Annotated in this window: 47 protein-coding genes (2 of these 47 cut by a window edge); 19 read left to right on the forward strand and 28 right to left on the reverse strand. The window is 72.2% G+C overall.

Features of this window, described 5'->3' with window-relative positions; genetic code table 11:
* Nucleotides 1–599 carry the 5' portion of an SOS response-associated peptidase gene (locus tag AB0K14_RS32480; protein WP_360452506.1) on the reverse strand. The gene continues 163 nt to the left of window position 1, outside the view, so the window shows 599 of its 762 coding nt (coding positions 1–599); its start codon is at nucleotides 597–599; the stop codon falls past the left edge of the window.
* A gap of 99 nt (nucleotides 600–698) precedes the next feature.
* Here AB0K14_RS32480 and aroA point away from each other — a divergent pair, with 99 nt between their 5' ends.
* Together aroA and rsgA are read left to right on the forward strand one after the other, a co-directional pair.
* Nucleotides 699–1,973 carry a 3-phosphoshikimate 1-carboxyvinyltransferase gene (gene aroA, locus AB0K14_RS32485; RefSeq protein ID WP_360452316.1) on the forward strand — a complete coding sequence of 425 codons (1,275 nt, stop codon included), beginning with the start codon at nucleotides 699–701 and terminating at the stop codon, nucleotides 1,971–1,973.
* A gap of 1 nt (nucleotide 1,974) precedes the next feature.
* Nucleotides 1,975–2,985 carry a ribosome small subunit-dependent GTPase A gene (gene rsgA, locus AB0K14_RS32490; protein ID WP_360452314.1) on the forward strand — a complete coding sequence of 337 codons (1,011 nt, stop codon included), beginning with the start codon at nucleotides 1,975–1,977 and terminating at the stop codon, nucleotides 2,983–2,985.
* Nucleotides 2,986–3,099: 114 nt separating this feature from the next.
* Here rsgA and AB0K14_RS32495 read toward each other — a convergent pair whose 3' ends face one another.
* Nucleotides 3,100–3,573 carry a carboxymuconolactone decarboxylase family protein gene (locus AB0K14_RS32495; protein WP_360452312.1) on the reverse strand — a complete coding sequence of 158 codons (474 nt, stop codon included), beginning with the start codon at nucleotides 3,571–3,573 and terminating at the stop codon, nucleotides 3,100–3,102.
* Between the two features lie 203 nt (nucleotides 3,574–3,776).
* Here AB0K14_RS32495 and AB0K14_RS32500 point away from each other — a divergent pair, with 203 nt between their 5' ends.
* Complete coding sequence (locus AB0K14_RS32500) at nucleotides 3,777–4,145, forward strand: VOC family protein (protein WP_360452310.1); 369 nt, start codon at nucleotides 3,777–3,779, stop codon at nucleotides 4,143–4,145.
* A gap of 36 nt (nucleotides 4,146–4,181) precedes the next feature.
* On the opposite strand, the gene AB0K14_RS32505 is transcribed toward AB0K14_RS32500, so the two are convergent.
* The 3 genes from AB0K14_RS32505 to AB0K14_RS32515 are packed head-to-tail and all read right to left on the reverse strand — an operon-like array spanning nucleotide 4,182 to nucleotide 6,753.
* The gene (locus AB0K14_RS32505; protein WP_360452308.1) at nucleotides 4,182–4,673 is read right to left on the reverse strand and encodes a hypothetical protein; all 492 of its coding nucleotides are present in this window, start codon (nucleotides 4,671–4,673) and stop codon (nucleotides 4,182–4,184) included.
* Nucleotides 4,670–6,046: a wax ester/triacylglycerol synthase family O-acyltransferase gene (locus tag AB0K14_RS32510; protein WP_360452306.1), complete on the reverse strand. Its 1,377-nt coding sequence runs from the start codon at nucleotides 6,044–6,046 to the stop codon at nucleotides 4,670–4,672. Before AB0K14_RS32510 ends, AB0K14_RS32505 begins: the two co-directional genes overlap by 4 nt.
* A 38-nt stretch (nucleotides 6,047–6,084) precedes the next feature.
* On the reverse strand, nucleotides 6,085–6,753 hold the full coding sequence (locus AB0K14_RS32515; protein WP_360452304.1) for a phosphotransferase: 669 nt from the start codon (nucleotides 6,751–6,753) through the stop codon (nucleotides 6,085–6,087).
* A 63-nt stretch (nucleotides 6,754–6,816) separates the two neighbouring features.
* On the opposite strand from AB0K14_RS32515, the gene AB0K14_RS32520 reads away from it, so the two are divergent.
* A complete protein-coding gene (locus tag AB0K14_RS32520; RefSeq protein WP_360452302.1) occupies nucleotides 6,817–7,566 on the forward strand; it encodes an RNA methyltransferase in 750 nt (249 codons plus the stop codon).
* 321 nt (nucleotides 7,567–7,887) lie between these two features.
* Here the strand turns inward: AB0K14_RS32520 and AB0K14_RS32525 are convergent, their stop codons facing one another.
* A complete protein-coding gene (locus AB0K14_RS32525) occupies nucleotides 7,888–8,298 on the reverse strand; it encodes an HAD-IA family hydrolase (protein WP_360452300.1) in 411 nt (136 codons plus the stop codon).
* 57 nt (nucleotides 8,299–8,355) lie between these two features.
* On the opposite strand from AB0K14_RS32525, the gene AB0K14_RS32530 reads away from it, so the two are divergent.
* Nucleotides 8,356–8,745: an Rv3235 family protein gene (locus AB0K14_RS32530; protein WP_360452298.1), complete on the forward strand. Its 390-nt coding sequence runs from the start codon at nucleotides 8,356–8,358 to the stop codon at nucleotides 8,743–8,745.
* A gap of 985 nt (nucleotides 8,746–9,730) precedes the next feature.
* Here AB0K14_RS32530 and secA read toward each other — a convergent pair.
* The 7 genes from secA to AB0K14_RS32565 form a co-directional block, all read right to left on the reverse strand.
* Nucleotides 9,731–12,604, reverse strand: coding sequence for a preprotein translocase subunit SecA (gene secA / locus AB0K14_RS32535; protein ID WP_360452504.1), 2,874 nt, complete (start codon nucleotides 12,602–12,604; stop codon nucleotides 9,731–9,733).
* Nucleotides 12,605–13,155: 551 nt separating this feature from the next.
* Nucleotides 13,156–13,848: a ribosome-associated translation inhibitor RaiA gene (gene raiA / locus AB0K14_RS32540; RefSeq protein WP_360452296.1), complete on the reverse strand. Its 693-nt coding sequence runs from the start codon at nucleotides 13,846–13,848 to the stop codon at nucleotides 13,156–13,158.
* Nucleotides 13,849–14,279: 431 nt separating this feature from the next.
* On the reverse strand, nucleotides 14,280–14,900 hold the full coding sequence (locus AB0K14_RS32545; RefSeq protein WP_360452295.1) for a phosphoribosyltransferase: 621 nt from the start codon (nucleotides 14,898–14,900) through the stop codon (nucleotides 14,280–14,282).
* Between the two features lie 137 nt (nucleotides 14,901–15,037).
* On the reverse strand, nucleotides 15,038–16,765 hold the full coding sequence (locus AB0K14_RS32550) for an LpqB family beta-propeller domain-containing protein (protein WP_360452293.1): 1,728 nt from the start codon (nucleotides 16,763–16,765) through the stop codon (nucleotides 15,038–15,040).
* Entirely contained in the window at nucleotides 16,762–18,495 is a 1,734-nt protein-coding gene (gene mtrB / locus AB0K14_RS32555; protein ID WP_360452291.1) for an MtrAB system histidine kinase MtrB, read from the reverse strand. Before mtrB ends, AB0K14_RS32550 begins: the two co-directional genes overlap by 4 nt.
* Nucleotides 18,496–18,511: 16 nt before the next feature.
* The gene (gene mtrA / locus AB0K14_RS32560; RefSeq protein WP_015104936.1) at nucleotides 18,512–19,189 is read right to left on the reverse strand and encodes an MtrAB system response regulator MtrA; all 678 of its coding nucleotides are present in this window, start codon (nucleotides 19,187–19,189) and stop codon (nucleotides 18,512–18,514) included.
* Between the two features lie 186 nt (nucleotides 19,190–19,375).
* Nucleotides 19,376–20,017: a dTMP kinase gene (locus AB0K14_RS32565; protein ID WP_360452289.1), complete on the reverse strand. Its 642-nt coding sequence runs from the start codon at nucleotides 20,015–20,017 to the stop codon at nucleotides 19,376–19,378.
* Between the two features lie 141 nt (nucleotides 20,018–20,158).
* Here AB0K14_RS32565 and AB0K14_RS32570 point away from each other — a divergent pair, with 141 nt between their 5' ends.
* Complete coding sequence (locus AB0K14_RS32570) at nucleotides 20,159–21,118, forward strand: hypothetical protein (RefSeq protein WP_360452287.1); 960 nt, start codon at nucleotides 20,159–20,161, stop codon at nucleotides 21,116–21,118.
* 161 nt (nucleotides 21,119–21,279) lie between these two features.
* On the opposite strand, the gene ahcY is transcribed toward AB0K14_RS32570, so the two are convergent.
* On the reverse strand, nucleotides 21,280–22,743 hold the full coding sequence (gene ahcY, locus AB0K14_RS32575; RefSeq protein WP_360452285.1) for an adenosylhomocysteinase: 1,464 nt from the start codon (nucleotides 22,741–22,743) through the stop codon (nucleotides 21,280–21,282).
* Nucleotides 22,744–22,882: 139 nt separating this feature from the next.
* Here ahcY and AB0K14_RS32580 point away from each other — a divergent pair, with 139 nt between their 5' ends.
* Nucleotides 22,883–25,288, forward strand: a complete 2,406-nt coding sequence (locus tag AB0K14_RS32580; protein WP_360452283.1) for a hypothetical protein — start codon at nucleotides 22,883–22,885, stop codon at nucleotides 25,286–25,288.
* On the opposite strand, the gene AB0K14_RS32585 is transcribed toward AB0K14_RS32580, so the two are convergent.
* Nucleotides 25,266–26,534, reverse strand: a complete 1,269-nt coding sequence (locus AB0K14_RS32585; RefSeq protein ID WP_360452281.1) for a glutamate mutase L — start codon at nucleotides 26,532–26,534, stop codon at nucleotides 25,266–25,268. The two genes, AB0K14_RS32580 and AB0K14_RS32585, sit on opposite strands and share 23 nt — an antisense overlap.
* Nucleotides 26,535–26,667: 133 nt before the next feature.
* Between AB0K14_RS32585 and AB0K14_RS32590 the strand changes: the two genes are divergently transcribed.
* Both AB0K14_RS32590 and AB0K14_RS32595 read left to right on the forward strand, forming a co-directional pair.
* The gene (locus AB0K14_RS32590; protein WP_360452279.1) at nucleotides 26,668–28,188 is read left to right on the forward strand and encodes an amino acid permease; all 1,521 of its coding nucleotides are present in this window, start codon (nucleotides 26,668–26,670) and stop codon (nucleotides 28,186–28,188) included.
* Nucleotides 28,189–28,199: 11 nt separating this feature from the next.
* Nucleotides 28,200–30,305 carry a hypothetical protein gene (locus AB0K14_RS32595; RefSeq protein ID WP_360452277.1) on the forward strand — a complete coding sequence of 702 codons (2,106 nt, stop codon included), beginning with the start codon at nucleotides 28,200–28,202 and terminating at the stop codon, nucleotides 30,303–30,305.
* On the opposite strand, the gene AB0K14_RS32600 is transcribed toward AB0K14_RS32595, so the two are convergent.
* From AB0K14_RS32600 to AB0K14_RS32625, 6 genes are all read right to left on the reverse strand, one after another.
* Nucleotides 30,300–31,220, reverse strand: coding sequence for a cation diffusion facilitator family transporter (locus AB0K14_RS32600; protein ID WP_360452275.1), 921 nt, complete (start codon nucleotides 31,218–31,220; stop codon nucleotides 30,300–30,302). The two genes, AB0K14_RS32595 and AB0K14_RS32600, sit on opposite strands and share 6 nt — an antisense overlap.
* A 41-nt stretch (nucleotides 31,221–31,261) precedes the next feature.
* Nucleotides 31,262–32,479, reverse strand: coding sequence for a mannose-6-phosphate isomerase, class I (gene manA / locus AB0K14_RS32605; protein ID WP_360452273.1), 1,218 nt, complete (start codon nucleotides 32,477–32,479; stop codon nucleotides 31,262–31,264).
* Between the two features lie 4 nt (nucleotides 32,480–32,483).
* Nucleotides 32,484–33,560 (reverse strand): SIS domain-containing protein, encoded by a 1,077-nt coding sequence (locus AB0K14_RS32610; RefSeq protein WP_360452271.1) that lies wholly within the window; start codon nucleotides 33,558–33,560, stop codon nucleotides 32,484–32,486.
* Nucleotides 33,561–33,566: 6 nt separating this feature from the next.
* Nucleotides 33,567–33,764, reverse strand: a complete 198-nt coding sequence (locus tag AB0K14_RS32615; RefSeq protein WP_073886315.1) for a Trm112 family protein — start codon at nucleotides 33,762–33,764, stop codon at nucleotides 33,567–33,569.
* Between the two features lie 5 nt (nucleotides 33,765–33,769).
* Nucleotides 33,770–35,122: a phosphomannomutase/phosphoglucomutase gene (locus tag AB0K14_RS32620; protein ID WP_360452269.1), complete on the reverse strand. Its 1,353-nt coding sequence runs from the start codon at nucleotides 35,120–35,122 to the stop codon at nucleotides 33,770–33,772.
* Nucleotides 35,123–35,210: 88 nt separating this feature from the next.
* Nucleotides 35,211–35,570: a DUF3499 domain-containing protein gene (locus AB0K14_RS32625; protein WP_360452267.1), complete on the reverse strand. Its 360-nt coding sequence runs from the start codon at nucleotides 35,568–35,570 to the stop codon at nucleotides 35,211–35,213.
* 172 nt (nucleotides 35,571–35,742) lie between these two features.
* Between AB0K14_RS32625 and AB0K14_RS32630 the strand changes: the two genes are divergently transcribed.
* Nucleotides 35,743–36,186 (forward strand): metallopeptidase family protein, encoded by a 444-nt coding sequence (locus AB0K14_RS32630; protein WP_360452265.1) that lies wholly within the window; start codon nucleotides 35,743–35,745, stop codon nucleotides 36,184–36,186.
* A gap of 272 nt (nucleotides 36,187–36,458) precedes the next feature.
* Here AB0K14_RS32630 and AB0K14_RS32635 read toward each other — a convergent pair whose 3' ends face one another.
* Nucleotides 36,459–39,725 carry a glycosyltransferase gene (locus AB0K14_RS32635; protein WP_360452263.1) on the reverse strand — a complete coding sequence of 1,089 codons (3,267 nt, stop codon included), beginning with the start codon at nucleotides 39,723–39,725 and terminating at the stop codon, nucleotides 36,459–36,461.
* A 97-nt stretch (nucleotides 39,726–39,822) separates the two neighbouring features.
* Nucleotides 39,823–40,128 carry a WhiB family transcriptional regulator gene (locus AB0K14_RS32640; RefSeq protein WP_360452261.1) on the reverse strand — a complete coding sequence of 102 codons (306 nt, stop codon included), beginning with the start codon at nucleotides 40,126–40,128 and terminating at the stop codon, nucleotides 39,823–39,825.
* Nucleotides 40,129–40,397: 269 nt separating this feature from the next.
* Between AB0K14_RS32640 and AB0K14_RS32645 the strand changes: the two genes are divergently transcribed.
* Genes AB0K14_RS32645 through AB0K14_RS32660 form a run of 4 tightly spaced genes read left to right on the forward strand, consistent with a single transcriptional unit; the run spans nucleotide 40,398 to nucleotide 44,024 of the window.
* Nucleotides 40,398–41,150 carry a site-2 protease family protein gene (locus AB0K14_RS32645; RefSeq protein ID WP_360452259.1) on the forward strand — a complete coding sequence of 251 codons (753 nt, stop codon included), beginning with the start codon at nucleotides 40,398–40,400 and terminating at the stop codon, nucleotides 41,148–41,150.
* A 39-nt stretch (nucleotides 41,151–41,189) separates the two neighbouring features.
* Nucleotides 41,190–42,155, forward strand: coding sequence for a 2-phospho-L-lactate transferase (cofD, locus tag AB0K14_RS32650; RefSeq protein WP_360452257.1), 966 nt, complete (start codon nucleotides 41,190–41,192; stop codon nucleotides 42,153–42,155).
* Nucleotides 42,145–43,482, forward strand: coding sequence for a coenzyme F420-0:L-glutamate ligase (locus AB0K14_RS32655; protein WP_360452255.1), 1,338 nt, complete (start codon nucleotides 42,145–42,147; stop codon nucleotides 43,480–43,482). The genes cofD and AB0K14_RS32655 overlap by 11 nt, the downstream gene beginning before the upstream one ends.
* On the forward strand, nucleotides 43,479–44,024 hold the full coding sequence (locus AB0K14_RS32660; RefSeq protein ID WP_360452253.1) for an NUDIX domain-containing protein: 546 nt from the start codon (nucleotides 43,479–43,481) through the stop codon (nucleotides 44,022–44,024). Before AB0K14_RS32655 ends, AB0K14_RS32660 begins: the two co-directional genes overlap by 4 nt.
* 216 nt (nucleotides 44,025–44,240) lie before the next feature.
* Here the strand turns inward: AB0K14_RS32660 and AB0K14_RS32665 are convergent, their stop codons facing one another.
* On the reverse strand, nucleotides 44,241–44,630 hold the full coding sequence (locus AB0K14_RS32665; RefSeq protein ID WP_360452251.1) for a hypothetical protein: 390 nt from the start codon (nucleotides 44,628–44,630) through the stop codon (nucleotides 44,241–44,243).
* A 157-nt stretch (nucleotides 44,631–44,787) separates the two neighbouring features.
* Between AB0K14_RS32665 and AB0K14_RS32670 the strand changes: the two genes are divergently transcribed.
* Nucleotides 44,788–45,864: an NDP-sugar synthase gene (locus AB0K14_RS32670; protein WP_360452249.1), complete on the forward strand. Its 1,077-nt coding sequence runs from the start codon at nucleotides 44,788–44,790 to the stop codon at nucleotides 45,862–45,864.
* 20 nt (nucleotides 45,865–45,884) lie between these two features.
* Complete coding sequence (locus tag AB0K14_RS32675) at nucleotides 45,885–46,775, forward strand: DNA-3-methyladenine glycosylase 2 family protein (protein ID WP_360452247.1); 891 nt, start codon at nucleotides 45,885–45,887, stop codon at nucleotides 46,773–46,775.
* Here the strand turns inward: AB0K14_RS32675 and AB0K14_RS32680 are convergent.
* From AB0K14_RS32680 to AB0K14_RS32695, 4 genes are all read right to left on the reverse strand, one after another.
* Entirely contained in the window at nucleotides 46,760–49,930 is a 3,171-nt protein-coding gene (locus AB0K14_RS32680) for an ATP-binding protein (protein WP_360452245.1), read from the reverse strand. The two genes, AB0K14_RS32675 and AB0K14_RS32680, sit on opposite strands and share 16 nt — an antisense overlap.
* A gap of 39 nt (nucleotides 49,931–49,969) precedes the next feature.
* Nucleotides 49,970–50,821 (reverse strand): glycosyltransferase family 2 protein, encoded by an 852-nt coding sequence (locus tag AB0K14_RS32685; RefSeq protein WP_360452243.1) that lies wholly within the window; start codon nucleotides 50,819–50,821, stop codon nucleotides 49,970–49,972.
* Nucleotides 50,822–50,941: 120 nt separating this feature from the next.
* The gene (locus tag AB0K14_RS32690; protein ID WP_360452501.1) at nucleotides 50,942–52,069 is read right to left on the reverse strand and encodes a glycosyltransferase family 1 protein; all 1,128 of its coding nucleotides are present in this window, start codon (nucleotides 52,067–52,069) and stop codon (nucleotides 50,942–50,944) included.
* A gap of 79 nt (nucleotides 52,070–52,148) precedes the next feature.
* Entirely contained in the window at nucleotides 52,149–53,183 is a 1,035-nt protein-coding gene (locus AB0K14_RS32695; RefSeq protein ID WP_360452241.1) for a glycosyltransferase family 1 protein, read from the reverse strand.
* A gap of 26 nt (nucleotides 53,184–53,209) precedes the next feature.
* Between AB0K14_RS32695 and AB0K14_RS32700 the strand changes: the two genes are divergently transcribed.
* The 3 genes from AB0K14_RS32700 to AB0K14_RS32710 form a co-directional block, all read left to right on the forward strand.
* Nucleotides 53,210–54,124 carry a glycosyltransferase family 2 protein gene (locus AB0K14_RS32700; protein WP_360452499.1) on the forward strand — a complete coding sequence of 305 codons (915 nt, stop codon included), beginning with the start codon at nucleotides 53,210–53,212 and terminating at the stop codon, nucleotides 54,122–54,124.
* Nucleotides 54,125–54,201: 77 nt separating this feature from the next.
* Nucleotides 54,202–56,694: a glycosyltransferase gene (locus AB0K14_RS32705; protein ID WP_360452239.1), complete on the forward strand. Its 2,493-nt coding sequence runs from the start codon at nucleotides 54,202–54,204 to the stop codon at nucleotides 56,692–56,694.
* On the forward strand, nucleotides 56,687–57,671 hold the 5' portion of the coding sequence (locus AB0K14_RS32710) for a glycosyltransferase family 1 protein (protein ID WP_360452237.1). The gene runs 101 nt beyond the window's last position; 985 of the gene's 1,086 nt are visible here — the first part of the coding sequence; it begins with the start codon at nucleotides 56,687–56,689; its stop codon lies off the right edge, out of view. Before AB0K14_RS32705 ends, AB0K14_RS32710 begins: the two co-directional genes overlap by 8 nt.

The following is a 57,671-nucleotide window of genomic DNA, read 5'->3' on the forward strand; positions in this document are numbered from 1 at the left end:
GGGTCGGCGTTGTCCGGGTCGAGCCACGCCGCCCACCGGTCCTTCGGCAGCACGAGCGGCATCCGGTGGTGCACCGAGGTCATCTCGCCGATCGCGTCCGTGGTGAGCACGGCGCAGGTGATGATCGGCTTGCGCTCGTCGCCCTCCTGCTGCCACCACACCGACCAGATGCCGGCCATGGCGATGCTGGAGTCGTCGCCGGGGTTGATGAAGTACGGCTGCTTGCGGCCCTCGCCGGGCTGCCACTCGTACCAGCCCGCGGCGGGCACGATGCACCGGCGCTTGGCCGCCGAGTCGCGGTAGGCGGGCTTGTCCAGCACGCTCTCCGCCCGCGCGTTGATCATCTTCGCGGCGCCGGACAGGTCCTTGGCCCAGTGCGGCACCAAGCCCCAGCGCATCACGCGGACGCTGCGCTCGGTGGTGTCCGGGTCGGGGTTGCCCTCGTCGTCACGCGGGTGCCGCTCGACCACGGCGAGCACCTGCTTGGTCGGCGCGACGTTGTAGTCCGGGCCGGGCGCGACGCCCTCGGTGCCGTCGACCGCGTCGAACTCCGCCGCGAGCAGCGCCGGGTTCTTGGTGGACGCGTACCTGCCGCACACACCGATCACCTCTCCACAGATCAGCCTCGGGCAAGCCATCGTCGCACGTCGCAAAGCCCGGTGCGAGCTGTCGACCACCCGATGCGGAATCATCAAGCCATGACTCAGCAGTGGTCCGCTCCCACCGCCGACGGCCCGGTCCAGGCGACGGTACCCGTGCCCGGCTCCAAGTCGATCACCAACCGGGCGCTCGTGCTGGCCGCGCTGGCCGACCGCGCGTCCACCGTGCACGCCCCGCTGCGCAGCCGCGACACCACCCTGATGGTCGCCGCGCTGCGGTCGCTCGGCGTCGACGTCACCGACGGACCGGACGGGTCCTGGCTGGTCACACCCCACGAGATGCACGGTCCGGCGCAGGTCGACTGCGGCCTGGCGGGCACCGTCATGCGGTTCCTGCCGCCCGCCGCCGCGCTCGCGGTCGGCGACATCACCTTCGACGGCGACCCGCACGCGCGGACCCGGCCGATGAGCACGATCCTGGGCGCGCTGCGGGCCCTCGGCGCGGACGTGGCGGGCGACGCGCTGCCGTTCACGCTGCACGGCAAGGGCGGTGTGCCCGGTGGCGAGGTCTCCATCGACGCGTCCGCGTCGTCTCAATTCGTGTCCGGGCTGCTGCTGTCGGGCGCGCGCTACGAGAGCGGCGTGACGGTCCGGCACGACGGCAAGCCCGTGCCCTCCGTGCCGCACATCGAGATGACCGTGGCGATGATGCGCCAGGCCGGTGTCGTGGTGGACGACGCGTCGCCGAACGAGTGGCGGGTCGAGCCGGGCCCCGTCGAGGGCCGCGACTGGCACGTCGAGCCGGACCTGTCCAACGCGACCGTGTTCCTGGCGGCGGCGGCGGTCACCGGCGGTCGGGTGACGATCCCGGGTTGGCCGACGCGGACCACGCAGCCCGGCGGCGCGGCACAGGACCTCTTCCAGCAGATGGGTTGCGAGGTCACGTCGTCCGACGCCGGCCTCGTCCTGCGCGGGCCCGACCGGCTGACCGGGATCGACGTGGACCTGCGCGACGAGAGCGAGCTGACGCCGACCGTCGCGGCCCTGGCGGCGCTGGCCGACGGCCCGACCCGCATCCGCGGCGTCGCGCACATCCGCGGCCACGAGACCGACCGGCTGGCCGCGCTCGTCACCGAGATCAACCGCCTGGGCGGCGACGCGGAGGAGACCGAGGACGGCCTGGTCATCAGGCCGCGACCGTTGCGCGGGGACGTGTGGCGCGCCTACGCCGACCACCGGATGGCCACCGCGGGCGCGATCATCGGCCTGGTCGTCGAGGGCGTGTCCGTGGACGACATCGGCTGCACGACGAAGACGCTGCCCGACTTCCCGGGGATGTGGGCGTCGATGCTGTCGTTGCCGGTGGCGCGCTGACGTGGCACGCGGCGACTGGCGGCGGTTGGACGAGTCCGACGTGCGGGTGCGGCCGGGCAAGGGGACCCGGCCGCGCAGCAAGCGCAGGCCCGAGCACGCGGACGCGGTGCCCGCCATGGTCGTCGGGGTGGACCGCGGGCGGTGGACGTGCGCGATGGACGACGACCCGGCGCGGATGGTGATCGCCATGCGGGCGCGGGAACTCGGCCGCACCCCGGTCGTCGTCGGCGACCACGTGGGGCTGGTCGGCGACACCTCCGGCCAGCCGGACACGTTGGCGCGGATCGTGCGGGTGGAGGAGCGGCGCAGCGTCTTGCGGCGCACGGCGGACGACACGGACCCGTTCGAGCGGGTGGTGGTGGCCAACGCCGAGCAGCTGGTGATCGTGTCGGCGTTGGCCGACCCGCAGCCGCGGCGCGGTTTCATCGACCGCTGCCTGGTCGCCGCGTACGCGGGCGGGCTGGAACCGCTGCTGTGCCTGACGAAGTCGGACCTGGCGTCGCCGGACGAGCTGCTCGCCGCCTACGCCGAGCTGGACCTGCCGGTGGTGGTGACGCGGTCCGACCAGGACCCGGACGAGCTGCGGGGGCGGTTGGTGAACCGGCTGTCGGCGTTGATCGGGCACTCGGGCGTCGGCAAGTCGACGTTGGTGAACAGGCTCGTGCCCGACGCGCACCGGGCGGTGGGCGTGGTCAGCGGCGTGGGCAAGGGGCGGCACACGTCCACCCAGACCGTGGCGCTGCCGCTGCCCGAGGGCGGTTGGGCGGTGGACACGCCGGGCATCCGCTCGTTCGGCCTGGCGCACATCACGCCGGACGACATCGTCGGCGCGTTCCCGGACATGAAGGCGATGGCCGAGGAGTGCCCGTCCGGCTGCGGTCACCTGGGTGAACCGGACGACCCCGACTGCATGCTGGACGAGCTGGTGCGCACCGGCGAGGCGTCCCCCGGCCGCCTCGCCTCCCTGCGCCGCCTCCTGTCCTCCCGCAGCAAACTGGAGGAATACGACTAACCAGCGCGTCCTCCCCCAACCCGCGCGTGTCCTACCTCCAGAACGCGCGTGTCCTACGTTCGCGTCGCGCGTGTCCTACGTTCAGGACCCCCGAGTTCAACGCTCAGGACGCCGTCAGTCGAACTGGCCGGGCCGGTAGTCACCCGCGGGCTGCCGGACGATCACGTTCGCGCGGTTGAAGGCGTTGATCAGGGCGATGAGGGACACCAACGCGGCGAGCTGGTCGTCGTCGTAGTGCTTGGCGGCGTCCGCCCAGGCGTCGTCGGTGACGCCGCCGGCCGCGTCGGCGATGCGGGTGCCCTGCTCCGCCAGCTCCAGGGCGGCCCGCTCGGCCTCGGTGAACACGGTGGCCTCCCGCCAGGCCGCGACGAGGTTGAGCCGGACCGACGTCTCCCCGGCGTGCGCGGCGTCCTTGGTGTGCATGTCGGTGCAGTAGCCGCAGCCGTTGATCTGGCTGGCGCGGATCTTCACCAGCTCCTGCGTCGCGGACGGCAGCGTCGAGTCCTTGAGCGCCTTGTCCGCGGCGATGAAGTGCTTGACCACCTTCGCCGTAGCGGGGCTGTCGATGAGGTTCAAACGGGCTTCCACGTGCGCTCCTGCCGTCGTCGGTTGGCTACACCTCCTGGACGGCACAGCCCGCCGGGATGTGACACCCCCTCACCCGTCACAGCGGAGAGTCACGGTCGGCCCGGCCTGGTACGTACGCTCGCGCCGTTTCGTTGACCGGTTCGGGTGGCGGGGTGACCGCGACCATGGGCTCGCCGCCGCACGCGGTAGTACGGTGCGCAGCCGTGGCCAAGGTGACTGGAATCGGCGGCGTTTTCCTGCGCGCGCGCAACCCCGAACGCATGGCCGAGTGGTACCGGCGGCACCTCGGCGTGCCGATGAGCGCGAGCGGCGCCATCACGTTCCACTGGGGTGAAGCGGAGACGACGACCCTCGCGCTGTTCGCCAACGACACCGACTACTTCGGCGAACCGGGGCAGCGAGCCATGATCAACCTGCGGGTGGACGACCTGACCGCGCTGCTGGCGCAGCTGCGCGGGCGGGGTGTCGAGGTGCTGCCGCAGACCGAGGACTCGGAGTACGGCCGGTTCGGGTGGTGCGTCGACCCCGAGGGCAACCGCATCGAGCTCTGGCAGCCCGCGGCCGGCATGTGACCCGCGTGCACCCGGCCGCGCCCGGCCGCCCGCCGGCTACATCAACTCCAGCAGGAACGGCAGCTCCTGCGGCGCGTACCAGGCCAGCTCGTGGTCCTCGGCACCGCCGAGCGCGAACTCCGCGTCCGGGTCGCCCAGGTCCGCCGCGTCGATGACGTCGGCCGCCGCGCGCACGTCGTCCTCGGCCTCCAGCGTGTCCAGGTGGATCGCCGCGATCAGCTCCATCGGCACCGGCCCGGACAGCTTCACCACCGAGAAGTCCAGGTCCGGCCGCAGCTTCACGTCCGGCACGTCCGCCGACACGACCGCGCGCCTCGGCACGGCCTTCTCGTCACCCGCGATCAGCCGCAGCGAACCGCGCGCGGCGTCGAGCATGGCCGAGTACTCCAGCTCCTCCGTGTCACCGGTCGCGTACGACTCGCGCAACGCGGGCGTCAGGGCGAACCCCGTCCCGCCCACCGCGACGAACTCACCGCGCTCCACCAGGTCGCGCAACATCGCGACGGTCGCCGGGAGGTACACCCTCATGTGGACACCGTTCCCATCAGTTCCTCCACCGACTCCTCGACCATCGCCGCCAGCACGTCCACATCGGACATGGCGTCGCGATCGGCGTTCAGGCCGAAGTACACGCCACCGTCATAAGACGTCACGCCGATCGACAACGCCTGGTTCTTCGCCAACGGCACGACCGGGAACATCTCGATCATCTTCGCCCCCGCCGCGTACAGCGGCACCTGCGGCCCGGGCACGTTCGTCACCACGACGTTGAACAACCGCCGGGAGAACGACGACGCCGCCCGTGCGCCCAACGCGTGCAGGGTCGGCGGCGCGAACCCCGAGAACCGCGCCAACGTCTGCGCCGCCACCGACTGCCCCGACTCCTGGTGCGCGCGCATGGCGTGCGACACGTGGTGCAGCCGCACGACCGGGTTCGACTCGCCCACCGGCAGGTCGACCAGGTACGCCGACACCTGCGTCTCGTCATCGCGCACCGACATCGGCGCCATCGCCCGGATCGTCGTACCCGCCGTGACGATCTCGCCGCGCGACAGCAGCCAGTTCCGCAGCGCACCGGACAGCACCGCCAGCACGCCGTCGTTCACCGTGCCGCCGTGCACCCGCCGGATCTCGCGGAACACGTCCAGCCTGGTGCGCGCCACCGCGAACCGCCGCTGCGGCGAGATCCGCACGTTCAACGGGCTGCCGGGCGCGGGCGTCGCGGCGGTCCGCACCGCGAAGGCCAACCCACCGAACACCCCGGCGACCTTGCGCACGGTCGCCACCGTGTCCATGGCCGCCGAACGGACGTTCTCCACCACCTCGCCGGGCCGCTGCACGGCCTCCGCCACGGCGTCGGCCACCAGCTGCAACCCGCTCGGCTCCGGTGACGGCATCCACAACGACTCGACCGGCGGCCGCGGCGTCGCGGACACGTCCAGCATCACCTGCCCGATCTCCGGCGCGCCGAACCCGTCCACCATCGCCTGGTGGGTCTTGGTGATCACCGCGGTCCGGTTCCGGGCCAGGCCCTCGACCAGGTAGACCTCCCAGAGCGGCCGGGTCTGGTCCAGCGGCCGGGACATCAGCCGCGCCACCAGGTCGTGCAGCTGCTGGTCGCTGCCCGGTTTCGGCAACGCCGACCGCCGCACGTGGTAGGTCACGTCGAAGTCCGCGTCGTCCACCCACACCGGTCGCGCGAGCCGTCCGGGCACGTGCACGACCTTGTGCCGGTAGCGGGGCACCAGAGACAGCCGCTGTTCGATCAGGGCGACGAGGCGGTCGTAGTCGAAGCCCGTGCGCGGTCGGCGGAACACCGCGACCCCACCGACGTGCATCGGCGTCGTGGAGTCCTCCAAGTACAGGAACGAGGCGTCCAGCGCGGACAGGCGGTCGGGCATGCGGTCCAGGCTAGTCGGTGCGGGCAGGTCGGTGCGGGCTACTCGGTGCAGTCGCGCACCAGCCGGTGCACGGCGCTGACCTCGGCTTCGTCGCGCTCGTGCCGGGCCAGCCTGATCGCCGCGGCGGCCGGCATCGCGCGGCGTGCCTCGACCCGCACCGAACCGTCGACGCCGGACAGGAACCCGCGCACCATGCGCGACCGGGCGAGCCGCTTGAACGGCCGCAGCGGCGCCACCGCGATCGCCAGCCAGCTCAACGCGACGTCGACCTTGCGGTCGCCCTTGCTCGCGCTGCCCCAGTCGACCACCACCGCGCCCTCCGGGCCCATCACCACGTTGCCGGGGTGCAGGTCGAGGTGCAGCAGGTCTCCGTCACCGCGCAGGAACGCGGGCGCGGGCACCTCGTCCAGCTTGCGGTGCAGTTCGGCCAGCTCGCGGCCGAGGGCGCCCGCGCGCCACGGCTTGGCGTCCAGCTCCTGCGACATGCGCGGGCCGGGGACGTACTCCATGACCAGGTCCGTCTCCGAGGCGTCCGCCACCCTGGGCACCGGTATGCCGTGCCAGCGCAGGTAGCGCATCAACTCGGCCTCCGGCCCCAGGTCGCGGCCCGTGCGGCTGCGCTTGACCAGCAAGCCGTCGGGACGCAGGTAGACGTCCGCCTCCCGGCCACTGGCCAGCAGACGGTGCGCCTCGTCGCGCGATGCCATGTGACGATCATCATGATTGACGGCTCGAAAACAAGCCCCAATCGGGTAGAGGACACTTGCCCCGTGGATGTGTCACCCAAGGACAAGTTCGTCACCGTGTACGGCCGCAAGCCCGTGCTCGAAGCCCTTGACGACCCGCGGCTCGAAGTCGACAAGGTCATGCTCGCCGACACGGCCCGCGGTCCGGCCGCCCGGGAGATCCTGGACGCGGCCAGCCGCCGGGGCGTCACGGTCCAGCGGGCGACGGCGCAGCGGGTCAAGGTGCTCGCCGGGAACGGCAAGCAGGACCAGGGCGTGCTGGCCGACGTCGTGGCGCCGCGGATGCGCCCGCTGGAGGCCGGGTTGCGCGACCGGCCCCGGACCGTGCTGGTGCTCGACGGGATCACCACCCCGGCGAACGTCGGGATGATCCTGCGCACGGCCACGGCGGCGGGGGTGGACGGGATCGTGGTGCCGCGGCGCGGTGTCGCGTCGATCGACCCGATGGTGGTGAAGGCTTCGGCGGGGGTGGCGTTCCGGGCGCCGGTGCTGCGGTGCGCGACGGCGGCGGAGGCGGTCGCCGGGTTGCGGGCGGCCGGGTACCCGATCTTCGCGCTCGACGCGAACGCCCGGGAGTCGGTGTACTCGGCGGACCTGCCGGCGCGGGCGGCGTTCGTGCTGGGCAGTGAGACGGCGGGGATCTCCGACGACGTGCGGCCGCACGTGACCGGGTGGCTGTCGATCCCGATGGCGGCGGGCGTGGAGTCGCTGAACGTGGCCAGCGCGGCGGCGGTGCTGTGCTTCGAGGTGGTTCGGCGGCGGACGACCCGCTGAGCTCGCGCGGGACGTCACCGGGGGTCGTGGCGGTTGGCGGCGCAGTGCGGGCGCCGGAGGGCCGCTCCGACGCCCGCACTGCCTAACCCGGCTGATCGGTGGCTCACCACAGCCACCCGACGCGGTACCCGTCGGACCGTCCCGATCAGCCCCCGAGGGCCCGCACCCGCGCCCCTGGTCCGGCGCCGGGTGCGGAACCGCAAGCAGACACCCGCCATTCGCACGGGTGGTGTTCCCCGGTAGCGGTCAGAACGTACGAGCGCAGTCGAGTGAGCGGCAACTCACCGCCCAGGTGGACTTCCCGTGGCCGTTCGTCACCGATTAACCCTGCAGGGGGATGTCCAGCAGGGTTTCCAGTTCCTCAAGCGTGGACTGCACGGACTGGTGGTGCACGCCGACCATTCCGGCGGCCGCGGCGCCCCGGACGTTGACCGCGAGGTCGTCCACGAAGACGCACTCCTGCGCGGGGAGGCCGAGCCGTTCAGCGGCGAGCAGGTAGATGCGGCGGTCGGGTTTGGCCATGCCGACCTCGCCGGAGGTGATCACGACGTCGAACAGGTCCTCCCAGCCCGCCGGTGGGCGCCAGAGGAAGTCGGCGTTCGAGAGCATCGCGGTGAGGATGCCCTGGTGACGCGCTTGGCGGGTGGCGGCGAGCAGGGGTGGTTCGGTCGCCGTGTGGTCGTCGCCGAGGTCCGTGAGGACACCGCCGAAGTCGAGAACCAGTCCCCGCACCGTGCCTCCATCGGGTGATCTTGGTACGAAACCCCGGCCGTCCGCCCTCGGTTCAGCATGCCACCTCAACTCCGCACCCTGTCGTCCACGAAGCCCGCCACCACCCGGAACCCGGAGGTCGAGGCGGCGACGCCCTCGGCCCAGCCGCCCACCTGCCCGCCACTGGACGCACGACACTTCCTGTTCCCGCTGGTGGAGGCACTGAGCGGCCGTCGTCCCCCACGGCAGTTGTCGGCCAACTTCACCCCAAGGGCCCTGACCACCGTGACGCGCGCCGCAACACCGACCCAAACCCGCCTCGGCCGCTACCGCCTGTGCCACGTGTCGGCGGACGCGGCGGAACTGGCGGGCACCCTGCACATGCCGACAAAAGTCCGAGCCTTCGCCGCCCGAGTAGAACGCCGGGGTTCACGCTGGCACTGCACGGAATTCCACCTACTCCCCTGACCCCAGCCAGTCCGGCAGGTGGGCGGGGCTGAGCAACGACCCCCTCCTCGACCCCGCCCATCGGCAACACGATCGGGTGAGATTGCCACCAAAATGTACGGAAACACTGTTCTCGTACCTCGGTTAATGAGGACCGAGCCGGCAACCACCCCCGACCGCCAACCCGCCACCCCGACCACCACCACCCACCCCCGCCGACCACCACCCGCCCGCCGCCACCCCTCCGGAGACTCAAGGACTGCCACTGCCACAGCCAGCCCAGCAAGACCCGGGAGGGCCAGCCAGGGACAGGAAGAGAACGAACGTGCGGCGCGGCGGGCGAGGGCAGGCGGCGCAGGGCGAGCGGGGCGGGGGCCAGGCCGGGGCAGGGCAGGGCAGGCAGCCAACGCAGGGCTGGCTGAACTCGCGGGCAGCACAGGCGAGCCGCGGCAGGCCTGGCAGGCAGCGCGGGCAAGCCGGCCGGCAAGGGCGGGCAGTGCAGCCGGACAGCGCCGGGCCCTTCCCGGCCGGGGCAGGGCCGACGGCCCAAGGGAGCCTGGGCAGGCCAGCCGGGCAGAGCGGGTACGGCATGGCGACGGCCCCAGGCAGGCAGCGCCAGGCGGCACAGGCAGGCAGGGCAGGACGGCGGCCCAGGTCAGGCAGGCAGCGCGGAACGGCGGCGCGGGTCAGGCAGCGCGGGGCGGCGGCGTAGGGGCAGGGCAGGCGGGGCGGGTCAGAGCAGACGGCGCAGGGCGGCGGCGCGGGTCAGGCCAGGCAGCGCGGGACGGCGGCGTAGGGCAGGCGGGCGGGGCGCGGCGGGCGAGGGCAGGCGGCGCAGGGCGGCGGCCCAGGTCAGGGCAGGGGCGGTGGAGGTGGCTGGATGTGGCGAAGCGGGGCCCGGCTGGTGTCGGGCCCCGCTTCGTTTGTCGCTTCGTTCGTGGTGCGTTGTGGCTTCGTCAGTGGTGCGTTGTGGGTCGCTCAGGTCGATTCCTGAGCCCGGTCGGGCCTACTGGCGCGGGCCCTTGCGCTGGCCCTTGGCCTGGGCGCGGGCGGCGGCGCGGCGTTCCTTGCGGGTGCCGCCGGGCTGACCTGCGGCGCCTTGCTGGGCGGTGTTGCCGCTGGTCTCGGCGTCGCCGCTCTCCGACGGGCCCGAGTAGGTCAGGCCCTGCTGGGCGTGACCGTCGAGACCCTTGCCGCGGAGTGCGGGTGGGATGGCGTTGCCGCTCTGGAGTTGCGCGAGGGCGGGGCCGGCGGGTGCCTGGTTTGCGTCCGCCTGCTGCTGGGCGGCAGCGGCCGCGGCGGCGCGGGCTCGGGCGCGGCTGCCGGTCAGCGGGCCGCCGTTGGCGATCGAGACCTGGACCGGCGGTTCGGCGGCGGGCTCGGGTTCGGCGGCTTCCACCTGCAGGTTGAACAGGAAGCCGACGGTCTCCTCCTTCAGCGCTTCGAGCATGCCGTTGAACATGTCGAAGCCCTCCCGCTGGTACTCGATCAGCGGGTCGCGCTGGGCCATCGCCCGCAGGCCGATGCCCTCCTTGAGGTAGTCCATCTCGTACAGGTGCTCGCGCCACTTGCGGTCCAGCACGGAGAGCAGGACGCGGCGCTCCAGCTCACGCATGGCGCCCGGCCCGACCCGGCCGTCGATGTCCGCCTCACGCGCCTCGTACGCGGCCAGGGCGTCGGCCTGCAGCTTCGCCTTCAGCGACTCGCGGGTGACGTCTTCGTCCTCCTCGACCACCGTCTTGTGGTCGAGCGTGATCGGGTAGAGCGTCTTGAGCGCCGTCCACAGCTGGTCGAGGTCCCAGTCCTCGGCGTAACCGTCGGCCGTCGCGCCGTCGACGTAGTCGCCGACCACGCTGGTGATCATGTGCTCGACCTGTTCACGCAGGTCCTCACCGTCGAGCACGCGGCGGCGCTCGGCGTAGATGACCTTGCGCTGCTCGTTCATGACCTCGTCGTACTTGAGGACGTTCTTGCGGATCTCGAAGTTCTGCTGCTCGACCTGCGTCTGCGCGCTGCGGATGGCCCGGGTGACCATCTTGTGCTCGATCGGCACGTCGTCCGGCACCTTCAGCCGGGTCATGACCGTCTCGACCATCGCCGCGTTGAAGCGGCGCATCAGCTCGTCCTTCAACGACAGGTAGAACCGCGACTCGCCGGGGTCGCCCTGACGGCCGGAACGACCGCGCAGCTGGTTGTCGATGCGCCGCGACTCGTGCCGCTCGGTGCCCAGCACGTACAGGCCGCCTGCCTCGCGGACCTCCTCGGCCTCGGCCTTGACCTCGGCGGTGATCTCCTCGATCAGCTTGGCCCAGGCGGCCTCGTACTCCTCGGCGTGCTCGACCGGGTCGAGGCCGCGTTCGCGCAGCTCGTGGTCGGTGATGATGTCCGGGTTGCCGCCCAGCACGATGTCCGTGCCTCGACCGGCCATGTTGGTGGCGACCGTGACGGCGCCCTTGCGGCCGGCCTTGGCGATGATCAGCGCCTCGCGCTCGTGGTGCTTGGCGTTGAGCACCTCGTGCGGGATGCCCTTCTGCACGAGCAGCTTCGACAGGTACTCGGAGCGCTCGACGCTGGTCGTGCCGACCAGGACCGGCTGGCCCTTCGCGTGCCGCTCGGCGATGTCCTCGGCGACGGCCTCGAACTTCGCCTCCTCGGTCTTGTAGACGAGGTCGGACTCGTCCTTGCGCTGCATCGGGCGGTTGGTCGGGATCGGCACCACGCCGAGCTTGTAGGTCTGGTGGAACTCGGCCGCCTCGGTCTCGGCGGTACCGGTCATGCCGCCCAGCTTCCGGTACAGGCGGAAGTAGTTCTGCAGGGTGATCGTGGCGAGGGTCTGGTTCTCCGCCTTGATCTCGACGCCTTCCTTGGCCTCGATCGCCTGGTGCATGCCCTCGTTGTAGCGGCGGCCCGCCAGCACGCGGCCGGTGAACTCGTCGACGATCATGACCTCGCCGTTGCGGACGATGTAGTCCTTGTCCTTGGCGAAGAGCTCCTTGGCCTTGATCGAGTTCTGGAAGTACCCGACCAGCGGGGTGTTGGTGGAGTCGTACAGGTTGTCGATGCCGAGCTGGTCCTCGACGAACTGCACGCCCGCCTCGGTGACGCCGACCGTGCGCTTGCGCTCGTCCACCTCGTAGTGGGTGTCGCGGCGCATCTTGGTGGCCAACCGGGCGAACTCGACGTACCAGCGCGACGACTGGTCGGCCGGGCCGGAGATGATCAGCGGCGTGCGGGCCTCGTCGATGAGGATCGAGTCGACCTCGTCGACCATCGCGAAGTAGTGGCCGCGCTGGACCATCTCCTCGCGGCTCCAGGCCATGTTGTCGCGGAGGTAGTCGAAGCCGAACTCGTTGTTCGTGCCGTAGGTGATGTCGGCGTTGTAAGCGACGCGGCGCTGTTCGGGCGTCATCTCCGACAGGATCGCGCCGACGGTGAGGCCGAGGAACCGGTGGATGCGGCCCATCCAGTCGGCGTCGCGCTTGGCCAGGTAGTCGTTGGTCGTGACCACGTGCACGCCCTCGCCGGCGATGGCGTTGAGGTACACGGGCAGCACGGACGTCAGCGTCTTGCCCTCACCGGTGCGCATCTCGGCGATCTGCCCGAGGTGCAGCGCCGCGCCGCCCATGAGCTGGACGTCGAAGGGGCGCTGGCCGAGGGTGCGCTTGGCTCCCTCTCGGACGACCGCGAAGGCCTCCGGCAGCAGCTCGTCGAGTGACTCGCCGTCGGCGTAGCGCTTGCGGAACTCCTCGGTCTTCGCGCGCAGCTCCGCATCGGAGAGGTCGACGACGTCGTCTTCGAGGTTGTTGATGTGCGCTGCGATGTTGCGCAGGCGCTTGAGCATCTTGCCCTCGCCGGCGCGGAGCAGTCGGGACAGCACCATCTGGGTCGACCTCATTACCTCATCGCGACGCGCCCGGGGGACGGGCGCCTTCCACAGGGGTTCGCCACGGCCATGGCGAACCTTCACCACCTGCCATCGTAGGCAAGTCGTGAACGTGTGTGCACAGACACAGGTAGGAACCGGTGTGGAACGTCCAGCGGAACGCCTCCGGAGCACCCGCGCCGACGTCGACAAGATCGCTATCCGTGATCGCGCACCGGCGAGCACCACCCGGTTGGACGCATGGGGCGCGGGCTCGACGGCCGCGCGCGCCAAGATCGCGCCATTCACCTGATTCAGAGACGAATGCCACACCATCGGACGCCGGAGATCCCGCGCCTCGGGCGCTGGACAAGTTCGACGGACGCCGAATAAGGCAGAAGTTGACCACTTCACCAGATCGCGTCGGTCGTCCGCGCCTCATTCTTTGCCGATCACGCTCTTCGACCGGTGGAGAACGAGGCGCGGACGACCTGGCCGCCGCGTCAACGGCCAATCAACTCAACTGGACGACCGAGCCGCCGCGTGCGGAGCAGCGGCCATGACCCGGCTCAGGCCAGTCTGATCACGCCGTAGTCGAATCCCTTCCGGCGGTAGACGACGCTCGGACGGCCGCTGTCGGCGTCGGAGAACAGGTAGAAGTCGTGGCCGACCAGTTCCATCTCGTAGAGGGCCTGGTCGACGGTCATCGGCTTGGCCGTGTGCTCTTTCTCGCGCACGATCTGGCCGGGGAGGTTGTCCTCGATGCCGTCTTCCCAGCGCTGCGAGGGCACTTCCGCCATGCCCTCGTGCGCGGGTTCCGGCTCGGTTGTTTCCAGTACCGCGGTGCGGCCGGGCCACATGCCCTGTGCCTGGCCGCCGTCGCCGTCCGGGAGGAGGGGGAGCGACTCCGCGAGTCCGCTCGTCGCCTCGGCGACCGAAGTCGGGCCGCGTCGCCCGTGGTGCACGCGCCTGCGGTCATGAGAGCGCCGCAGTCGGTTCTCGAGCTTGCTCACCGCGGAGTCCAGGGCGGCGTAGAAGTCGCCCGCACATGCTTCGGAACGAACCACCGGACCGCGTCCCTTGCCGGTGATCTCGACACGCTGGCAGTTCTTGGACTGCCTGCGGTTCGGCTCGTGGAAAAGCTCCACGTCGAAGCGGATGACCTTGCGGTCGTAACGCTCAAGCCTGGCCAGCTTTTCGGCGACGTGAACCCTGTAATGATCGGGCACCTCGACGTTGCGGCCCTTAACGACGATGTCCATACACGACCTCCCTCGCTTTGCTGCGAGCAATGGCTTCGGATCGCTTGGGCGCCGGGTCCGCGATCTTGTTCGCGGACTTGTCGCTGAGGGTGGTCCCTCAGTGCCTCACCGGCGCCAGGGTCATGGGCTGCTCGCCTCCTCCCCGCGTGCCGGGAACGCTGATAGCGGTGCACGTTAGCCCGGTATTCGCCGCTGCGACAGCCCCTGGGACGGGGGAAATCCAAGATTTTCTTGTCGTAACGCAGAGCGACGAAAAATCGGCACCGACGGCGCGCCGCACCGACACGCCGGAACCCCGCGCGGACAACGGCTCACCCGAACGGCCGAGCCCGGCACGAGCACCCGCCAGCAGAGTGGTTACGTCGAACGGCCTCTGCGTGGGCGTCATAACCGGCCAACGGCCGAGCGTCCCGGGAGGTTCCCGGTGCGGTTCACCCGTGTGGGTGGGATCCGCGTGCAGTTGTCAGCGTGAGGACAGCGGGTACCCCGAATCCGGCCGCTTTCAACACCGAAACGCAGGCGCGTGCCGTCGATCCCGTCGTCACCACGTCATCCAGCAGGACAACCGGGGTTTTCGGTGGTGGCAGACATTCCGGGACGAGTCGGACACGGCCGGCGAGATTCGCGTGTCGAGACGCCGCGTCGAGCGCCGCCGAATCGCGAACGCCTCTCGCGAACGCCAGCGCCGGCGCCGCGGAAAAGCCGGACGCACGTGCCACTCCCAATACGTGGGAACCGCCGCGGGCCCGGGCGGCCGACGCACGGGAGGGCGCGGGCACGAGCCACGGATCGGGCCCCACGCCGGGCAGCCGGGGCACCGCGGCGGCGACCAGCGCGCCGAACACGGCCGCCAGCTCGCGACGCCCGCGCTCCTTGAACGCGAGCACCAACTCACGCGCCGCTCCCCCGTACGCGGCCAGCGCGAACACCGGCGGCCCGACACCGGGGACGCGCACCGGAGGGCCGAACAGGGCCAGGCAGCGGGCGCACGCACGCGCACCCCAGGCGCCGCAGCCGGGACAACGGGGCGGGAACAGCAGGTTGATCAGCACGGCTCCGACGATGCCGGCGCCCACCGACAACCAGACCCCCTGCGCCGAGGTGCGAGGCGTTCTCGATCGGGTGAAGATGGGGCGTGCGCAGATGATCCGACCAACCGACCCACCGACCGATCGGCCGACCACCGACCTCAGCCCGGGTAGAACGCCTGGGTGCCCGGCTCGACCTTCGTGGTCGAAGCACGCCACACGTCGCCCACGTCGTTCGCGCTCCACAGCCCGCGCTGGTCCACCGCCAGCACGTTGCGCCCCGGCGCGGCGGTCACGGAGGCGACCGGGACGGTCAGGTTCGACGTGTTGTACCGCTCGACCCGCACCCCGTCGATGTTGACCTTCGCGATCGGCCACGCGGCCAGCGACGTGCTCACCACCAGCACGTCCTGCGCGAGCCAGTCCAGCGCCAACGCGCTGGTGCCGACCTGCGACGGCTGGAGGTGGCGCGGCGACCGCAGCGACACCGCCGAGTCCTGGCCGCGCACGACCGCCGCCACCACGAGCTTGCCGTCCACCACGGCCGCCACGCGGGTGCCGTCGCGCGACAACCGCAGCTCGGTGATCTTCCCCAGCTCGGTGAGCTCGGAGGCGTTGACCGCGTTCGCCGTCCACCCGCTGTCGGTCCTGATCACGCGCACCACCGTGGCGCCGTCGGCGACGGTCCACACCTCGGTGCCCGGTTCGCCCTGGCGCCCGCTGAGCAGCCACGTCGGTCTGGTCATGGTGGTCGCGCGCAGGTCGACCTCGGCCAGCTGCTCCGACAGCGGTCCGACCCGCAGCCGCACGGAGCTCCCCACCCGGCCGACCGCGGCCAGCTGGCTGCCGTCCAACGACTGCGCGGCGCTCACCAGCTGGTAGTCGCCCGCCCCGGCGGGTCCGGGCACCGGGTCGCCGTTGACCTGCTTGACCCGCCCGTCGCCGACCAGCATCCCGTGCAGGTCGGCGTCCGGCGTGGTCAGGGCCTCACCGGTCTGCACGTCGGCGGGCCGCCACTCCTGCTGGTCGGCGTTGATCGACTGACCTTCGACCAGCACCCGGATCCGGCTGCTGGTGACGCCCGCGAGCGACTTCACCACCTGCGCCACGATCTGCTTGCCGACCTGGACCGTGATGTCGCCGACCTTCGTCAGGTCGACTTCGAGCGCGCCGTCGTTGGCCTCGGAGGTGTTCCTGCGCTGGGTCGCGCCGTTCGGGATGGCCGTGGCCAACGCGCCGCGCATCCCCACCGACGGGCCCTTGAGCAGCAGGCTCGTCACCCGGCTCGGGATCGACGTCGACGGCGCGATGACCACCCACCTCGGGTCGGGCACGAGCACGCTGAAGTCGGGGCTGTGGAAGAACAGCGTCACCCGCCGGTAGTTCTGCTGGAACCCGCCCAACGGCACGTAGATGCCATCGGGTGGTGCGGAGATGCGCCACTGGCCCCCGTTGTCGCGCTCGATCCCGATGGGGGTGTCGAGGGGGCCGATGAGCTGGATGAACGAGTTGTCCTCCAGCTGCAACCGGCCGACGTTGCGGCCTTGGAGCAGCACCGTGCGGTGCCGGTCGTCCGCCGTCACGCCGGGCGTCGGCACGGTGTTGAACGTCGTGTCGATGATCGTCGGCGTGCCCTTGGTGTTCCACGCCTTCTTCGCGTCCTCGGTCAGGTACGCCTTGGCCGCCGCGTAGTCGCTCTCCGGGTTGGCCGAGGCGTTGACGAACTCCCGGACCAGCGTCAGCGGGTCGATGTCGGGCACCGGTTCGGGCGCCGCGGCCGCGCTGGCGTTGCCCGCCGAGGGGTTCACCGCGATCGGTGAGGTCTCGGTGGGTATCGCGGCGCAACCGGCGGCCACGAGCACGCCCAGGAGCACCGCGAGCAGCCTCACCGGACCTCCTCGCGTTCGCCGGTGACCGGTTGCGCGGGCTGCCACGTGATCTCCTCCTCGGTCAGCTCGACCTCCTCGACCGGCTCGGGCGCGTCCGGTTCGGGTTCGACCACGGGCGGCAGGTCGGGCGGCACGAGCGGCAGCGGGTCGGAGGTCGGCTCGTGGCCGAGCCGGCACGGGATGGTGAGCCGGAACACCGCGCCGAGGCCGCGTTCGCCCCACGCCTCCAGCCGGCCGCCGTGCAGCCGCGCGTCCTCCAGGCTGATCGACAGGCCGAGGCCGGTGCCCCCGGTGCGGCGGTTGCGGGACGGGTCGGCGCGCCAGAACCGGTTGAACACCAGGTCCGCCTCGCCGGGTCGCAGGCCGACGCCGTGGTCCCGCACGGTCACCGCGACCGCGTCGCCGTCGCCGCGCAGCGTCAGCTCGACCGGCAGGCCCTCGCCGTGGTCGATGGCGTTGGCCAGCAGGTTGCGCAGGATCCGCTCGACGCGGCGGGAGTCCAGCTCGGCGCTGACCTCGTGGTCGGGCAGGTCCATCACGATCGTGGTGCCGCTGCTGTTGGCGATCGCGCGCACCGCGTCGTGGGCGCGCCTGGCCAGCACGCGGATGTCGACCAGCTCGGCGGCCAGCTCCTCCACGCCCGCGTCGAGCCTGCTGATCTCCAGCAGGTCGCCCAGCAGCGACTCGAACCGGTCCAGCTCGTCGACCAGCAGCTCGGTCGACCGGGCCAGGCCGCCGGGGAACTGCTCGCGTGAGGCGTGCAGCACGTCCGCGGCCATCCGCACGGTCGTCAGCGGCGTGCGCAGCTCGTGCGACACGTCGGAGGTGAACCGGCGTTGCAGCTGGCCGAACTCCTCCAGCTGGTGGATCTGCCGCTGGATGCTGGCGGCCATCTCGTTGTACGACTCGGCCAGCCGCGCCACGTCGTCCTCGCCGACCACGGGCATCCGCTGGTCGAGGCTGCCGTCGGCGAACCGCTCGGCGATCTCGGCGGCCTGCCGCACCGGCCGGACCACCTGGCGGGTGACCAGGTTCGCGATGAGCGCGAGCAGCAGGAGCAGCACCACGCCGCCGACGACCAGGGTGCTCTGCACGACGTCCGCGGTGGCCTGTTCGCTGGTCAGCGGGAACAGCAGGTACAGGTGCATGGCGCGGGCGGAGCTGTTGACCGGTTTGCCGACGACGAGCAGCGTCGTGGGTCCGGTCTCCCGTTCCACGGTGGTGATCTGGTAGCCGGCGCTGCCCCGTTCGAGCATCTTGAACAGCCCGTCCGGCACGTCCTCGTACTGGCCGACGGCGACCGGCAGGCCGTCGGAGCCGGTGCCGACGGGGTCGCGGAGCACCGGCTCGAACGCGCCCGCGCCGGAACTGGTGGGGTCGAGGTCCACACCCGAGGTGTTGATCTTGTTCAGGGCGGTGGTGAACCGGGTCTTGACGCTGTCGGGGCCGGGGTTGAGGCCCGCGAGGTCCGGCTGGATCGCCGCCGCGCTCGCCTCGGTCTGCCGGACCGCCGCCTCGATCTTGGTCTCCAGCAGCTGGCCGGTGATCTGCACCTGGAGCACCATGCCCAGCACGAACACCACGGCCGACGACAGCGCGAGCGTGCTGACCACGACGCGCAGTTGCAGCGAACGCCGCCACAGCTCGCCGAACGAGATGGCCTGCCTGCGTGCGCGTTCGATCCCGCGGCGCACTTCGCGCACCGCGGGATCGAACCAACGCGAAGTCATGTCCGGTGGATCCCGATCACGGAGGGCCGGCCTTGTACCCGACGCCGCGCACCGTGAGCACCACCTCGGGGTGCTCCGGGTCGCGCTCGACCTTGGAGCGCAGGCGCTGCACGTGGACGTTCACCAGGCGGGTGTCCGCCGCGTGCCGGTAGCCCCAGACCTGCTCCAGGAGCACCTCGCGGGTGAACACCTGGCGCGGCTTGCGGGCCAGCGCCACGAGCAGGTCGAACTCCAGCGGCGTCAGCTGGATCGGCTTGCCCTCGCGCAGCACCTCGTGCCCGGGCACGTCGATGGTCAGGTCGCCGATCTGCAGCACCTCGGCGGGCTCGGCCTCGGTGCGCCGCAGGCGGGCGCGGATGCGCGCCACCAGCTCCTTCGGCTTGAACGGCTTGACCACGTAGTCGTCCGCGCCGGACTCCAGCCCGAGCACCACGTCCACCGTGTCGCTCTTCGCGGTGAGCATCACGATCGGGACGCCCGACTCGGACCGGATCGCCTTGCAGACGTCGATGCCGTTCATGCCGGGCAGCATCAGGTCGAGCAGGACCAGGTCCGGCTTCAACTCGCGCAGCGCGGGCAGCGCGCGGGCGCCGTCGGCCACCACAGCGGTGTCGAAGCCCTCGCCCCGCAGCACGATGGTCAGCATCTCCGCCAGAGCGGGGTCGTCGTCCACGACGAGCACGCGTGCCTTCATACCCAACATCGTCCCACTAGTGGTCGGAAGTCCACGCACCGCCCAGCGGTCATCGCTGCTGGTCGTCGTGCGCGTCCACTCCGTAGCCAGTCTCTGCCGCCGATCCACGTGCCCACCTCGTCCCGCCGAAACGCGAATCCTCAGCGACTCATCGGCCCAGTGGTGACGTTTTGTTACTTTCGTACCCTAATGGGTGAACCACCGGTCGAGCAGCGCCTCGACGCGCAGGTCAGCGGTACCGTCGAGCACCTCCCAGGGTGACAGCCAGCCCGCCGCGGCCAACCCGTCGTAGACGGCGGCGCAGCGCGCCTGGAGCCCGCCGTCGGACTCGTAGAGGTCGCGACCCCGAGCTTCCTCCACCTCCCGGTGGGCCGCGCGGTCGGCCGCGACGGCCGGGGGCACGCGCAGCAGCAGGTGCAGGCCCGGGATCGGCAAGCCGAAGCGGTCGACCTCCAGCGCGCGCAGCCACTCGACGAACTCGCCATCGGCCGCCTGGTGCAGCCGCGCCGCGCCGTAGGCGGCATTGGACGCGATGTACCGGTCGAGCAGCACCACGTCGTACCGGTCCAGGTCGGCGCGGATCCGGTCGGCCGCGCCCCGCCGGTCGAGCGCGTAGAGGACCGACATGCCGTACACCGAGTCGGTCAGGTCGCCGAGCCGGCCGTGCAGCGCGTCGCGCACCAGATCGGCGTGCACGTCCTCGTCGTACCGGGGGAACGCGCCGGTCGCGACCTTCGCACCACGCGCGTCCAGCGCGTCGGTCAACGCCTTGGCCAGGGTGCGCTTGCCGGCGCCGTCCAGACCCTCGATCACGACGAGTTTTCCCACGAGGGACACCCTAAGGGCCACCGTCCGCTCACGATCGGCCGCATGACATCGCCCAGTCGGGTGACCAGAGATCCTTTGCGTCACCAGATTGAGTGACTACGGTGAACCCCATTTCCGGTTGCGCGAAAGGGTGGTGCCGCGGTGACCGCGGATTCCGGGCACGCCAGACCGGTTGACGAGCAGGCCGCCCAGCCGCCCGGGAGCCTGCCGGGTGGGCTCGCCGAGACGCTGCGCTACGGACCGTTCCACCGTGCCCTGCACGACGCCATCGCGCACCGCGGCCTGTCCCTGGCCAGGCTGCGGGCGCACCTGGAACAGCTGGGCGTGCAGGTCGGGCAGTCGACCCTGAGCTACTGGCAACGCGGGCTGCGGCATCCCGAAGTGCCGCGCGCGATCGCCACCGTGCGCGCGCTGGAGACCGTGCTCAGGCTGCCGCCGGAGTCGCTGGTCGCGCTCGTCGGCAACCGGCCGCAACCCCGGCTGACCAGGCCGAGCGGCTGGGTGTCGCCGGTGCCGGTGGTGTCGGAGTTCGAGGCCGTGACCGACGTCGGCGCGAACACCGACATCGAGCTGCTGGCCGTGCACGACACCGTGCTGATCGGGCCGGAGCGGGAGCAGCGGTCGATCAGCACCCGGCTGGTGGTGCGGGCGGCGAAGGCCGGGCCGGACCGGTTCCTGGCCGTGCACCAGGGCGACGACGGGTGCCTGATCGACAACGCGCTCGTGCGACCGGGCGAGGGGTGCCGGCTGGGACGGCTGCGCAGGCAGCTCGCCACCCGCGGACTAGCGTTCGAACTGCTGTTCGACCGCAGGCTCGCCGAGGGCGAGGAGCACGTGTTCAGCTTCACGGTGGTGGACGACACCGGCGGGCCCACGCCCGGGCACCGACGGGCGTTCCGCGAACCGTGCCGCGGCTACCTGCTGCAACTGGCCTTCAACCGCCGCGCCCTGCCCGCCCGCTGCACCAAGCAGTTCCGGGCGGACGCCGAGGCCGCGCCGGTGGACCTGGAGGAGCTGGTCTGCGGCCTGGGCGGCTTCGCCAGCGCCTACTTCGAGGACGTCGGCCCCGGCATCGCCGGCATCAGCGTCGAGTGGACGTAGCGGAACGGCCGGGGCACCCGGGGGTGACCACCACGCGAGGTCGCGTCGGTAGGTCGAGGCCCATCCCGCGGCGATCACGCACTTCGATCGTCGCGGGATCGGCCTCGAACTGCCGACTTCCAGGCGAACTCGCCGCCCCGCCGGAGGCGGGGCAATCAAACTCAGTACCTGTAGTGCTCGGGCTTGTAAGGCCCTTCGACGTCAACGTCGATGTACTCGGCCTGGTCCTTGGACAGCTTGGTGAGCTTGCCGCCCAGCGCCTCCAGGTGGATGCGGGCGACCTTCTCGTCCAGCACCTTCGGCAGGCGGTACACCTCCTTGTCGTACTCCTGGTACTTGGTGAACAGCTCGACCTGCGCGATCACCTGGTTGGAGAACGAGTTGGACATCACGAAGCTGGGATGACCGGTGGCGTTGCCCAGGTTGAGCAGGCGGCCCTCCGACAGCACCAGGATCGAGTGGCCGTCCGGGAACACCCACTCGTCGACCTGCGGCTTGATGTTGATCCGCCGGATGCCGGGGAAGCGGGCGAGGCCGGCCATGTCGATCTCGTTGTCGAAGTGGCCGATGTTGCCCACGATCGCCTGGTGCTTCATGGCCGCCATGTGCTCGATGCGCACGACGTCCTTGTTGCCGGTCGTGGTGATGACGATGTCGGCGCGACCGATCACGTCCTCCAGCGTCTGCACCTCGTAGCCGTCCATCGCCGCCTGCAACGCGCAGATCGGGTCGATCTCGGTCACGATGATGCGGGCGCCCTGGCCGCGCAGCGACTCCGCCGCACCCTTGCCGACGTCACCGTAACCGCAGATCACGGCCACCTTGCCGCCCATGAGCACGTCGGTGCCGCGGTTGATGCCGTCGATCAGCGAGTGCCGGATGCCGTACCGGTTGTCGAACTTCGACTTGGTCACCGCGTCGTTGACGTTGATCGCCGGGAACAGCAGCTCACCGGCCGCGGCCAGCTGGTACAGCCGCATGACGCCGGTCGTGGTCTCCTCGGTGACGCCGCGGATGGCCTCGGCGATCTTGGTCCACTTCCCGTTGTCCGCCGCGAGCGACTTGCGCAGCGTCTCCAGGATGAGCACCCACTCCTCGGGGTCGTCCGCCTCGGGCTGCGGGACGACACCGGCCTTCTCGTACTGCACGCCCTTGTGGACCAGCAGCGTCGCGTCGCCGCCGTCGTCCAGGATCATGTTCGGGCCGCCGCCGTCCGGCCAGGTCAGCATGGACTCGGCGGTCCACCAGTACTCCTCCAGCGTCTCGCCCTTCCAGGCGAAGCACGGGATGCCCTTGGGCTCCTCGGGGGTGCCGTGGGGGCCGACCACGACCGCGGCGGCGGCGTGGTCCTGGGTGGAGAAGATGTTGCAGGACGCCCAGCGGACCTCGGCGCCCAGCTCGACCAGCGTCTCGATCAGCACGGCGGTCTGCACGGTCATGTGCAACGAGCCGGAGATCCGCGCGCCCTTGAGCGGGTAGACCTCCGAGTACTCGCGGCGCAACGCCATCAGGCCGGGCATCTCGTGCTCGGCCAGCCGGATCTCCTTGCGGCCGAACTCGGCCAGGGAGAGGTCCGCCACGGCGAAGTCGATGCCGTTGCGGGTCTGGAGCCTCTCGGCGGTCATCGCGTGTTCCTCCATCTCGGATAGGACGGGCTGACAGTACCGCCCGCCACGCCGGGCCCCGGAGGTCGGCGGCAACTGGGTGCCGATGGACCAGTATGGCGAGGCTGACGCGAGGTTCGCGGGAGGAGCGGGAGGATCTGTGCTGATTCCCGGCCCCGACACACGGGTGGTCGAACTGCGGGTGCACGGTGTGCAGGGCACCACCCCGCAGTCGCTGGTCGACGCGGTGGCGGCGGTGGACGTGGCGGGCGATGGGCTCGGCCGCGTCGTCCGCCCGGCCGACCGCCTCCGCAGACCGGCTCCCGGCCCGGTGTTGCAGGCCGCGGGCCGCCCCGTGACGCGGGTCGTCGAGGGCTACGTCTGGGGTGCGATGACCTCGGGCGGCTGGGCCAAGGCGACGTGGGCGCTGCTGTTCCCGTTCTCGCTGGCGAACGTGGCGCACTGGATGCTGCCGCCCGCGCCGACCGGGTCGGTGCCCGCCCACCTGCTGGGTGTCGCGCTGCGCGCGTTGCTGAGGTTGGCGGCGCTGCTGCTGACCGTGCTGCTGGTCGCGCAGCTGGAGGTGATCAGCCTGGACCTGGTGGCCGCGCAGTGCCTCGCGCCGGGCTCGCCGTGCCTGTGGGGCCCGTCGTGGCTGAGCACGACGCCGTGGGTGCGCGCTGTGGTGGGACTCACGCCGATCGCGCTGGCCGTGCTGGTGCTGCACCGCATGTCCAGTGTGGACTGGCGGATCGAGCGCAAGGAGGTGCCTGCGGCCGAGGGCGCGCGGTCCGGGCTGCCCGGCGCGCACGTGGCCACCGACCCGGACACGCCGGCGTTGCGGGTGCTGCACCTGGTGGCGGCCCTGGGCACGGCCGTGGTGGTCGCGTTGGGCGGACCTCCCGGACCGCTGCTCGCGCCCGGCTGGCACGGGGTCGCGATCACGGTGTGCTGGGCGCTCGGGCTCGCGCTGGTCGCGGTGGCGGCGCTGGGCGCGATGCTGCTGGACGACCCCACCGGCGGCGCGCCGCACCGGGGTGGGCGGTGGTTGCGGTCGGCGTTGGGCCGCGGCCCGCGGCGGGTGCTGCACACCGTGGCCTGGCTGTCGCTGCTGGTCACGGCGGCGTTGCTGGTGCGGCTGCCGGTGCGGTTGTCCGGTGCCGACCTGGCCGTGCAGATGGTGGCCGCGCTGGTGGCGCTGGTGTGCGTGCTGATCGGGCTGCTGCTCGTGCCCGCCGCGCTGGTGGCCCGGCGCACGTGGTCGGCTCAGCCCCGTGAGCTGCGGCCGTGGGCCGGTGGGTGGATGGCCGCCCCGGTGGTCGCGGTGGCCGCCCTGCTCGGCGGCGGGTTCGGCGCGGGTGTGGCGCTGACCGTGCAGCGGGTGCTCGGGCACGGCGAACTGCCGTACGGGTACGACTACATCGCGCTGCTGTGGGGCGTGGCCGGGGTGCTGGCGTTCCTGGCGGGGGTGGCGATGGCCGCGACCACGGCGATGATGCGGTGGAGCTCGCTGCGACCGGTACCCGTCGGCGGAGACGAAGAGGGGGCGAAGGAGTGGGCGCGTGAGGCGTCGCTGCTGCACACGGGACGCGCTCGGGACGCGAAGCGCGCCGCACGGGCGTGGTGGTGGGCGCACTGGCAGCGGCGGCACAGCCACCACGTGGTGCTGATCATGTCGTCGGTGCTGGCCGTGGGTGCGGTGCCGGCGGCGTTCCTGCGGTTGCAGGAGGTCGAACCGCCGACGTGGTCACGGCCGTTCATCGGGTTCGGCGTGGCCGTGCTGGCCGTGCTGGCGCTGTCGCTGCTGCGGGCGGTGTACCTGGCGGCACGTCGGCCGGACAAGGCCCGGCAGGTGGGCGTGCTGGCCGACCTGGCAGCGTTCTGGCCGCGCGAGGCGCACCCGGTGGTGCCGCCGTGCTACGCGTTGAAGGTGGTGCCGGAGCTGGTCGCACGGGTGCGGGAGCACCTGGCCGACCCCGGCACGCGGGTGGTGCTGGCCGGGCACAGCCAGGGCAGCCTGCTCGCGGCGGTGGCGGCCGCCCGGCTGCTGGAGGAGCTGCCCGCCCACCAGGCCGAGCGACTGGGCCTGGTCACCGCCGGGTCGCAGCTCCAGTGGGCGTACCCGCGGGCGTTCCCGGCCGTGGTGCCGCACGGCTCGCTGGAGACGCTGGCCGGCGGGTTGGCCGGGCGGTGGCGTGCGCTGTGCCGCGGCACGGACCCCTTGGGCGGCGCGGTGATGACGTGGGACCGGCAGGTGTTCGACGGGATGCTGCTCGGCGCCGGCTTCCGGCCGGACGGCACCTCGGGCGCGTTGCCGCCGGCGTTGCGCGGTCCGACGGGCGCGCTGGTGCTCGGCGGCGACCACTGGCTGCCGGACCCGCAGCGCGGGCCGTTCCCGGGCAGGCGGTGGGCGCCGGGCGTGAACCGGCACACCGACTACACCTCGGACCCCGAGTGGGACCGGGCGATCGCCATCGCGGCCGGGCTGGAGACGACGCAACCGCCGGCGCCGCCCGTGCTGCCGACCGCCCGACAAGCGCCGGTCAGGTCGCCAGAACCGAGGTGAGCAGCCGGTCGGCCGCGTCCGTGCGGCCGGACCCGGCGAGCAGGCCCGCCGGTGCGAGCACGTAGTCGCGGTCGACCGTGATGGCGGCGGTGCGCAGGACCGGGCGCAGGACGGGGTCGGCGCGCAGCACGCGTTCCACGTCCGCGGTCGACTCGGCGTGCCGGAAGACGCCACCGGACAGCACGAGCAGGCCCGCGCCCTGCGGTCCGAGTCGGCCGTCGACCAGCCGGAGGTGGCGGCGGACGGCCAGCACGGCGGCGAGCGCGGCGAGCCGGTGGTCCACGGTCGGGTCGTCGGGCAGCCAGGTGACGTCGGCGGCCCGTGCGTCGGCTTCCCGTTGCAGCACGGCGGCCTCGGCCTTGTCGATCAGCTTCTCCGCCGTCGCCTCGGCCACCACCCCCGGTGCGGACCAGCGCATGCCGAGGTCGCCCTCGACCGTGCGGCGGTCCGGCGGCAGCGCCACCACCCGCTCCGGACCTTCCACAGTGGACACCGCCGAGTAGACGTCGGTGGTGGCGCCGCCGACGTCCACGACGAGCACCGCGCCTTCCCGGTCCCGCATGGCCAACCGCGACACGCCTTCGAGCACGGCATCGGGCGTGACGGCGCGCACGAGCCCGCGGAACCTCGGGCCGTGGGACAGGCCCTTGCCGCCGATCACGTGCTCCAGGAACGCCTCGCGGATCGCCGCGCGCGCCGGTCCGGGCGCGAGTTCGCCCACGTCGGGCAGCACGTTCGCGGTGCGCACCACGGTCCGGCCCCGGAGCAGCTCCGCCGCCTCCGGCTGGGCCTCGACGTTGCCCGCGAGCACGATCGGGCACGCCATGCGGTTCGCGCCGAGCACGCGGGCGTTGTGCAGCAGCACCGACGCGTCACCGCCGTCCGTGCCGCCGACCAGCAGCACGAGGTCCGGTCCGGCCGCGCGCAGGGCCTCGACGCCCGCGCCGTCGAGCCGGCCGGACGAGACGTGCACCACCTTCGCGCCCGCCGACAACGCCACCCGGTACCCGGCCTCCGCGCTGACCAGCCGCTCCTGCCCCACCACCGCGAGCCTCAGCCCACCCCCGGCGGAGGAGCACGCGAGGACGTGCTCGGCCGGGCCGAGCGCACTGGTCACCACGTCGATGCCTTGAAGCACCTCCGGCGGGGTAGTCGTGTGCTGTGCGGTGCCGAGCAGCTCACCGGCGTGCGACACGAGGGCACCCTTGGTCCACGTCGAGCCGATGTCCAGGCAAAGCACCGTCATGCCCGAAAACTACCGGCGGCACCGACCCGCCGACACCACCTCTAGTCTGATCGGACCAACCTTCCGACCCTCATCCACCACCGGATCCTCGCCGCCGTCTGCGGAGCAGCGGCGATCCAACACAGGAGGCACTGTGCCGGGCAACGGGCTGTGGCGCACGAAGTCGATCGAGCAGTCGATCGCGGACACCGACGAGCCGGACACCAAGCTGCGCAAGGACCTCACCGCGTGGGACCTGACGGTGTTCGGCGTCGCGGTGGTGATCGGCGCGGGCATCTTCACGCTCACCGCGTCCACCGCGGGCAACCTCGCGGGGCCGTCGGTGTCGTTGGCGTTCGTGCTGGCCGCGGTGGCGTGCGCGCTGGCCGCGTTGTGCTACGCGGAGTTCGCGTCGACCGTGCCGGTGGCCGGCAGCGCGTACACGTTCTCCTACGCCACGTTCGGCGAGTTCATGGCGTGGATCATCGGCTGGGACCTGGTGCTGGAGTTCGCGGTCGGCGCGGCGGCGGTGGCCAAGGGCTGGTCGCTGTACCTGCAGACGGTGCTGGGGCAGATGAGCGTGACGGTGAAGACCACCACGTCGGTCGGCGGGGTCGACGTCGACTGGGGCTCGTTGCTGCTGATCGCGGTGCTCACGGTGCTGCTGGTGATCGGCACGAAGCTGTCGTCCCGCGTCAGCGCGGTGATCACGGCGGTGAAGGTGGCCGTGGTGCTGCTCGTGATCGTGCTCGGCATCGGGTACATCAAGGCGGCGAACTACAGCCCGTACATCCCGCCCGCGCAGTCCGGCGGCACGACCGCGTCCGGTATGGAGCAGTCGTTGTTCTCGCTGCTCACGGGCTTCGAGGGCAGCACGTACGGCGTGCTGGGCCTGCTCGCCGCCGCGTCGCTGGTGTTCTTCGCGTTCATCGGCTTCGACGTGGTCGCGACGACCGCGGAGGAGACCCGCAACCCGCAGCGCGCCGTGCCGCGCGGCATCCTCGGGTCGCTGGCGATCGTGACCGTGCTCTACGTCGCGGTGTCGCTGGTGATCACCGGGATGCTGCCGTACGACCAGCTCAAGACGCAGCCCGACGGCTCGCGGGCGACGTTGGCGACGGCGTTCTCGGCCAACGGCGTGGACTGGGCGGCCACGGTCATCTCGGTCGGCGCGCTGGCCGGTCTGACCACGGTGGTGATGGTGCTGATGCTGGGCCAGTCGCGGGTGCTGTTCGCGATGTCCCGTGACGGCCTCCTGCCGCGCCGCCTGGCCCGCACGGGCAAGCACGGCACGCCGGTCCGGATCACCGCCATCATCGGTGTCCTGGTCGCCATCGCCGCGGGCTTCTTCCCGGCGGGCAGGCTGGAGGAGATGGTGAACGTCGGCACGCTGTTCGCGTTCATCCTGGTCTCCGCGGGCGTCCTGGTGCTGCGCAAGACCCGCCCTGACCTGCCGCGCGGCTTCCGCGTGCCGCTGGTGCCGCTGGTGCCGATCCTGGCGATCCTGGCCTGCCTGTGGCTGATGCTGAACCTGACCGCGCTGACCTGGGTCCGGTTCCTGGTGTGGATGGCGCTGGGCGTGGTCGTGTACTTCGCCTACAGCCGGCGGCACTCGCTGCTGGGCCGGAAGGGCACCACCGCCGTGCCCGTGGTGAAGCACGACGAGATTCCGTAGCGTCACCAGGCGTGCCAGAACCGGTGCGCATCGAGATGTCGGGCCAGGCGGCCGCGGTCGTCCAGGCCGGTTCGATCGAGGGCGGCGTGCACGTGCACCCGCGGCACGCCGCCCCGTCGCCCGCCAGGCCGATCACCGAGTGGCACCCGTTCGACCTCGACGTCCACCGCGCCGTCACCGTCGGCACGACCCACCTGCCCGACCTGCCCGCCTACCTGCCCCGCGACCACGACCGGGCGTTGGCCGACCTGCTGTCCGCGCGGCGCACCGTGATGGCCGTGCTGACCGGCGAGTCGTCCACCGGCAAGACCCGTGCGCTGTACGAGGCCGTCACCCACGAGCTGCCCACCTGGCCGTTGCTCTACCCGCGCACCGCCGAAGACCTGCTGCACGTGCTGGCCGCGGGCATCGAGCCTGGAACGGTGCTGTGGCTCAACGAGACGCAGAACCACCTGACCGGCTCCCACGGCGAACCGGCGGCGGCCGCCCTGCGCACCCTGCTCGAACTGCCCGGCCCGTACGTCGTCCTGGGCACCCTGTGGCCGCAGTACTGGTCCGCGCTCACCGACCAGCCCCAGGCGCGCAACCTGCTCCACCACCGAGTGACCCGCATCCGGGTGGCAGACCGCTTCGACCCGAAGCTCATGGCCGCGAGGTCCACCGATCCCCGGTTGCGGAAAGCCCTCGCGACCGCCCACGACCGCAAGGTCATCCAGACCATCGCCGGCGGACCCGCCCTGGTCGAGTGCTACGAGCACCCGGACACCCCGGAAGACCGCTTCGCGACCGCGATCGTCACCGCCGCCCTCGACGCCCGGCGGCTAGGCCACCGCGCCCTGCTCCCCGCCGACCTGCTGGCCGCCGCCGCGCACGGCTACCTCGACGGGGAAGACCGCGTGGGCGCACCGGACACGTGGTTCGCCGACGGGCTGAAGATCGCCTGCGGCAACCGCGTGGGCATCGCCGCGCTCATCCCGAAGCGGGTGGGCGAGGGCATCGGCCCGCCCGACGGCTACGAACTCCACGACTACCTCGACCAGCACGGACGGGCCACGCGGCACTGGGCGCTGACCCCGGACTCGCTGTGGGACGCGGTGGCGGCCCACACCGCCGATCCCCAGGACCGGCTCCGCCTCGCACACAACGCCTACCACCGCCTCCGCTACCGGCACGCCGACCCGCTCTACCGCACCGCAGCCGCCGCCACGCCCGTCGAATCACGCTACGAGCTGCTCCACGTCCTGATCCAGCACGGTCGGCTCGCCCAGCTGGCGGAGCTGATGGCTGAGGACCCGGACATCAGGTCTACGGTGTACGCATTCCTGCGCCGTTACCCGTACCCGCACCGGAGGGCGCTCCGTGCCCTCCTCGCCGACCAGGACCCCGACCGGTTCGGCTTGCTCCTGCTCGGCGACCTGGTCGGAGCGGGACAGGCGGACGAGGCGGTCGCCGTGGCGAAGCGCTGGACGGACATCGGCATCGCCAAGGCCTCCGCCTGGCTGGCCGATCACAGGCGTTGGGAGGAGGCGCCGGCGGTGGTACGCGCCAACGATCGGTTCTGGATTGCGAGCCGGCCGGCGGACCGGCTCGGCCGAGCCGGCAACGTGGCGCAGCCGCCCCGACAGGTGGACGACCTGGACGTGCTCAAGCGACTCGTCACGCAAGTGCCCGTCAACGAAGGGCTGGTCGTCGCGCTGGCCAACGGCCTGGTCGCACAGGGACGGCAGGACGACGCGTTCCAGACGCTTCGCCAGGCCATCACCCTGGCGAAACCACCGGACTCGTGGCAAATCGCCGGAGCCTTGGCCGACCTCTTGGCCGCCGACGGCCGCTGGATGGAAGCGCTGGCGCTGGCCGAACCGGCGACGTCGGGGCCGGTGTGGTTTTCACGGGTGTTGGCCAAGACGGGCAACCTGGCTTTCTTGCGCCGGCTGGCCGACGAGGACCGCTCGGAAGCACAGCGAGAGCTGGCCGCCCTGCTCGCCGCACGCGGCCGGCACGACGAGCTGCTCGACCGGACGACGAAGGGCGACGAGCACTGCGCGCAGCAGCTCGTCGCCCTCGCCCACAGCGGGAAGCTCCCGAACGGCGAGCGGTTGCTCGCCGAAGGGCTATGACTTGGTCAGCGACCGGTCCAGGTCGGGCTCCAGGTAGATCAGGCGAGCCGCCGGGACCTTGTTCCGGACCCGCTGCTCCGCGCCGTCGATGGCCTCGGCCACCTCGTCGATCGTCAGGCCCGGGTTGAGCGCGATCTTCGCCGCCACCAGCAGCTCGTCCGGCCCGATGTACTGGGTCTTGATGTGGATGACCCGCTGCACCTTGCCCGCCGCCAGCTCGTCCACGATCACGTCCAGCTCCGCCGGCGACGCGCCCTCGCCGATCAGCAGCGACTTCATCTCCACGATCAGGATGACCGCGATCACGCCCAGCAGCACGCCGATGCAGATGGTGCCGACGGCGTCCCACACCGGGTCACCGGTCAACGTCGACAGACCCACGCCCATCAGCGCCAGGACCAGGCCGAACAGCGCGCCCGCGTCCTCCAGCAGCACGACCGGCAGCTCCGGCACCTTCGACTGCCGGATGAACTGCCACCAGGTGGCGTCGCCCCTGATCAGGTTGGACTCCACGATCGCGGTGCGGAAGCTGTAGGTCTCCAGGCCGATCGCGACCACCAGGATGATCACCGCGACCATCGGGCTGCTCAGCGGCTCGTGCGACTCCAGCTTGTGGATGCCCTCGTACAGGGCGAACACCGAGCCGAGGCTGAACAGCATCAACGCCACGATGAACGAGTAGAAGTACCGGTCCCGACCGAACCCGAACGGGTGGTTCAGGGTCGCCTTGCGCCGCGCGGTCTTCTGCCCGAGCAGCAACAGGCCCTGGTTGGACGTGTCCGCCACCGAGTGCACCGACTCGGCGAGCATGGACGACGATCCGGTGATCAGGAAGCCGACGAACTTGGCCACGGCGATCCCGGCATTGGCCACCAGCGCGGCGATGATCGCCTTGGTCCCGCCCCCTGCTGACACGGTTGCTCCCTAAGCGCCCAGTCCGATTTGTCGGTGTGACCCTACTCAACACCCGGGGTTGCCCGGAAAAGCTGGGTGTCCACATCGGCGGACACCACCACCGCCGGGTCACGCGCGGGCAGCCACACGGACTGGCCGCGGGCCAGCTCCACCGTCCGGTCACCGCACGTCAACCGCGCCCGGCCGCGCGTGCAGAGCAGGATCTGCGGCCCGCTGTGATCCACCCGGACCTGCGTGGCGGGCCCGACCTCCAGCCGCGACAGCTCGAACTCGTGGCACGGCGTCCGGTACGACCACAGGCCCGGCGCCTTCTCCACACCGGTCTGCACGGGCATGTCGCCGCACGTGAAGTCCAGCACGCGCATCAGCTCGGGCACGTCCACGTGCTTGGGCGTCAACCCGCAGCGCAGCACGTTGTCGGAGTTCGCCAGGATCTCCACCCCGGTGCCGTGCAGGTAGGCGTGCAGGTTGCCGGCGGGCAGGTAGATCGCCTCGCCGGGCCGCAGCACCAGCCGGTTGAGCAGCAACGCGGCCAGCACGCCCGCGTCGCCGGGGTACGCCTCGCCCAGCTCCAGGATCGTGCGGCACTCCAGGTCGAACTCGCCGCGCTCCTTCACGTGCAGCACGCACGCGTCCAGCACCTGCGGCAGGAGCATGTCCAGCGCCGTCTGCGGCAGCGTGATGAGGGTGGTGAACAGGGCGCGCAGGCCGCTGCCGTCCGGCTGGGCGGCCAGCAGCTCGGCGTACGGGGCGAAGTCCGGCGCGTCCAACGACCGCAGCAGTGCCACCGTGCGCGCCGGCTCGCGGAACCCCGCCAGCGCGTGGAACTCGGTCAACGCGCAGATCAGCTCGGGCTTCGCGGACGGGTCCTTGTAGTTGCGGATGGGCGAGTCCATCGGCACGCCCGCCGCGTCCTCGACGGCGAACCCGTTCGCGGCCTGCTCGGCCGACGGGTGCGCCTGCAGGCTCAGCGGCTCTTCCGCGGCCAGCACCTTCAGCAGGAACGGCAGCCTGCTGCCCCAGCGGTCGGCGTGCGGGGTGCCCAACTGGCCGTCCGGGTCGTCGGCGAGCAGGTCGAGCAGCGACCGCGACTCGCCGTCCGGACCCACCACCCGCGACGGGTCGCCGGGGTGGGCGCCCATCCACAGCTCCGCCTCGGGGTGCGGCGACGGCACCTGCTTCCCGCGCAGCTCGGCGATGGCGGTGCGCGATCCCCACGCGTACGCGCGCACCGCGTTGTGCAGCAGATCCACAGTCATCCCCTCACACGGCCGGCGCGTACAGCCCGGGCCCGCCCAGCGTCCCCGCCGCCAAGCCCAGGTACAGCGCGGCCAACTCGAACCGCAGGGCGAGCAGCGCGGCGCACACGGCGTCCCCGCCGCTCACCTCCTCGGCCGGTTCGAGCACGTCGGCCCCGGACAAGGTCTCCATCGCGACCCGCCGGGCGAACTCGGCCTGCGGGCCCTGCCGCACGGCCACCAGCAGCACGCGGACCAGGCCGTCCTGCTCGTCGTCCGGGTCGGCGAACAGGTCCGCCCCCGAGGTGCCGCGCACGGCCCGGCGGTGCAGCACCGACCGGGTCAGGGCCTGAGGATAGCCGGCCACGTCGCTCACCACGCCCGCGTAGGTCGCGAGCACGCCCGCACCGTGCGCGGCCACCGCCGTCCCGAGGTCGTCCAGACCCCACAGCAGCGGGGTGCGATCGGCGATGCGCAACGCGAGCGTCTTGGCCGGGTTGACGAACGACTCGTGCATCGGGTGGCACCGCTCGGCCTCGCGGTCCAGCTCGTCCGCGATCGCCTGCACGTCCGCTTCGAGCAGCCCCAGCGCCTTGAGCGCCACCACCCACGCGGCGAAACCGCGGGCGAAGCCGAAGCCCTGCGGCACCGCCACCCGCGGCGGGATGAGCAGCGCGTGCTGCGCGGCGGACGCGGCCACCGGGCCTTCCGGCTCGGCGGTCAGCAGCACCCGCGCGCCACGCCGGGCCGCCCGGTGCACCGACTCGGCCATCTGCACGTCACCGGGGTCCTCGGTGTGCGCGAGGACCACGTCCAGCGCGCCGACCCACGTCGGCACGTCGTCCGCGACCACGACCGGCACCGGGCAGCGCGACCCGAGCAGGGCCGTCACCACCCCGGCGATGGCCTGCCCGACACCGGGCCGGGTGACCAGCACCAGCGCCCGCGGTCGCTCCTGGAACACCCGCTGGACGCCGAGCTCGTCGGCTGCCTCGGCGGTCGCGCGGACCTGCGCGCCCGCGCGTGCGGCGGCGCGCAGCAGCCCTTCCCGGTCGGCGTCGGTGAGCCGGGACTGGTCGTCGAGGAGGCTGTCGTCAAGCACCCGCACTCACCCGGCCGTCGGCTCGACAGCCTCGTCCAGCAGCAGCACCGGGATGCCGTCCCGAACCGGGAACGACCGGCCGCACGAGGTGCAGGTCAGGTAGTCCGCGAGCGGGTCGGACGCGGTGCCGACCTTCAGCGGTGCGTGCTCCGGGCACGGGCAGGCCAGGATCTCCAACAACTGCGCGTCCAGTTGGACGGCCACGGCGTTCATCCCCTCACGATCGCCAGGACCTCGTCGCGCAACGCGGCGACGGAGGCCGCGTCGGCGGCTTCGACGTTGAGCCGGAGCAGCGGCTCGGTGTTGGACGCACGGAGGTTGAACCACGAGCCGTCCGGCAGGTTCACCGTGAGCCCGTCCAGCTCGTCCAGCTCGACGCCCTCGCGCCCGCCGAACTCGGCCTTGATCGCGGCCAGCCTGCCCTGCTGGTCGTCCACCGTGGAGTTGATCTCCCCGGATGCCGCGTAACGCGCGTAGTCGCTGGTCAGAGCGGACAGCGGACCGTCCTGCTCGCCGAGCGCGGCCAGCACGTGCAGCGCGGCCAGCATGCCCGTGTCGGCACGCCAGAAGTCGCGGAAGTAGTAGTGGGCGGAGTGCTCGCCGCCGAAGATGGCGCCGGTCTTGGCCATCTCCTCCTTGATGAAGGAGTGGCCCACGCGGGTGCGCACCGGCACGCCGCCGTGCTCGCGGACGATCTCCGGCACCGCGTGCGAGGTGATCAGGTTGTGGATGATCGTGCCGCCGGGGTCCTTGGCCAGCTCGCGCACCGCGACCAGGGCGGTGATGGCGGACGGTGACACCGGCTCGCCGCGCTCGTCCACCACGAAGCAGCGGTCCGCGTCGCCGTCGAACGCCACGCCCGCGTCCGCGCCCTCTTCCCGGACGCGCTGCTGCAGGTCGACGATGTTGGCCGGGTCCAGCGGGTTGGCCTCGTGGTTGGGGAAGTTGCCGTCCAGCTCGAAGTACATCGGGACGACCTCGATGGGCAGGCCCTCGAACACCTTCGGCACGGTGTGGCCGCCCATGCCGTTGCCCGCGTCGACCACGACCTTCAACGGCCGGCTGCCGCTGAGGTCGACCAGGTCGCGCAGGTAGGCGGCGTAGTCGGTGAGCATGTCCTGCTCGGACACCGCGCCCCTGGTCACGCCCTCGGCGTCCGGGACGCCCTGCTCGGCGTCCTGCCGGATCTGCGCCAGACCGCTGTCCTGCCCGACCGGCGCGGCGCCCGGACGGCACAGCTTGATGCCGTTGTACTTGGCCGGGTTGTGGCTCGCGGTGAACATCGCGCCGGGCAGGTCGAGCTTGCCGGAGGCGAAGTACAGCATGTCGGTGCTGGCCAGACCGATGTTGATCACGTCGACGCCCTGCGCGGTGACGCCCTCGGCGAACGCCGCCGCCAGGCCCGGCGAGGAGTCGCGCATGTCGTGCCCGATCACCACGGCCGTGCCGCCGACCAGGCGGGCGAACGCCGAGCCGAAGTCGCGCACGACATCCGCGTCGAGCTGCTCGCCGACGACACCGCGGATGTCGTAAGCCTTGACGATGCCGGACAGATCGCGCACGGCCACACTCCCAAGTTGGCTCTTGACACTGCCTCGGGAAGCCTACCGGCGCGCGCGTGAGCGTCGTGTCCGGTCGTTGACTCTTCGCTCAGTCTTCGTTCGGATCGGGCAGAACGCGCAGGTGGCCGCGCCGGATCGTGCCCGCGGGCAGCTCCGGGAGCTCGACCGGCGGTGTGGCCCGGCCCGCCTCGCGGACCGCCTCGGCCAACGCCGTCAGGTCGTCCACGGTGGGTTCGGGGGCGCGGAACTCGCCCTGGTGCCGGACGACCTCCCAGCCGCGGGGCGCGGTGAGGCGCAGGGCGTGCTCTTCGCAGAGGTCGTAGGAGTGCGGTTCGGAGTACGTCGCCAGGGGGCCCACGACCGCGGTGGAGTCCGCATAGGCGTACGTGAGCGTGGCGACTGCCGGGTTCGCGCACCCGGTTCGCGAGCACCGTCTCACGCTCCGCACGGCGGGGACGATATCGCGTCCCGCGCGACGTGTGTTGGATTACCTCCGGCGCGGCGTTGGAGGTGGTGCCGGGTTCGGGCAAGTTGCCTGGTCGCGGAGGCCGGCCGGGAAGGATCGGAGCCGGGGCGGCCACGGCGTCCGCCGGGCGGCAACTACCCTCTACCCCGTGGTCATGGCTCGGGGTTCACGACGGCAGGGCGCACCGCGTCGGCGCAACCGCGACCGGCACGGTCGAGGACTGCGCGGTCCGCTCTACCCGGCGACGCTGCCGGCGGCCCGCAGCCGGGCGGAGCGGTTCGACGCGCTGGTGCTGGAGGCGTTGGAGCCGATCGAGGCACGGTGGCGGACGGAGCTCACGCAGTTGGACGTCGCGGTCGACGACGTGCCGGACATCCAGTCGGGTGACGACGGTGACGTGGTCGAGGACGGCAACGTGCCGCTGGCCCGGCTGGTGGCCGCCGGCGCGGACCGCCGTGCCCGCATCGTGCTGTACCGCCGGCCCCTCGAAGCGCGGGCCAAGGACGGCGCCGACCTGTCCGACCTGGTGCACGACGTCCTGGTCGAGCAGGTCGCCAACTACCTGGGCCTGGACCCGGACGTCATCGACGGCGACTGACCCGCCCCGACCGCCGACTCCCGAACGTAGAACTGACCCGTCCCGAACGTACGACTCACGCGACCTGAACGTAGGACACGCACGTTCTGAACGTAGGACACGCGGGACCTGAGTGTTCGACTCGCGCGGCGTGAACGCAGGACTCTCGCGCGAGTCGAACGTCCAGGTACCGCGAGTCGAACGTCCAAGTCGCGCGTGTCCTACGTTCAAGTCGCGCGTGTCCTACGTTCGGAACAGGCGTGTCCTACGTTCAGGTACCCCGAGTTCGACGTTCAGGGGCGGCGGCGGGAGGGGATGGCGGTGAGGACGGTGAACAGGGCGGCGGCGGCTTGGAGCATCAGCAGGAGTTCGCGCAGGGTCGAGGAGACCTCCACGCGGACCTCCGAGGCCGTGGTGGGCACCGTCACGCCGACCAGGTGACCCCAGGCCCGCACGATCGTCACCTCGCGGCCGTTCACCCACGCCCGCCAGCCGGGCTCCTCCTCCGCCGCCAGCACGAGCAGCCGCCCCTCGGGGCCCTCGGACACCTGGACGCCGACCTCCGGCGGCGCGGCCTCGACCGGGGCGATGCCGGGCGCACCCAGCTCCACCGGCGGGTTGCCGCCGGTCCTGGCCCGCCGCGCCAGCTCGGGTGACAGCAGCACGGCGTTGCCCGCCGCCAACTGCACCCGCAGCACCGGCCGCCCGTCCGACATCGCCGGCGTCACGCCGACCAGGTCGCCCACGGCGTCACGCAGCCGCTGGGCCGTCGCCAGGTCCGGCACCACGACGAACGCCACGCCCGAAGCCGCCGCCTGCGTCAACGCCGTCCGCGCCGCCGACGACGACCCGCCGGTCAGGTCGCGCGACCACCGCTCCAGCCGGGTGACGGCCGTCGGCACCGGCACGTAGTCGTCATCACCGAACGCGGGCAGCCGCCCCGCCACCAGCCGCGTCGGCGTGCCCAGCACCAGCACCGACCGCCCGGTGCGCGGCAACTCCTGCTCCAGCGTTGACGGCAGCCGCACCGCGTCCGCCGTCAACGCCCCCGACCGCAGCCCGACGAACCCGCCGCAGGCCAGCCCGAGCACCGACAGCACCCCGAGCACCGACACGACCCGCCGCAGCGGCACGCCGGCCGCGTCCCGCCGGAACGCCGACAGCACCACCCACAGCAAGCCCCACCCGACCAGCACCAGCGGCGCACCGGTCCACCCGGGCGACGAGTCACCGCCGGGCAGCGGGGCCACCGCCACGGTCTGCAGCACGATCACCGCGAGGCCGCCCAGCACCACCACCGCGAGCCCCGCCAGCATCGACCGGCTCGGTCGCAGCACGAGCGCCAGGAACGCGAACCCGACCACCAGGAACCCGACGAACGGCACCGCCCCGGTGCCCCCCGGCCGCAACGACAGCAGGTCGACCAACCCCACGGCGGGCGACTCCACGAACGCGCCCACGCCGTGCAGCACCACGGTCGGGTTCTGCAGCACCACCGCCGGCCACGGCAGCAACAACGCCATCGGCAGCAGCACGATCATGAACAGCGCCGCCACCCGCCGCCGCCCGTCGCCGTGCCTGCCGGGCACCACCACGAACCCGACCAGCGCCGCCAACGCCACCAGCCCGTGCACCAACGGCGAGAACGCTCCCACCGCCGCCACCGCCAACGCCGTCCCCGACGCCACCGGCAGCCACGACGCGCCCGCACCGCCCCGCAGCACGGACGCCACCCCGGCGAACACCACGGGCGCCATCACGTGCACCACGACGACGTCCAGCCGCCCCTGGCTCACCGCCGACGTCGCCGCGGGCAGCAGCGCGTACGCCGCCGCCACGAGCGCGCGAACGGGCCGCCGCACGGGCATCCGCCGCGACGCCACGTACGCGAAGAGCCCGGCCAGCGGGGCGTCGCCGATGAACAGCAACGCCACCAGCGCGGCGGGCGAACCCAGCAGCACGCCGACCGTCCCCAGCACGGCCAACGCCGCCGGCGCGGGCGCGGTCGTCCCACCCGCCACCGGGTGCCAGGCGGCCAGGTAGGACGACCAGGTGCTCGCCAGGTCGCCCACCGGCAGCAGCCGGCCGCCGCTCAGGTCCAGCCCGATGCGCGCGGCGTTGGCCAGGATCCCGAACACGGCCAGCCCCAGGACCAGCAACAACGGCGGCCCGAGCACCAACGACCGCAGCACCCGTGCCCGGTCGACCTCCACGAACACGATCCCCGGCGCACCGGAGCGCGGCACGGGCGACGGTCGCGGCCGGGGCGAGGGTCGCGGGCCGGCCGGGGCCTCCACCGGCACCATGACCGCCGGGCGGCGCAACCCACCCGTCGCCCGCACGGGACGCCGCCGGGACAGCACACCGGCGGGCAACCCCGACGGGCCGACCACCGGACGTTCCACTTCGGACGGGAGCGACCACCCGCTGGGCCGCGCGTCGTCCTCGGGCAGCCGGCCCAACGCCAGGTCGGCCTCGACGCGCCGCCGGACCAGCGCGGCCGACGCGGCGCGGACCGCGTTGCGCAACCGCGTGACGCGGCTGGTGAACAACCCGCGCACGACCCCGTGCACCGGCCGTTCGGCACGTCCGGCCAGCAGACCCGCGCGCCCGCTGAGCAAGTACCGCAACGCACCCAGCTCGGCGTGCGCGTCGGAGAACCGGCGCAGCACCACGAACCCGAGGGCGCGCAGGAACGCGAGACCGGTGATCCGCGGCAGCCCCAGGAGGAACGACACCGCGCCGCAGTTGACCAGGAACGTGCGCAACCCGTGCGCCCGGTCCACGCCCCGCAGCGCGGGCCCCGGTCGTGCCGCCGCCGCGTCCAACCGCCGCGTGCCGCGCCCGGCCGCGCGCGCGTGCCGCATCCGCGCCACCGGGACCGACAGCACGAGGTGTCCGGCGAGGTTGGCGCGCCAGCCGAAGTCGATGTCATCGCGCAGCAGCGGCATCGACCGGTCGTAGCCGCCGAGCTCCTCCCACACCGCGCGGCGGATCAGCGACCCGGCCGACGGCACCGCCAACGCCTCGGTGCTCTGCCGGAACGACCCGGCCAGTTCGACCCGGCCCATGCCGGTCTGCCGGTGGCCGGACGCGTCGGTCGACAGGCCGGCCTCCACGACCAGCCGCGGGTCGGTCCAGTCCAGGCTCAACGGCCCGAGCAGGGCCGCCGACGGCGACACCTCGGCCGCGGTCAGCAGGGCGGACAGGCAGTCGGGTTCCGGCGCGCAGTCGTCGTGCAGCAACCACAACCACGCACCCGGATCACCCCACCGCTGCACGGCGTGCTCGACGGCGGCGTGCACGGCCGCGCCGAAACCCGTGCCGCGCGGCAGCGTCAGCACACCGTCGATCACCCGATCGGGGCCGGTGGCGGCTTCGGCGAGCACCTTCGCGGTGCCGTCCACCGAACCGGTGTCGACCGCGATCACGTGCCGCGGGCGCGGCTGTTGACGGCGCAGCGCGGACAGCGCCGTGCCCAGCCACCGGTCGCCGTCGTGGCACACCAGCACCGCCAGCACGGGCGCGGTGCGCAGCCGCGGAGTGGCCCCGCTCGTCAAGTGCCGCTCCTAGTTGCTCCGACTACGCCGTGGGACGACCACGGTAGGCCAGAGCGACCGCGCAAGCGATCACACCGCACACATCAGACCGCGCGGATCACACCGCGCGCTTTTTGAGCTTCCTCCGCTCACGCTCGGACAGCCCGCCCCAAATGCCGAAGCGCTCGTCGTGCTGCAAGGCGTACTCCAGACATTCCGAGCGCACCTCGCAACCGAGGCAGATCCGCTTGGCCTCCCTGGTCGAGCCGCCCTTCTCCGGGAAGAACGCCTCGGGGTCGGTCTGCGCGCACAGGGCGCGCTCCTGCCAGTCCTGCTCATCGGCCGCGTCGAACAGGTCGAGCACGACCGGCTCCCGTGCCGGGACGTCCCCGTCCACGATGCGACCCCCGTCGAATTCCTGCATAGTCCGCCTCCTCGCCTTCCGCTCTCCCCGGTTGGCGGACACCACTCGCCGTCCCCACAACGACGAATGACACCGATGTGATTACACCTGTGTCACAACACGCGGTCAAGCGGAGTCCACAGGTCGGGGGATATTCCCGCAGATGGCGTGAAAAGCCTTGACTAGCAGCACAGACGGTGATTGAGGGAGTGCGGCGTGACATAACGGCTGCGCGGAAGGCCTGCGGGACGGGCTGTGGAGCACCGGATCGGGGAGGCCACACTGGAAGGGTGAAGCGATCAGCGGTGCGACCGAGTCCACTGTTCCTCAGCCTGCTCGCGGTGACGGTGGCAGGCGCCGTGCTGACCCTGTTCGACGACTCCTCGGCCGCGCTGACCGCGGGCACGGTGCTGTTCGTGCTCGGCGGCTGGGCGGTTTCGCTGTGCCTGCACGAGTTCGGCCACGCGATCGTCGCCTACCGCGGCGGCGACTACGCCGTGCAGGCCAAGGGGTACCTGACCCTCGACATCCGCCGCTACACCGACCCGGTGTTCAGCATCGTGCTGCCGCTGGTGCTGCTGGCGTTCGGCGGAATCCCGCTGCCCGGCGGCGCGGTGTGGATCAACCACCACGCCTTGCGCAACAAGCGGGTCGAGTCGATGGTGTCGCTGGCCGGACCCCTGAGCAACCTCCTGCTCGGCGTGCTCCTGTCGCTGTCGGTGATCCTTTTCACGCCGCCCGCCGGTTTGGCCGCCGCGCTGTCGTACCTGGCGGCCGTGCAGATCCTCGCGTTCGTGCTGAACATCCTGCCGATCCCCGGCCTGGACGGGTGGGGCGCGATCGAGCCGTACATGTCGTACTCGGCGCGGCAGTTCGGCGCGAAGGCGCGGATGTGGGCGCCGTTCGTGCTCTTCGCGGTGCTGATCGGGTTCCCGACCATCGGCAGGCTGTTCTTCGAGGCCGGGTACACGGTGTTCGAGCTGATCGGCGGCGACCGGTGGCTGGCCGCCGACGGCCAGAACACCTTCCTGTTCTGGCGCTGAGATCCGGCCCTTGTCAGGCCCGTGGGAGGATGGCGACTCGTGAAGGTCGTCGTACTGGTTGGCGGGGTTGGCGGGGCGCGGTTCCTGGTCGGGCTGAAGAGCCTGCTGACCGGTCCGGAGCACGAGATCACCGCCGTGGTGAACACGGGTGACGACGTGTGGATGCACGGGTTGCGGATCTGTCCCGACCTGGACACCTGCATGTACACCCTCGGGGGCGGTATCGACTCCGAACGCGGCTGGGGTCGCGCGGGCGAGACGTGGGCGGTCAAGGAGGAGCTGGCGGCCTACGGCGCCGACCCGACGTGGTTCGGGCTGGGCGACCGCGACGTCGCCACGCACCTGGTGCGGACCCGGATGCTGCGCGCGGGGTACCCGCTGTCGGCGGTGACCGAGGCGCTGTGCCACCGCTGGGAGCCCGGTGTGCGGTTGCTGCCCATGTCGGACGACCGGGTCGAGACGCACGTCGTCGTGACGATGGACGAGGGCGAGAAGGCGATCCACTTCCAGGAGTGGTGGGTCAAGCACCGCGCCCAGCTGCCCGCGCGGTCGTTCGCGTCGGTCGGGGTGGAGACGGCGACGCCCGCCCCCGGTGTGCTGGACGCGTTGCGCGACGCCGACGCGGTGTTGATCGCGCCGTCGAACCCGGTGGTGAGCGTGAACACGATCCTGGGTGTGCCGGGGGTGCGTGACGCGTTGCGCAAGACGGAGGCGGGCGTGGTCGGGCTGTCGCCGATCATCGGCGGCAAACCGTTGCGCGGGATGGCGGACGCGTGCCTGTCGGCGATCGGCGTGGAGACCTCCGCCGAGGCCGTCGGCCGGTACTACGGTTCGCGCAAGACGACGGACAAGGGCGTGCTGGACGGCTGGCTCGTGCACACCGGTGACCGGTCCGACGTGCCGGGTGTCGCGGTGCGCGCGGTGCCGCTGCTGATGTCCGATGTGGACGCGACGGCGGCGATGGCACGGGCGGCGCTGGAACTGGCCGGTGTCGATGTCGGCTGATCACGGCGCACCCGCGCCGATCACGGTGCTGCCGGTGACCGGGCTGCCGGAGTTCCGGCCCGGTGACGACCTGGCTTCCGCCCTCGCTTCCGCCGCGCCCTGGCTGGCCGACGGTGACGTCGTCGTGGTGACGTCCAAGGTGCTGTCCAAAGTGGAAGGTCGGTTGGTGTCGGTGCCCGCCGACCCCGAGGAGCGCGACGCCGTGCGGCGGCAGTGGGTCGAGGCCGAGTCGGTGCGCGTGCTGGCGCGGCGCGGGCGGACGTTGATCACCGAGAACAAGCTGGGGATCGTGCAGGCGGCGTCCGGTGTGGACGCGTCCAACGTGGCCGGTGACGAGATCGCGCTGCTGCCGGTCGACCCGGACGGCTCGGCCGCGGCGCTGCGGGCGGCGTTGGCGTCGCGGTTGGGCGTGTCGGTCGCGGTCGTGGTGACGGACACGATGGGCCGGGCGTGGCGGGTGGGTCAGACCGATGCCGCGATCGGCGCGTCCGGGCTGGCCGTGCTGCACCGGTACGCGGGGTCGGCGGACAGGTTCGGCAACCCGCTGGTGGTGACCGAGGTCGCGGTGGCCGACGAGATCGCGGCGGCGGCCGACCTGGTGAAGGGCAAGCTGGGCGCGGTTCCGGTGGCCGTGGTGCGCGGGCTGGTGGTGGTCGACGACGGGTCGTCCGCGCGTGACCTGGCCCGGCCGGTGGCGGAGGACCTCTTTCGGTTGGGCACGGCCGAGGCGGTGGCGCAGGGTCGGGCCGAGGCGGTGCTGCTGCGCCGTTCGGTGCGGTCGTTCACGTCGGCGCCGGTGTCGGTGGAGGTGGTCCGCCGGGCGGTGGCGGCGGCGTTGACCGCGCCCGCGCCGCACCACACGCGGCCGGTGCGGTTCGTGCGGTTGACCGCTCGGCGGGACGTGCTGCTGGACGCGATGGCGGACCGGTGGCGTGCGGACCTGCGTGGCGACGGGTTGCCGGAGGACCGGGTCGACGCGCGGGTGCGGCGGGGTGACATCCTGCGCAACGCGCCGGAGGTCGTCGTGCCGTTCCTGGTGCGGACCGGGGAGCACGCCTACCCGGACGCGCGGCGGACGGCGGCCGAGCGGACCATGTTCACGATCGCGGGCGGTGCGGCGGTGCAGGGGCTGCTGGTGGCGTTGGCCGCCGAGGGGCTGGGGTCGTGCTGGGTGTCGTCCACGATCTTCTGCGCGGACGTGGTGCGCGAGGTGCTGGAGCTGCCCGACTCGTGGGAGCCGCTGGGTGCGGTGGCGATCGGGCACCCGGAGGTCGAGCTCACGCCGCGTTCGCCCGGTGAGTCGGACGAGAGGTTCCTGGAGCTGTGAGCTTCTCGGACCTGCACGCGGACGCGGTGGCGACGTTGGGCGCGTGGCGTCCCGCCGACCGGACGCAGGAGTCGCTGCGACAGGCGTACCTGGGGTTCCTGGCGGCTCGTGAGGACGCTTGCCTGCGTTCGTGCGAGCCGGGGCACATCACGGCGTCCGCGCTGGTGGTGGACGCTTCGGGGGACCGGACGTTGCTCACGCTGCACCCGCGCGTCGGCCGGTGGTTGCAGTTGGGCGGGCACTGCGAGCCGTCGGACCTGACCCTGGCCGGCGCCGCGCTGCGGGAGGCGACGGAGGAGTCCGGCGTCGAGGGCCTGGAGATCTCCCCGACCCCGATCCACCTGGACGTCCACCCGATCACGTGCTCACTGGGCAAGCCGACCCGTCACTTCGACGTCCGCTTCCTGGTCCGCGCGCCCCTGTCCGCCCGCCCGCTGCGCAGCACCGAGTCCGTCGACCTCCGGTGGTGGCCCCTGACCGCCCTCCCGCCGGACACCGACGACCTGCACCCCATGATCACCGCCGCCCACCCCCACCTCTGACCCGCGCGAGTCGAACCTCCAGCCCCCGCGTGTCCTACGTTCAGAACCACCGTGTCCTACGTTCAGGACCCCCGAGTTCAACACTCAGGACCCGGGCCGGTTGTTCTGAGTGTTGAACTCGGGGTACGCGAACGTAGGACACGCGCGACGTGAAGGTAGGACACGCGCGTGTTGGAGGTTCGGCTCGCGGGACGTGAGGGTTCGACTCGCGTGGGGTCAGGTGTCGCCGTTGAGGCGTTGGGTCAGGCCCTGGGGTTGCGAGGGCTGACCGCCGGAGAGGCGTTGGGACAGGGACGGGCGGGAGGTCGGGACCTGTTGGACGGTCGGGACCGGACCGGGGGCGACGCGGAGTTCGGGCTCGGGTTCCGGGGCGGCCGGTGGTGGCGGCGGAGCCGGCGGGGCGGGCTGACCTGCGGCGACGTGTGCGGCCAGCACCATGGTCGAGTCGGGGTCGGCACGCGGGTCGACCGCGTTGACCATGGACCGTGGGATCTGCTGTGTCGCCGACGAGTCCATGGGCGACGTCATGTTGTCCGGCGTCACGACGTGGATGCCACGTGCACGAGCACGGGCCAGCGCCGCGTCGGCCCGAGCGCGGGGGTCCATCCGGATCTCTCCTGCGTGTGCCTTGGGCCGGCTTGGGGAACGCCGGCGTGCCGATCGGTGACGCTCGCCGACACGGACCACCGCCCGTGCCGCCGGAGTGCTCGTGCCAGAGTATTCGCAAACTACGGGTGGAAGTAAGCGGAGGAGGAAAAACGGCATGTCGGAGCTGCAAGGCGCCGAGGCAGTGGTTCTGGTCGGGGGCAAGGGAACCCGACTCCGACCACTGACCCTGTCCGCGCCCAAGCCCATGCTGCCGACCGCCGGGGTGCCGTTCCTCACCCACTTGCTGTCGCGGATCCGGGAAGCCGGCATCACTCACGTGGTGCTCGGCACGTCCTACAAGGCCGAGGTCTTCGAGGAGCACTTCGGCGACGGCGCGGCGCTCGGCCTGGAGCTGGAGTACGTGGTCGAGGACGTGCCGCTGGACACGGCGGGCGCGATCCGCAACGTCGCCCACAAGCTGCGCGAACGCGACGTGATGGTGTTCAACGGCGACATCCTGTCGGGCGTCGACCTGCGCGCGGTGGTCGACACGCACCGCACGGCCGAGGCCGACGTGACGCTGCACCTGGTGCGGGTGGAGGACCCACGCCGGTTCGGCTGCGTCCCCACCGACGCCGACGGCCGCGTCACGGCGTTCCTGGAGAAGACGGAGGACCCGCCGACCGACCAGATCAACGCGGGTTGCTACGTGTTCCGCCGCGAGGTGATCGAGGGCATCCCCGCGGGTCGGCCGGTGTCGGTGGAGCGGGAGACGTTCCCGGGGCTCTTGGCGGCGGGCGCGCGGGTGCAGGCCTACGTCGACGCGTCGTACTGGCTGGACCTGGGCACGCCGGCCGCGTTCGTGCAGGGTTCGGCGGACCTGGTGCGCGGGATCGCGCCGACGGCCGCGCTCACGCTCCAGGGCGACGCGGTGATCCTCGACGGCGCGACGGTGGACGAGAACGCGGTGGTCACGGGAGGTGCGACGATCGGCAGGGGCTGCACGGTCGCAGCCGGTGCGGTGGTGGACGGCTCGGTGCTGTTCGACGGCGCGGTGGTCGGCGAGGGCGCGCGCGTCGAGCGCAGCGTGCTCGGGGCGAACTCGCTGGTGCAGGCCGGTGCGGTGGTGTCCGACGCGGTGATCGGTGACAACGCGGTGGTCGGCGCGCGGTGCGAGCTGATCAACGGCGCCCGGGTGTGGCCGGGTGTCGCGCTGCCCGAGGGAGGGGTGCGGTTCTCCGCCGATGTGTAGCCGAGGTGTAATGGCCAGTGATGCCCTCTAGGACGTGGACGCCGACGTTCCCGCTGGACGTCGGCGCGCTGCTGATGCCGTTGCGACGGGGCGCGGGCGATCCGACGTTCCGCGCCGGCGCCGACGGCGTGTGGCTGGCCGCCAACACCCCGGTGGGTCCGGGCACCCTGCGCGTCCGCGTCACCGACGTGGTGGAGGCGGACGCGTGGGGTGACGGCGCGCAGTGGCTGCTCGACGGGCTGCCCGCGTTGCTGGGCGACGGCGACGACGACTCGGCGTTCGAGTGCCACCACCCGCTGGTGGCGGAGGCGCGGCGGCGACGTCCCGGGCTCAGGCTCGGCACCACGGGCCGGGTGTGGGACGCGCTGCTGCCCTCGATCCTGGAGCAGAAGGTGACGGGCATCGAGGCGTTCCGGTCGTACCGGGAGCTGACGCGCAGGTTCGGCACGCCCGCGCCCGGTACGACCGGCCTGTACGTCCCGCCGACGCCGCGGGCGATCTTGAGCATCACGGACTGGGAGTGGCACAAGGCCGGTGTCGACGGCGGACGGCGCCGTGCGCTCATCGCGGCGGCCCAGGTCGCGCACCGCTTGGAGCGGGCGTGCGAGATGCGCGGTGAGGACGGCCGCAACCTGCTCCGGAAGGTGCCGGGCATCGGCGTCTGGACGGCGGCCGAGGTCGCGCAGCGGGCGTGGGGCGACCCGGACGCGGTCAGCTTCGGCGACTACCACCTGGCCGGCGTCGTCGGCTGGGCGTTGGTCGGCGAGGCCGTGGACGACGACGGCATGGCCGAGATCCTGGCCCCGTACGCACCCCAACGCCACCGCGCCGTCCGCTACATCCTCGCCTCGGGAGCCACCAAACCGCGCCGGGGTCCGCGCTTCTCGCCCCGCGACTACCGCGCCATGTGATCGCCCAGACCGATCGACTCCAGCGCACGTCGGAGACGGACGTGCAGGTGCCGGTCGGTGGCGGCGATCCGGTCGAGGTCGAGGTCACGCAGCAGGCTGGGGACGTCCTGGAAGACGAGCGCGAGGTCGAAGCCGAGTTCGATGAAGCCGACGAGCGCTTCGGCGACCACGTGCGGCTGGTTCTCGCCCACTGCTCGATCGGCGACCACCTGCGCGACCAGGTTGACCGCGTCGGGGTGTTCCTCACCAGTGTCAGCCACCAGGCGCAACGCGCACCTTATCAACGGTCTGATCTCGCCGCTCCCGAGTGAGACGACTTGTTCGAGCAGTGCGGGGGTCGCCGCCGGATCGCTGGCCACGGCGTCGAACAGCACCGACCAGTAACGCACTCCCAGCAGCAATCCTGGTCGCAGCACGGTTAAGGCGGACGTGTAGGCGGCCACCCGCTCGCTCGGGTCGGGCGCGGTCAGAGCGGTCAGCAATAAGTGCACCGGGGTGGTGAGTCGCCCTTGATGGACCAGGAGCAAACTCATCGCGGAACTCATCTGCACCATGACGGGTTCGAGGTTGTGGAGCAGCATGCCTTCACGCCACGACGTGTGCACGGACTCCCACCTGTGAATCTCATGAAGGTAATCCGGCAGGTCGTAGCTCGCGTGAGGGTTCGGCATCTCCAACAACCAGCTCACATCGACCCTTGGAAGCGGCTCGTCGCCCCGCAGGACGACCGACGGGTCTGGCGACGGCTCGATCGTGAGCACTTGGGTGATGGTGTCCCACTCCTCCTCGCCCAGTTGTGACTGCCACAGGAGGGTCAAGGATTGCCACGTCGTTCGGTCGGGGAAAGCCCATCGGCCGCCCACCACGACGGCGAGGACGACCAGGTTCGCCGTGTACGCCGCGATGCGGTGGGCGATTGGCAAGGTGCGCGGGAGGTAGTCGGGGTGGTCGGCGCCCGGTAGCCGGTGTTGGGCCGTGGCCAGCAGGGCGGTGAACAGCTCGTGCAGTTCCGCGCGGTCGGCTTCGGGGGTGTCGTCGAACAGCTCGCGCAGGAACGAGATCACCGGAGTGCGCGTGGTCAGCGACGCGAAGGACAGGACGGGCTCCAGCCAACCCGTGCCCTCCTGGCGGCCGTACAGCGACGTCGCCGCCCGTTCCTTCGCCAGCACCTCCAGCGACAGCCGGTGGACGAGGCGCGCGACCAGGTATTCGCCGAACGTCGCGTGCAGGAACTCGTAGGTCCGCGAGACCTGGTCGTCGTGCGCGGCACGGGCGGCGTGGACGAAGAAGAAACGACCCACCGCCAACTGCGCCGAGCTGAGTCGGAGCTTGTCGCGGACCCCTCGCGCCCCGGAGTGGAGGAGGGCGTTCAGGTCGTCGTCCAGGTCGCTCTCGTCGATCCACTGGACGCCCCGGTTGAACATCGCGAAAGCCACGACCGACAGCCGGACCAGATCCTCCTCCACGGCCAGCTCGACCTGGTCGTCCAACGCGTGGCGGAGGCTCTTGTCGACCTCGCGGCGGGCGAACCTGGTCAGCAGTCGTTCGTACAGGCGGGCCTTGGCGAGTTCCGCGCCCTCGGTGTCGAGGGCGTTCCCGTCGGCGTTGTAGAGGGCCAGCATGAACAGCAACAACGGCTGGCCGGCCAGGTCGTCGAAGCGAAGCGCCACGTCGGGTTCGAGGACCGCGCCGGGGTTGGCCGTGTTCCAGACGTCCAGCCAGCGGCGGACCTGGTCGGCGCTGAACGGCTCCAGCCTCAGCACCATCGTCGGGCCGGCCAGCCGGGCGCGGTTCGCCACCGCGACACGGGTGGTCACCACGACGATCACCGCTCGTCCCTGGTCGAGCTCCCGCTGCTGGAACTCGCGCACCCGGGCCAGGTAGTCCGACTTGCTCGTGCCGGTGGCCTGGAGCAGTTCGTCGAAGCCGTCGAGGAGCACCACCGGAATGGCGGGCTTCGCCGAACGGGCGAGGTCCGGCCAGGTCAGCCGTTCACCGGTGGCGTGCGTGACGGCTGCCTCGATCTGGTCCTGCAACGTCGTGTCGGCGGCCACGTCCCGCAGCACGACCCGGATCGGCAGGTAGTCCTCCGCGGGCAACTGCGCGGCCAGCATCTTGGTCAGCAGCGACTTGCCCGCGCCCGGTTGACCCAGCACGACCAGCGGGGCGGCGGTCGCCTGTGAGGAGGTGAAGTAGCCGGCGAGGTAGTCGTCCAGGTGGACGCGGACCGGCTTCTCCGACCACCAGCCGTCCGCGCTGACGTCGTCGGCCGTGTCGGCTTCCACGACCTTGAAGCGCGGCGGCACGTACGCCCGGGCCAACGTCGGCAGCACCAGGCCGGACGGGACGTCACCCGCCACGATCGGGCGGTCCAGCGCGGCGCGGTAGCCGCGGGCCAGGGCGTTGCGGCGGTCGTCGGGCAGCTGGGCACCGACGAGTCGGCCCAGGAAGGCGCGCAGGTCCGCCAAGCCGGTGCGGACCTCGGCCCGGGTCGCCGCGTGCTCGATGCCGGAGGTCCAGACCGCGAGCTCCGGGCATTCGAGCGACAGCTGCCGGTACCGCGACCGGTAGTGGTCCACCGCCCGGTACGGCACCTCGGCGGTGGCCCTCGTGCCGAACTCGTCGCGTTCGGCCTCGGTGAGGTCGTACCAGACCTCGAAACCGCTCAGGAAGTCGACCACTTCGCTGACCATGAGGGTGTAGAAGGACGAGAGCTCGTCGGTGACGGCGTCCGGTGGCTGTTCGGGGCTCGGCAGCGGGATCGAGGTGCCCAGCAGCACTCGGACGAGGTCGGCCTTGCGCCTGGACGCGGGCCGGTCGGCGCCCGCGAGGGTCAGCTGCTCGCCCGGGCCGATCTTGAGCTTGAACGGCAGGCCGACGTCGTCCACGGCCTCGAAGAACGCGGTGATCACGAGGATGCTGTGTGCGGCTTCGAGTAATCGGGTCCGGTCGACTCGGTGCAGGCCGTGGACCCGCTCGCGCACCGACGACAACACCTGCTTGCCGACCCGGACCACCTCGGTGCGGGCGTCCAGCAGGTCGATCCCGCCCGTGGCCACCACCCCCGCTGCCGAGGCGTGGTCGAGGAACTTCACCAGGCCGGTGTCGCCGCCGAGCAGCTTCACGGCGTCGCCGTAGGAGAGGGACCTGCGCATCCGGCCATCATCCACGGAACGGGCCGTGGCGAGGCGTGGTTAGTGGGTCATCATCCGGAGGCGCAGGGACAGGCCCGCGCGCACGGCCAGCATCAGCGGCGCCCAGAGCGGGCCGCGGTGGCGGTCGGCCAGGTAGCGGTAGGCGCTGGAGTGGTGGGCGGCGAGCATGCGCTTGGACGCGCGCCGGGTGGAGTGGCCGCCGATGTGCACGACCTCCGCCTCCGGCACGTACACGTTCAGCCAGCCGGCCCGGCCGAGCCGGTCGCCCAGGTCGACGTCCTCGAAGTACATGAAGTAGCGCGGGTCGAAGCCGTCGACCGAGTCGAACGCCTCCCGCCGCATCAGCAGGCACGAGCCGGACAGCCACCCGGCGGTGCGCTCCTCCGGCGCCGACGCGGCCTGCCGGTACTCCCGCGACCACGGGTTCGACGGCCACACGACCGCGAACAACGCGTGCCCCACACCGCGCCCCAACGACGGCAGCAGGCGTGCCGACGGGTACACGTCGCCGGACGGTTCCCGGATCAGGGGGCCGAACGCGCCGCCGCGGGGCCACCGCTTGGCCGCTTCCAGCAGCTTGTCCAGGCTGCCCACGCCCCACGACAGGTCCGGGTTGGCGATCACCACCCACCCGACCGACTCCGGCAGGGATGCCACGCCGCGGTTCGCGCCCGCGCCGTAGCCGAGGTTGCCCCCGGTCGGCACGAACGTGACGTGCGGGTGCTCGGCGGCGGCGCGCTCGGGCACGCCGTCGGTGGACCCGTTGTCCGCCAGCACGACCGACACCGGCCGGGTGGTCGCCGCGGACAGCGTGGACAGGAAGGTGTCCAGGGTCTCGCCGGGCGAGTAGGTGACGGTCACCACCGCCAGCTCGTCTCCGTAACGCGTCACGGCGGCCACCCTAGTGGTGGTTCGCGTCGTGCACGACGGCGTGTCCCCCGCCGTGTGGGACGAGCCACCGGTTCACGCCGCGATCGGCCGGCCGAGTGGGGTGCGGCCGTGGCGTCCGCCTTAGCGCCGCCGGTGCGAACGCGCGGCGCGCTCGTAGGCCAACCGGTGCCGGGCCGCCGACGTCGACCAGGAGAAGTCCTTCGCCCGCACGACCGCCGCCGACGCCAGCTCGGCGCGCCGGGCCGGGTCGTCCAGCAGCTCACCCAGGGCCGCCGCGATGTCACCGGCGCCGACCCCGCAGTACGCCACCGCGTCGCCACCGACCTCGGGCAGGCTCAGCCGCCGGGTGGTCAGCACGGCCGCGCCGCAGGCCATGGCCTCCAGCACGGGCAGCCCGAACCCCTCGCCGAGCGACGGGTACGCCACCATCTCCGCACCGCCGAGGAACCCGGCCAGCGACGAGAACGGCAGGTAACCGGCCCGGATCACGCGGACCCGGTGCGGCACGGCGTCGAGCGCCCGTTCGACCTGGCTGTCCCAGCCGGGCTGGCCGGCCAGCACGAGCGCGGGCGGGTCGGGCCGGTCGCGGCACGCCTGCGCGAAACCGCGGATCAGCGCCGGGACGTTCTTGCGCGGCTCCAGCGCCCCCAGGAAGGCCACGTAGGGCGCGTCACCCAGCGACAGCATCCGCCGGACCGCGGCCACCTCCTCGGGCGTCGGCGGGTGGAACCGCTCGGTCTCCACGCCGTGCTGGGCGATGTGCAGCAGCCGCCGGTCCGCGCCCGCGACCCGCGCCAACTCGTCCGCGGTCGCCCGCGACGGCACGATGCACAGCGCGGCCCGCCGCAGGGAGGCCCTAGTCCAGGCCCGGAAGAAGCGGGCCTTGACCGACGAGTGCAGCACCGCGTCGGTGAAGAAGGTCGCGTCGTGCAGCGTCACCACCGACGCCGCGCGGTTGGCCAGCGGCACGGTGTAGTGCGGCGAGTGCACGACCGCCACGCCGAGCCGGTTCGCCAGCCGCGGCAGGGTGGTCTGCTCCCACGTCAACCGGGCGGTCCGGGTCGCCACCGCGTCCGCCGCAGGCAGGACCCGCGAGTCGGGCGCCAGGGACGTGTAGAGCTCGGCGTCGCGGGGTTGGCACACCACGCTGAGCCTGGCCCCGTCCGCGTCCAGCGCGGCCACCAGGGAGTCCACGTACCGTCCGACGCCACCTCGGTCGGTTGGGACGGCGGTGGCGTCGATCAGCACGCTGGGTTCGACGGGTGACACGCGGTGAAGGGTACGGCGGGCGGCCGACAGGTTGACCGGGAATGGCGCAAACGGTTCATTAACGAAACAGCCCCAGGTGGATGTCCCACACCGACCGGGCGGCGTTCTCCCAGGTGAAAGCCTCGGCACGGAGCCGTCCGGCGGCGACCAGGCGGTCCGCGAGCGGTGCGTCGGACAGCACCGAACGCAGTCCTGTGACCAGCGCCTCACGGTCACCGCGCGCCACCACCACGCCCGCGCCGCCGGCCACCTCCACCAGCGCGGGCGCGTCCGAGTGGACCACCGGCACGCCGGCCGCCATCGCCTCCACCACCGGCAGCCCGAACCCCTCGGCCAGGCTCGGCGCGGCCAGCACCGCCGCCCGGCGCAGGACGAACGCCAACCGGGCGTCGCTCAGCCGGCCCAGCAGGTGGACGTGCGGTGCGCGCAGGTCCACCCCGCCCCACCCCTGCGGTCCGACCACGACCAGCGGCACGCCGAGGTCGGCGGTCGCGGACACCAACAGGTCGAAGCCCTTGCGCGGCTCGATGGTGCCGATCGCCAGCACGTACCGGGGTGGCACGTCCACCGGCTCCTCCGCCGGGAACGCCGTCACCCCGTTTCCCACCACGTGGACGGGGACCGGCCCCGGCGCGTACCGCCGCAACTGCTCCGCCACCACGGACGTCGGCACCACGATCGCGCCCGCCCGTGCCGCGGCACGACTGATCACGCGCTGGTGCCACGCCACACCGCGCGGCGTCAACGTCGACGGGTGGGTCCACGGCACGGTGTCGTGCACGGTCACCACCACCCGACCGCGCGGCGGCGCGAACGGCGTGAACGCGTGCACCGAGTCACCGCCCGGCCAGTAGGGCACGCCCCGCTCCCAGGCCGCGATCAGCGCACGCCGGGGCAGCGGCAGCACGCGCGGCCCGAGCACCCCGGGCACCACGGCCGCCGACACGTCCGCGTGCCTGCTCACCACACCCGTGACGGTCCACCCGGCGGGCGCGGTGGCGGCCAGCGCGGCGGCCAGCTCACGGGTGTACCGGCCGGTACCGCCGGGCACCGGCGCCAGCAACTGCTCGGTCAGCACAACGAGGTCGGGCACGTCGCGTACCGTCTCACGCCGTGTCGATCCCCAGCACGACGGTGGTCGTGGTGACGTGGCGGGGCCGCGAGCACATCACCGCGTGCCTCGACGCCCTCGCCCGGCAACGTCCACATCGGACCCTGGTGGTGGACAACGCTTCCGACGACGGCACGGCCGACCTGGTCGCCGCGCACCCCAGCCGCCCGGAGACCCTCCGCCTGACCGCGAACCGCGGTTACGCGGGCGGTCTCGCGGCCGCGCTGCCCAGGGTCACCACGAGGTACGTGGCCTGGCTCAACGACGACGCCGTGCCCGAGGACGACTGGCTCGCCGAGCTCGAAGACGCCTTGCACGCCACCCCCGACGCCGCCGCGGCGACCCCGTCGATGCTGTTGGCCGACGGCTCGACCCAGTCGGTGGGCGTCCGGCTCACCGCCGACGGGCACGGCGCCGACCTGGTCCTCGCGGGCCGCGACGTGTTCGGCTTCTGCGGGGGCGCGGCGCTGCTCCGCCGGGACGCGTTGACGCAGGTGGGCGGTGTGCCGGCGGCGTTCTTCTGCTACTACGAGGACACCGACACGGCGTGGCGGCTGAGGCTGGCCGGCCACCGGGTGCTCTCCGTCGGCCCGGCCCGCGTCCGCCACCGGCACGGCGCGAGCACCAACCCCGGCTCACGCCCGTTCCACCGCTGGAACGAGCGCAACCGGCTGCTGACGCTCCTGCGCTGCGCGCCCCTGGGCGCGGCGGTGCGGGAGCTGGCCAGGTTCACCGCGATCACCGCCCTGCTGCCGGTCCGGAGGAACGTCCCCGACGCGGCGAACTTCGAGGTTCCGCTCCGCCTGCGGGTGCTGCTGGAGGTGCTGGCCAGGCTGCCCGGCACGCTGGTCGAGCGCCGGCGGATCGGCCGACGTGCGACGGTGGCCCGGCGCGTGGTGTGGCGGGAGTGGGCGGGCCGGTAGCGGGGCGGCGGGCCCGACGCCGAGGCGTAGGGCACCTTGACCTCACGCTGCGGAGCGTGATGAGGCAGAGTTAGCCCGTGGAGCAAGGGACCCTGCCTGTGGTCTCGGTGGTCGTGGTCAACTACCGCGGCGCCGACGACACCATCACCTGCCTGCGCGCGTTGTTCGGCGACCTCGACTACCCGGCGGAGAAACTCCAGGTCATCGTGGTCGACAACGCCTCGGGCGACGGCAGCGCGGACCGCGTCCGGGCCGCCGCGCCGAACGCCGAGGTGGTCGAGGCCCCGGGCAACCTTGGCTTCGCGGGCGGCTGCAACCTGGGTGTGCGCGGCGCGCGCGGGTCGGTGGTCGCGTTCCTCAACAACGACGCCCGCCCGCACCCCCGGTGGCTGCGCGAGGCGGTGGCGGTGCTGCGCGCCGAGCCCGCCGTCGGCGCGGTGGCGAGCAAGGTGCTCGACTGGGACGGCCGCGAGATCGACTTCGTGGACGGCGGCCTCACCTGGTTCGGCATGGGCTACAAGCGGCACGCGGGGCAGCCCGACGACGGCTCCCACGACACACCGCGCGACGTGCTGTTCGGCACCGGCTCGGCGCTCGTGGCGCGCACCGCGGTGTTCCGCGAGCTCGGCGGGTTCGACGAGCGGTTCTTCATGTTCTACGAGGACGTCGACCTCGGCTGGCGGATGAACCTGCGCGGCTGGCGCGTCCGGTACGTGCCCACGTCCCTGACCTTCCACAAGCACCACGCGTCGATGTCCACCGTGGACACCAGCCGCGAGCTGTACCTGTTGGAGCGCAACGCCCTCGCCTCGCTGTACAAGAACTTCTCCGACGAGACGCTGGCCAAGGTGCTGCCCGCGGCGCTGGCCCTGGTGGTCCGCCGGGCCACCGCGCGCGGCGAGCTCGACGCCACGCAGCTGGAGATCACCCGCCGCCCGGACGACCCCGCCGACGACCGCGCGCCGGTGCCGGTGTCGCGGCAGGCGCTGGCCGGGTTCCTCGCGATCGACCAGTTCGTGGAGCTGCTGCCGTCGCTGGCCGAGTCCCGCCAGGCCGAGCAGGCCGCGCGCCGGCTGACCGACGCCGACCTGGTGCCGTTGATGCGCAAGGCGATGGAACCCGCCTACCCGCTGCCCCGCTACCTGGCCGCGCACGACGTGCTGGTCGAGGTGTTCGGGCTGGAAGAGGTGTTCGGCCGGCCCCGGCGGGTGCTGGTGGTCACCGGCGACGCCATCTCCGACAAGATGGCGGGCCCCGCGATCCGGGCGTGGAACATGGCCGACGTGCTGTCCGGCGAGCACGACGTCCGGCTGGTCACGATCAACGCGCTGTGCGCGCCGCCCGAGTCGTCGTTCCCGGTGGACCGCGCCGCGCCGCGCGAGCTGGTCGAGCACGCCAAGTGGGCCGACATCATCGTGCTCCAGGGTCACGTGCTGGAGAACCTGGGCTTCCTCAAGGAACCCGGCAACACCAAGATCGTCGTTTGCGACATCTACGACCCGATGCACCTGGAGCTGCTGGAGCAGGGCAAGGACTCGACCGACGAGCAGCGCGAGCTCGACCTGGTCGGCGTCACCCGGATCATCGACAACCAGCTGCGCCGCGGCGACTTCTTCCTGTGCGCCTCCGAGCGGCAACGGCACTTCTGGCTCGGCCACCTGACCGCGATCGGCCGCATCACCCCGTCGCTGTACGACAACGACCCGACCACGCGCTCGCTGCTGGCCGAGGCGCCGTTCGGGCTGGCGGGCAAGCCGCCGCAGCGCACCGGGCCGGGCCTGCGCTCCACCCTGGGCATCGACGCCGGTGACAAGGTCGTGCTGTGGGCGGGCGGCGTCTACAGCTGGTTCGACCCGCTGACCCTGCTGCACGCGGTGGACCGGCTGCGCAGGCGCCGGTCGGACGTGCGGCTGGTGTTCCTGGGCATGAAGCACCCCAACCCCGAGGTGCCGGACATGGACATCGCCGGGCAGACCCGCGCGTTGGCCGACCGGCTCGGCCTCGCCGGCGAGCACGTGTTCTTCAACGAGACCTGGGTGCCCTACCACGACCGGCAGAACTGGCTGCTCGACGCGGACGCGGGCGTCACCACGCACTACGAGCACGTGGAGACGACGTTCGCGTTCCGGACGCGGGTGCTGGACTACCTGTGGGCCGGGCTGCCGATCGTGACCACCGACGGCGACTCGTTCGCCGACCTGGTGCGCCGGGAGCGCCTCGGGGTCGTGGTGCCGTCGGAGGACCCGGACGCGTTGGCCGACGCGCTGGAGAAGGTCATGTACGACACCGCTTTCGCCGCCGCCTGCGTGGAGCGGATCGCGGCCGTGCGGGAGCGGTTCACCTGGGAGAACGTGCTCGCGCCGCTGACCGCGTTCTGCCGCAACCCGCGGCCGGCCGCGGACCGCCTGCCCGGCTCGTCGTTCATGGTGGCCAACCGGCCGCTCGGGCGGCTGGAGAAGGTGCAGCGGGACGTGGCGCTGGTCAAGGAGTACATGACCGCCGGTGGCGCGGGCGAGGTGGCCCGCCGGGCGACCGGCCGGGTGCTGAAGAAGTTGCGCGGCCGTGGCTAGGCCGTTGCGGGTGCTGATCGACGGCACCCCGCTGCTCGGGCAGCGGACCGGGATCGGCCGGTACACCGCGGCGTTGGCCGAGGAGCTGGCGTCGATGCTGGACGAGGTGGACGTCCGGGCGGTCGCGTTCACGTTGCGCGGGTGGCGTGCGCTGCGGACCGTGCTGCCGCACGACGTGGTGGCGCGCGGGCTGCCGGTGTCGGCGCGGCTGCTGCGCCAGTTCTGGCTGCGGATGCCGTTCCCGCCGGTGGAGTTCCTGGCCGGGCCGACCGACGTCATGCACGCGACGAACTTCATCCTGCCGCCCGTGCTGCGGGCCGGCGGCGTGACCACCATCCACGACCTGGCGTTCCTGGACACGCCCGGCGACCTGCCGCCGTCGGACCGCCGGCTGCCCGAACTGGTGCAGAAGTCGGCGACGCGGGCGGACGTCGTGTGCACGCCGACCCGTGCGGTGGCCGAGGTGGTGATGGAGCGGTTGGGCGTGCCGGAGTCGAAGATCGTGGTGACCCCGCTGGGCGTCGACCCGGCCTGGTTCGCCGCCCGGTCGCCGTCGCCCGCGCTGCGCGCCCGGTTGGGGCTGCCGTCGGAGTACCTGCTGTTCGTGGGCGCGGGCGGGCCGCGCAAGGGCTTGGGGACGTTGCTGACCGCCCACGCCGCCCGGCCCTCGTTGCCGCCGCTGGTGCTGGCCGGGCCGCACGTGGCCGGCTCCGACGATCGCGTGCTGCGGACCGGCTACCTGAACGACGTGGACCTCAGGAGCGTCGTGGCGGGCGCGGCGGCGTTGGTGCTGCCGTCCCGCGACGAGGGGTTCGGGCTGCCCGTGCTGGAGGCGTTGGCCTGCAACGTGCCCGTGGTGTGCACGGACGTGGCGGCGTTGCGCGAGGTGGCCGGTGGGCACGCGGTGCACGTGCCGGTCGGTGACGTGGAGGCCTTGGCGACGGCCATGGTCGACGCCGTCGAGGCCCCGCCCACGG

This window comes from Actinosynnema sp. NPDC050801, assembly GCF_040673975.1.
In the GTDB taxonomy this organism is placed as follows: Bacteria; Actinomycetota; Actinomycetes; order Mycobacteriales; family Pseudonocardiaceae; genus Actinosynnema.

Excerpts from the sequence above, each read along its gene's own strand:
- mtrB (WP_360452291.1), bottom strand. The coding sequence starts at position 18,495 with ATGACTTCGCGTTGGTTCGATCCCGCGGTGCGCGAAGTGCGCCGCGGG.
- aroA (WP_360452316.1), top strand. The coding sequence starts at position 699 with ATGACTCAGCAGTGGTCCGCTCCCACCGCCGACGGCCCGGTCCAGGCG.
- mtrA (WP_015104936.1), bottom strand. The coding sequence starts at position 19,189 with ATGAAGGCACGCGTGCTCGTCGTGGACGACGACCCCGCTCTGGCGGAG.
- AB0K14_RS32510 (WP_360452306.1), bottom strand. The coding sequence starts at position 6,046 with ATGCCCGACCGCCTGTCCGCGCTGGACGCCTCGTTCCTGTACTTGGAG.
- AB0K14_RS32505 (WP_360452308.1), bottom strand. The coding sequence starts at position 4,673 with ATGAGGGTGTACCTCCCGGCGACCGTCGCGATGTTGCGCGACCTGGTG.
- ahcY (WP_360452285.1), bottom strand. The coding sequence starts at position 22,743 with ATGACCGCCGAGAGGCTCCAGACCCGCAACGGCATCGACTTCGCCGTG.
- secA (WP_360452504.1), bottom strand. The coding sequence starts at position 12,604 with ATGGTGCTGTCCCGACTGCTCCGCGCCGGCGAGGGCAAGATGCTCAAG.
- AB0K14_RS32675 (WP_360452247.1), top strand. The coding sequence starts at position 45,885 with ATGCCCTCTAGGACGTGGACGCCGACGTTCCCGCTGGACGTCGGCGCG.
- AB0K14_RS32670 (WP_360452249.1), top strand. The coding sequence starts at position 44,788 with ATGTCGGAGCTGCAAGGCGCCGAGGCAGTGGTTCTGGTCGGGGGCAAG.
- AB0K14_RS32530 (WP_360452298.1), top strand. The coding sequence starts at position 8,356 with ATGCCACCTCAACTCCGCACCCTGTCGTCCACGAAGCCCGCCACCACC.
- AB0K14_RS32585 (WP_360452281.1), bottom strand. The coding sequence starts at position 26,534 with ATGACGGTGCTTTGCCTGGACATCGGCTCGACGTGGACCAAGGGTGCC.
- AB0K14_RS32630 (WP_360452265.1), top strand. The coding sequence starts at position 35,743 with ATGGCTCGGGGTTCACGACGGCAGGGCGCACCGCGTCGGCGCAACCGC.
- AB0K14_RS32640 (WP_360452261.1), bottom strand. The coding sequence starts at position 40,128 with ATGCAGGAATTCGACGGGGGTCGCATCGTGGACGGGGACGTCCCGGCA.
- AB0K14_RS32655 (WP_360452255.1), top strand. The coding sequence starts at position 42,145 with ATGTCGGCTGATCACGGCGCACCCGCGCCGATCACGGTGCTGCCGGTG.
- raiA (WP_360452296.1), bottom strand. The coding sequence starts at position 13,848 with ATGGACATCGTCGTTAAGGGCCGCAACGTCGAGGTGCCCGATCATTAC.
- AB0K14_RS32665 (WP_360452251.1), bottom strand. The coding sequence starts at position 44,630 with ATGGACCCCCGCGCTCGGGCCGACGCGGCGCTGGCCCGTGCTCGTGCA.
- AB0K14_RS32680 (WP_360452245.1), bottom strand. The coding sequence starts at position 49,930 with ATGCGCAGGTCCCTCTCCTACGGCGACGCCGTGAAGCTGCTCGGCGGC.
- AB0K14_RS32515 (WP_360452304.1), bottom strand. The coding sequence starts at position 6,753 with ATGGCATCGCGCGACGAGGCGCACCGTCTGCTGGCCAGTGGCCGGGAG.
- manA (WP_360452273.1), bottom strand. The coding sequence starts at position 32,479 with ATGACTGTGGATCTGCTGCACAACGCGGTGCGCGCGTACGCGTGGGGA.